The following is a 57,671-nucleotide window of genomic DNA, read 5'->3' on the forward strand; positions in this document are numbered from 1 at the left end:
AAGATTCCCGTCAAATACTTGATGGAGACATCACCAAACCTGATACCCTGGTCTATGTCGTAAAGGAACTGTTTGCTTACCAGCCCCAGAGCCAAAGGGATTGGGAAGCAGCTGTTGAGGAGTTCAAGCAAGACATACCCGCAAGTGCGGCCAAGCTGGTCGAACTCATCGAGACCGAACGCAAAGACAACAAAAGCTTTGTGAAAGCTTTCAACAGCTTTTCTGAAGTGTGCCGCTCGTCCATCAATCCCAACCTGTCAGATGCCGCCGTAGAAGAAATGCTTGTTCAACACCTGTTGACGGAAAGAATCTTCCGCAAGGTTTTTCACAACTCCGAATTCACGGACCGCAACATCATTGCTCGGGAAATTGAACGGGTCATCCATGCTCTCACATCAAGAAAATTTAGTCGAGAAGAGTTCCTGAGGCCGCTGGATCGTTTCTATGGGGCGCTTGAACGCAGGGCCGAGACCCTTGATGACTACAGCCAACAGCAGACCTTCTTGAACACAGTGTATGAGAAGTTCTTCCAGGGTTTTGCTGTCAAGCAGGCAGACACTCACGGTATCGTGTACACCCCGCAGCCCATTGTAGATTTCATGGTTCGCTCTGTGGAGGAAATCCTGAAAAGAGAGTTCGGGAAGAGTCTGAGCGACGAAGGGGTGCACATAATCGATCCCTTCGTGGGCACAGGGAATTTCGTTACACGGATCATGCGGGAGATGAAGAAGACTTCCCTGCCTCAGAAATACTCCCAGGAATTGCACTGCAACGAGGTGATGCTGCTCCCATATTACGTGGCATCCATGAACATTGAACACGAGTATTATGAACGGACGGGAGAATACAAGCCTTTCGAGGGTATCTGCCTTGTGGACACCTTTGAGCTAGCGGAAAGCAAGCAACTATCCTTCATGTTCACACAGGAGAATACCGAGCGGGTAGAAAAGCTCAGAAAAACCAAGCTATTTGTTATTATTGGGAACCCTCCGTACAATGCCCATCAATTAGACGAAAACGACAAGAATAAGAATCGTAAGTACAAGACCATGGACAAAAGGGTCGCAGAGACATATTCGAAAGATAGCTTGGCAACCAACAAGAACGCCTTGTCCGATCCATACGTGAAAGCTATACGTTGGGCGTCAGATAAAATCCTTGAGAGTAGAGAGGGAGTCGTAGCCTTTGTCTCGAACAGCAACTTCGTGTCGGATTTCGGCTTCGATGGAATGCGTAAGCACCTGCTCGAAGACTTCGATCTTATCTATGTTCTTGACCTTGGCGGGAACGTCCGAAAGAACCCTAAGATTTCTGGAACGACGCATAACGTTTTTGGAATACAGGTTGGTGTTAGTATTAACCTTTTTGTTCGTTTGCAGAATCACGGCAGCGGAAGATTCTTCTATTCTCGTGTAGATGATTTCTGGAAAAAGGAGCAGAAATTTTCCCTCCTGGAATCCTGTGGAGCATTTTCAGCTGTGAAGTGGGAAGAGATGTCTCCTGACGGCAGACACTCTTGGCTCACGAGCGGAATGCAGCCTGACTTCCCTGATTTGTTACCCATGGGAACAAAAGAGACGAAAGCAGGAATGGGAAATTCCCTCTTCAAGCTGTTCAGTTCTGGCATAAAGACAAATCGGGACTCGTGGGTCTACAATTTCGACGAAACACGGCTTTCTGCAAACATTCGCAGGATTATAGAGACTTACAATGACCACGTAATTCGATGGAGCAGCAGTTTTCCCAGGCCAGACGTGGACAGCTTCGTCGAGGAGGACGTGTCCAAAATCAGTTGGTCCGAGGGTCTCAAGACCTCCTTGCAGAGGGGAAAGGTTGTTCAGTTCCGTGATACGTCCATTCGTAAGGCTCATTATCGCCCGTTCACCTCGATGAGATTGTACCTCGATCCTATTCTCGCAGAACGATGCTATCGAATGCCTATAGTCTTTCCATCATCTCATACGGAAACTGAGAACCTTGCTATTTGCGTCGGCGCTTATGGACGTAAGGCATTTTCTGTGCTGATGGTCGATGGCTTCCCAGACGTGAATTTCTTTGGAGATCCTCATCAGGTCTTCCCGTTGTTCACTTACTCGGAAGATGGGTCGGATCGACGTGAGAACATCACAGATTGGGCAACAGAACAGTTCTCATCATCTGTAAAAGGCAAAGTTAATAAGAGGCAAATCTTCCATTACATTTACGCTGCTCTTCACTCTCCAGAATATCGGGAAAAATACCAAGCCAATCTCAAAAGAGAGCTTCCACGGATACCTGCGCCGAAAACCATTGACCAGTTCTGTGCGTTCGTGTCGGCAGGCGAACGACTGGCAGATTTGCACATCAATTACGAGTCCCAGCCCGAACACCCTCTTGAGAAAATAGAGAATCCCGACAAGACCCTTAACTGGCGGGTGGAAAAGATGAAACTGACGAAGGACAAAACAGCCATTGTCTATAACGACTTTCTTACCCTTGCAGGCATTCCTCCAGAAGCCTTTGAATACAGGCTTGGCAATCGTTCTGCATTGGAATGGATCATTGACAGGTACCAGGTACACACGGACAAGAGGAGCGGCATTGTCAACGATCCGAACCGAGCAGATGACCCGCAGTACATTGTGAAGCTGATTGGGAAGATTATTACAGTGAGCCTGGAAACGATGAAGACCGTGAAATCTCTGCCCCAACTGTGAGGCTGTGGACACAATGTGCGAATCAAGAATGAGACTGTTTGACGGGGTTGAATCTCTTGGCGACAGAACCATTTTGTACAATGAGTCGGGTTTCGATTATCTTCAAGGTTCTGGTCGTCCAGAAATGATTCGAGTCAAAGATCTTCTTGAGTCTTGGTTCTCGGATTACCCTGACGAAAACAAGGAAGCACTGCGCAAACGCTTGCGTGGAGAAAAGCAGAACGGTCAGAAGCACAAACTTAGTCTGCGGCGTTCGAGCTTTCAGCAGGCCTTTTTCGAGCTGTACGTCTACACTTTGCTCCGAAGACTTGGCTGCAACGTGGTGGTTGAGCCAAACATAGGCCATATTCAAGGCAAAGACACGTCTCCCGACTTCTTGGCGACGAACGACTCCACAGGTTATTCATTCTATGTCGAGGCCACTGTTCAGACGGATGGCCGAGCTCAACAGTATGATGAGTTCGAGAGAGAAATCAAAGCCACGCTGGATCAGCTCAGATGCCCCGATTTTATAGTATGCATAGATCAATTTCGGATTACATCAAAACAGTGGACGCCTTCAACGAAACGACTTGCTCGGTATGTTGAGAAACGGCTATTAGAACTTAGGGCGGAGCCTTCTGCACGAGCTTTTGGCCCATTGACCTTTCAAGGTCATGGTTGGCGGCTGACCTTCCATTTTGAATCGAGGTCCGAACAAGAACTTTGGGTAAAGCCCACTCGTTCATTGAAAGAAACTGGTTCTACGAGAGCCGTATATGATACGGAAAACATACGAAAGGCCATCAAAGATAAGGCTTCTCATTACGGATACTTGAACCACCCATTCATAATAGCCATAAATGTAAGAGAACACTTAGTCACGCCAGAAACGGTTTTCGAAGCCCTGTACGGCTCCGTGAAACATGTTTTCAATGTCGTGCCACACGAAGGTAGAGTCATTGGTGATCTGGAATTCAGCCATTTCCAGCCCAAATACAACGGTGCTTTTCGTGCTCGTGGCAGGCAGCATACAAGGGTCAGTGCGGTATGGGTTGCGAGCAGTCTATTCGGTCCATCCGCAATTGGTTCAGCAGATATGTACCAGTTCGAGAATCATTTTGCAGAGGACCGATTCCAGCCTAATTTCCCGTGTCTTCCCTCATGTCTATAGTTTCGCGATTCTTGCATGGTCGAGTCCGCGCGTGGAGCGCGGGCCGTTGAGTTTTTCGAACTTATTGATTCGGCTGGCTTTCGAATAAATTCTCAGCGAGAAATGACTCCTTCGAGCTGCTGCCAGCATGTCTGAAAAGGTGAACGACTTTTTCCGGCAGTACCAGGGAGCCGGGTCGGCAACGAGGTTCTTTGCAGTGACGAATTGCCCAACGAACCAAAGCACTACAAAGCAGTAGGCCCAGTAAGCAAACATAGGGGCACGGGTTACCGAGGTCTCTTTCCGACACTGAGGTTCAGCCGCACCCAGGAGGTTCTTGGTCTCTCGATTGGTCATCTCAATGCTAAAGCGTGCAGCGTAGCGCTCGATAATCTGCTGTGGTGCAGCCTGAGGGTCCGTATCGAAAAACACCATATTGGCATGGTGGCCGGCCGGGTCATGGCACAACACGATCGAAAGAGGCTGTTGCCCTGCGCTATGATACCATAGCGCCGTGAACTGATGTATCAGGAGCTTAGTTTGTTTTCCATAGCAGAAGACCCTAATCTCATTCCACCCCAGATTGGGGTCCTGGAACATCGTTTCCAGGGAGGGCAGTCGAGCGCCTCTCTTGCGAGGTCTGCCCATCACTGTAAATGGAGCAGGTTCCAGCACAGCGAACAAAGCTGCATCCTTTCTCAGCCTCCCTGTAATGTGCACATTCTTGGGTCGTGCTTTGAGGATGGTATCGCAGCAGTATCCCAGGTCGAACACAATTCTCAGTCTTTCTCCCTCTTGGAGCCATGAATGAGTCAGATTTATAAGATCCAATCCAAGTTCGGGTTTTGTCTTGTAGGGCAGGCTCTTGGGATTAAACTTGGCCTTTGGCGGCCACCAAAGGCGGGCAGCGTATGGCAGACAAAACATGCGATCGCTGATGCCGGGAAGGCGAATCGCCAGTCCTATGATGACAAAGCACACTCCATACCCCTTTTGCTTAGTATGCTTTGGGAGTGAACCATCATGCTGCCAGCCCGCGCCACAGATCTTCTTGCCAGTGTGCTTGTTCAAGGTGTCGTCAATCACCACAAGGATCTCGATCCCTTCTGCAATCAGCGTTTCTACCAACATTCTGAAGACGAAATAGGAGACAAAGTCAGTCTCCCATCGTCCCTTGCCGAGGAATCGGTAGATGCTGGCGAAGTGCTTGGATTCATGGAGTCTCATGGTCAGAATCACCTGGCTGATAGTGTGCTTGCCCATAGTGAGCACCCAACCGACCACCAGCGCAACGAAGATACGGAAACTCGGTGCGCTGAAACACGCTCTGAAATGAATCTCGTCAATCCCGAACGGATCTGGTATAGATCTCTTCAACTGGCGTTCCTCCTTCCCAGAATCTTTCACAAAACCGGGTATGTGCGGAACGCCTTATTTTTTCAAGGATTATCTCACCATCTAACCGTCCAGAATACAAAAAGGGCGAAACTATAGCTCATGTTATATCGATGATAAAGGAGAACTGGCAGTACGCCCTGGGTTGACTCCGCAACAGATACTCGGGATTGAATCTTATTGGCCCGAAGATAAGCCACGTCCCAAGATCGATTTTTCAAAATGGTTCTGCAAGTAGAATGCCCGTAGAAACTGGTGTCCGTCGTCGCCAGTTGGTTTCAATTGGGGAGACCGAATTCCGAGTGGGGCATATATGGCCCAGTGGATGACCACAAATCCTGTGCCCTCTTCAGAGGTTCTCACCCTAATTACCCGATCTTGAAACTACTCCTTGCAAGGGAGTCGCCAAACACTTACCTGTCTTTGCGTCTATATCGACTCGGCGTGGAATAAAGACCTGATAAGCAGAACGGTTGTGAGTTAGCGTTATGCAGGCCTCAATCACATTAAAGATCTTTATTACGCAAACCAAATCATTTCCTGAATAGCAGATACGGGCCATGTGAGAGGATCCCAGAGCGCTAAGCGGCCCGTCAAAGACGGGTATGTGCCTCAAAGAGATTATGCTGTTGACAGCATCTTCGCATGCCGACGAAGGCTCGATGACGAAACGTCGGAGTGTTTCACCACACGGGTCCTCCATGTAGTCTCGTCCAAGCCATTCACACGCTAACTCATAAGCAATCTTGGCCACAGCACGCTTGCAATGCACGGCATCGATGTCTTCCGAAAGTGCAACCAGATTCGGTTCGGCCTTCACCATTCTGCCCCGAAACCCGATTTTTCGATCGCTCGTTAACAGGCATTCAACCCCATCTGGGTGTTCCCTGAGGTATTCGCATAAATGCGAGATGTCTTCAGGGGGCGGGGCGGGGAGACCTTCCTTCTCGTAAAACGATCGGATTCGGGACTCGATACTGCCCACATCTTCAGGATCGTAGATAAATGTCCGCCATTCGGCACCGTCATTTGTTGTTGGAGGGGCACATTCTTTGGGAACAACTCGTGGATGCAAGCCGCCTTCTCTTTTGTCATATGTCAGTTTAACCTTAATGTCTTCTTTGTTGTCGGTTGAGCTTTCCACCAGCTCTCCAATGAAGGGTCTTATGTTGCCTTTTTGTCCCACCAAGCCTAAGTGGGATCTGATCAATCGTATCAGAGGATGATCAGTTATTGCGGGATCGATCCTCTGTCCTAGTTCTGAGTTGCAATCCCTGCAGACACTTTTTTCAATCTTAAAGGAGCCGCCGATGGCCATAGGAAACACGTGCTCAGTAGAGAACTGGTCTTCTGGTTTTTCGATATTGCAGAAAATGCACTTCATCCATGCCTCCTGAAGAAAGATAGGTCATGAGGCCAGTTTCTTTGAAGGGGTGCCGTAGGAAGACTATCCGAATGTGATCTGGAACAAGGAGAAGGTCAAGAAAATTGTGCAGAAGAGAACAGACAGATCTCGTCGAGGAAGGGCAGTCTACGACCAAAATCTTTTGGCACTTTTTTGGCCCCTTTTGGCCCCTCGATGGTCAGTGACGGACCTTGATGGATTTTGATAGATGTTGATTTTACAAGGGAATCTCGGCAAGACGGCTCTGGGATTAGCTGGTTGTAAGCCTTCACACGGCAGGGGTCGGAGGTTCAAATCCTCTCCCGCCTACCAGTTAACTAGTTGTAATCATTGAGATGAGGTCGTGTCACCCCACGGCCTTTTTTCTTTCCTCCGAGTTTTCCCGTGACTTTCCCGTGACTTTTTTCGGGAGACTATCGGGATGGGCCTTTTCGGCAATGTCCAGTTCGGTCCATCCGTGGTCGAAAGTCATGGAGTCCACAGCATCCAAGAGCACTTGGTCAGACACCCTGATGTACCGATCTTGAACGGAGCGTTCCCCAGAGTGGCCGACGATAAGATTTCTCACCGCCGGGTCCATCCCCGAGCGTTGGGCGTTGGTCTTCCATGTATGCCTGAGATCACGTCTCTGAAGGCCCTTGAGACCAGTAGCCTTAATCGCATTGTCCCAAGCCTTTCGCACCATGAAACGATCAATGGGATCACTTTGCGGACCACGGTGCTTCTTGTATCGTCCACCATAGGCAAAGATCAGTCCTATTGCTCGGACCACTTTTCCGTCATCGCCACGTCTGAGAGTTTCGAGAAGCTCAAGCGGTTCCTTCCGCAACGGTACTCTCTTAGGCCGTAACCTGACTTTTCTTTCGCTCTTGCCCTCTTTGGTCACGTCTGGGGGCAGTACCAACATTCGACGTTCAGGTTTGTACATTTCCCATCTCAGGTTTACGACCTCTCCGAATCTCATGCCCGTGTAGTACATCATCTCAAGAACGTCCCGAATCCACCCAGAGTGCTCCAGCAGGCGACTAAAGTCCTTCCAAGACAAATAGGTATCTCGCTGGTTTTCGGGCAGTCGCTTGATCATCGTACAAGGGTTGAAGTCCAGATTCTCCAGTTCCACTTGCAACCGCATTACCCCAGACAAGACGGAAAGTTCCCTGTTGACGGTTCCATTCTCAACTTTTTCCTGCCTAGCTCTTCGATATTCCCTCACCTGGGGGACTCGTATGTCTTTCAACCGAGGATTGTCCGTGAAGTGCTCGACCAAACGATCAATCGCTGATAGGTTCCGCTCCGAGCGATGCCGTGTGTCGGCTTCCAGATAAGCCGTAATTGCTTGCATAAGCGTGAGATCTTCTCCAGGCAGAGGCCGAGCCAATTCTGATGGCAAAGCCCAGCCCTTGTTCTCATGGGTGCGGATGACCCAAGCTTTTGCGGCTTCATCTAAGCTATCAAAACGATAGACTCTGAAAGCGCTTTTCACGTCTTTTTCAATCCTCTTGGCTTCGGCCAGGTTTTTCGCCTCGGATACCGTCTCCAAGCGCTCCTTTTTCCACTGAAAGTAAATCACGAAGCGTCCATTCTCGTTTTTTATTGCCACTGTTTGACCTCCTTGCGAAGGTCTTTCCACAATTCCCCTAAACTCTTTTTATCGCCTCCCTTCTTTTTCGGGATCGGGCTGGCTGTCCTTCTGCCAGCCTCTTGATGATTCACGGGGATGGGCTCGATCTTTTTCGACTTGCCCTCCACGAAATCATCCACGGCGTCGGCGGTGAATAATACCACCTTTCTCGACAATTTCACGCTTTCAATCTTATTCTCTCTCGCCCATTTCAACAACGTCCTCTTCTCAATTCTGAGCCTCTCGGCTGCCTCGGCAGCGGTTAGTAGTTCCTTTCCTGACAACTATCAGGACCTCCATGTGTACCCGCAGGAGTTTCTCCTGCTTTGGTGCGGATCATAAGACCCACCTTGTGCTCCGCTTCCTGTCGGAGGCAGTAGGAAGCGAAGCGGCGGCCTCAAATAATCAATGGCCGCTCAGAAGTCCACCGTTGCATCAGTTCACGCTGAACTTTGTTTTCCCGCCTACGATATTCTTCAGAAACTTATCGAGGCTGAGGCCCGCTTTCCTCAACTGATTGTAAAAGAATGAGGAAACAACGTAGCCTTTTGCAGGGACGTACATCAAAAAGCCTCTGAGATCGGGATTTTGGACATAGGCCGAATGTAGGAGATTCTCCAGCTCACTCTTGTTCATATTCAATTCGGAGCCAAGTTTTCCCGTGGGACAAAACGAGGCGCAAAGCTGGCTATCATCCAATACCCGAACATCTTCTCTAGGGGCGATATCTAATCCGATGCGATCGCATGCATATTGTATTGAATTACCAAATATTTCCATCCAATCTTCGCCCAATTCTTTCTTCGGGAAATGCTCCATAAATGATGCGATGAAATAGTCAACCGTTATTCCCGTGTTAGGATGAAATTCCACGAATTCCGTTGGAATAGCTCCCATAACTATCAGCAAGTTCACATCCGTTATCCGGTAATCGGTGCGTCCAAATAATTTGTCTTTCTTCTTCATTACTGTCGTTTTCCTTCTGAGTGCCGTCCGATGTCTTGAGAAAGAGCCCAAGCAGCACTCGTTTTTGATTAATGCCGTTGCACGTCAAAATTGTGAAATTATTTTGAGCTTGAGTTGATGTGAAGTGAAGCGGCCTTCAAGGACATGTCACCTGAAGGCCCGATCAGGAACGATTTAAAACGAAGAATCTGAATGCGCTAATGAAAGGAATTCTGCGGATTATGAAGTCTATCGGTATACTTTTGGTCGTATTTAGTTGTCGTATAACGTGCCAGCGTCGTTATGTGTGTTATGTATCCTGAGTTGCGAAAAGGTTCCTCATTTTTTTGTGCATAATGTCAGTTTTTGTATTCGCTAAAATATATGTTATACATAATAAATGAACATTTATTAAACATACTCACCTTTCCGTGAGCATCGGGCGGCTTCATTACCGTCACTTGAATTCTCAGTTTTTCATGAGCAAGAGGTCGGTCGTCGGTCGGACCTTGTTGAAAACCCGCATCTGGACTCATCAACCCCCTGACCAACTCCCTGCGACCAACCTTTATTTGAAGAAGGCGGTGGTCACGAGATTACTTCTGCAATATCCCAAAATCGCTCAAATCGCCTCCCAGGTGCCTTCCCGTCCATTTTCTTTTGCGGACACTCCTGAAGTGGGAAGAATCCGAACGGCAATGTTCATAAGTCCTTGACAATGTGAATACATTCGGCAACTTCTACTTATTATTTAATAATCTCACGAAACGGGTATGCTCGACTATTGCCGCTTCAAGAAAATCGCTCAGAATTGTTCTCAGGGCGTCTTAAGAACCAGCCTCAAGCATATCGGAATCCCGTTTCACTGGTCGGCCCGAAGTGGTAAGATTGTCCATGATCGATCCTATGGAGTCACCGCATGGAAGATTTTAAAGATTCGGCTCTCGATCCCGATGAATTCATACGAGCTTGGCACGAGTACGGCCTACGCTTTTCCGTTTTCGTTCCCGACCAGCAGCCCAAGCCTGACACGTGGGAACCCGACGTGCAGAAGTTCGATGAGAAGGGCCTCACGAATCCCCATTACTTGAAGCATTGGAAGTTCTTCGCCAGCACCAAGGACTTTCTCCGAGAGCGATACGCCGAACATAAGATTCTTCAAGGCCCCACGCTGTTCTTCGATTGTCTGGTGCCCGAATTCCAAGATCCGATGCGGTACGGGCGTGTAGAAGCCGAATCGGGGCCAGACTTTTATGAGGTCAAGGACACTTCAAAATGGTACGAGCGGGCCATCCGCATGGGAATCTTTGATTGGCAGATCGGATTTTCCTGTAGATCCGTGCTTTGTCAGCGGACTTGGTGTGACATGCACCGGGGGAACCCACATCGTATAAACCACGTAGACATCTACGGTCTTATGACCGTCTTTGAAAAGATTCCCGCCGTCACGGGTAAGTCTCAAGTTGCGAAATGGTTCGAGGTGAAGCTCGGTGATTTGAAGAGCACGGGAAAAAGGGTTAGCTCACGATGGCGGAGAAAGGTGGCCAAAGACGGATTTTACGCTTTAATAAAGAATTACGAGAACATGCGGACTCATCAGGTAAAAGAGATGATCAGCCGCCTTCATTCTCTCATCACGGGAAGCCCAGTGGTAGAATGGCACCGCAGGCTGTTTGACGGCGATCACGCTTTCATTGCCGACAAGGCCGCATCCCATCTACACAAGATCAAAGGCCCAGCCGCAAAGGCATATGTATGGCTGTTGATCCGCCAAGAAGAATTGGCTCAGGACACTCGTGGACCGAAGCTGAACGTAAGCGATGCAGAGCTTGGGCAGGCCATTGGGGTCACGAAGACGACTGCGCAGAATTACCGTCAAATTCTCATGAAACTGAAGCTCATAGAGACTTCACGAAAAACAGTGGCTAAAATCAAACAGATAACTATCACGAAAGTGAAATACTAAGCGGATACTGCAACTTGTCACCCTTGACCATTTTATGATAGTATTTCGGTGGGTTGGGGATTTACATACCTATTAATAACTATAGCTATATTCTCTACTCCCTCTCTGCTCCCCTGCGCTACTCCTCACTACCCTCACGAACTTTATATTATTATTCAAGAGAATTCCTGTATAATTATTCCCCTGTTTAAGCACAGGGTTATGAATCCCCGATTATGAGAACGGTTTTATGACTAGGTTTACGGCTCCCGAACATCTTATCTCGAATTTAGAGTCCAGCAGTACCGTGGCTCTGACGGCTCCCGTATTCATGAAGGACCGAGTACTGATCGGCTTTGCTCTATCGGATACTGAAGCCCATTGTTTGGAGCTGGGGATTAATGAATTCAAGTCCTTGTGTACATCAATGTACCGTGTCGATGGGCACAGTCGTTTCGATATCGAAACAACTGCCTTTCACGGGCTCAAGAGGATTTGGGAGTTCCTTGACGAAATGGGCTTAAACTCGGTCGAAGAAGCTCCCAACGCTTTGAACCTCAAAGGAATACAAGACACTCGCTTGATGGCGTACCTGCTTGATCCCGACTCATCGCAGGAAGTTAAGTTCGGGGACAATCAGGTACAGGAAAAGTTGACCTTTGCCCATGTAGCGCATCGGTATCTTGGCCGTGATTATCCTTACAGGATTACGGACATTTATGATAAGGCTTCATGGGATCTCGCCGCCGAGATGCTTGCCTATGATGCGGGCCTGATCTTCGAATTGGCCGAGAAACTGCCTACCCTTATGTCTCATGATCTCCAAAAGCTCTATAATCAGATAGAGTTGCCGCTCATGCCGCTATTGGACAACATGCGACGGGTCGGGATCGGATTCGACGGCGAAAAATGCGGGGAACTGATAATAGAGACGGAACGTGGAATGGCTGCTCTGGCCGCCGACATCACTGGCGGTGAATCTGTAGATCTGTCTTCGAATGAGTCTGTTTACGACTTCTTAACCGCCAAAGGCGTGCCGGTCCGATTGGCTCCCGCTCAAGTCAAGCGTGGGTTGAAGAAGCCTCTGGGGCAGATCGCCCATAGTGACCCGCTCATAAGGAAGATGCTGAGCTGGTGGAACAGGGGTGAGGATTTGGGGTTCCTCCGTCGATGGGCGGGCCATAGCCGCATACATCCCACATGGGGCCAAACACGTTCGGCTACTTCCCGCATTTATGCTCGCAGCCCAGCCGTACAAAACGTGAGCCGCAGATTGAGGGGACTCTTTGTCCCAAAATCAGGCCACGCTCTGATCAAAGCCGACTATTCGCAGGCTCAAATGAGGATCATCGCTCACCTTTCCGAAGATCCTGAGCTGATGCGTATATTTCGAGATCCGAACGGAGATGTACATATGGAAACATCCGAGCGCCTGGGCCTCAATGATCGTTCCGTAGCAAAGGAGATCAACTTTGCAATCTGTTTCGGGATGGGAGCGCCGGGGCTTTGCACGAAGATAAACGAGCTGAGACAGGATCAGGGTAGTACGGATTTCATTAATGGGGACACGGCCCGATCTTATATTAAGGGCTTCTACAGAAGGTTTCCCAAAGTGAAAGAATTCTTTGATCGGGAGTGGAAGAAGATGAAGAAACTCCCCTCAGACCAAAGGATCGTGCGGAGCCTTGCGGGCAGAGAACGTCATTTCCCAAGGTGGCCCACATTTGAGGTGGAACGGCAGTTTAGGGTTACATGGCCCCAGCAGATCGAAGCAGACTTGATTAAGACGGCAATGTTGCGACTGGACCGAATATTCCGACGACGCAGTATGGACGCCCGCATTGTCATGATGATCCACGACGCCTTGTGGGTTGAGTGCCCCGAAAAAGAAGCGGAGCAGGTCAAGCATTTGACGCAAAGGATGATGATCACCTCGGGGAAACTAAGGGTTCCGTTGGACGTGGATATACAAATATGCAAGATTGTCTAATAATATTGCCTGTGTATTCGATTCGAGTACGCCGAAACCGTATTGAATTTGTGAAAAGCAACCATCCTCAATCTGAGGCCAGGTGACCAGTCAACCGTATTCAATTTGAATACAGATGAAGACCAGAGCAGCCTCGGTGCGTCGATAGGTCGGAACAAAAAGTTCCCCCCTTGTTTTGGCCATCGCCGCTAATACCTGATATCCACTGCATTCCAACTTTGCCTGAAGCCGAAGGGGTCCTCAATTTGAGGACGGTTGAGCAACATAAGGCACGATCTCCAGATTACCGAGTGTGGAGGGGGCGTCAATTTGACGACCCCTTGAATTGAGGACAAAATGCCGTTCGGCCCAAGGTAGTTGGATATCCCCCCACCTCTTTCTGAAGGAGAAATAGTCGGGGCCGACCATCCCCCACGAGCCGACCGACCAAGCCAAGTCGGGTTTTATTGATAATATTGATCAGATGACCAACCGACCGACCTTTCCCGTAGATAAAGCAAGCATAAAAGAATGCGAGCGAATACTTACTCCATTTATTCTTCGGCTTTGACGTGTCGCTCGGTCAGTTCTTTTGCAACCTGTTGGCATTCCAAGAAGAAGTGTGCGACCGACCCGCCTATTTGTTTGGTCCCATGCGGAAAATCCCTTGGTCGGGACCGTGACCTCTCGGACAATACCCAATGCCGAGGAGACCAAGTGGAATGACCGAAACTATTAGGAAGTACATCAATGATTTCGAACTAATGACCAACCGACCGACCTCTTTGGTAATAGAAGATAAAGCTGAGCCGAAATGTCGCTCCATGGACTCAATCATACTTTCTATGCAAAGGTCAGGTTGGTCGTAAAGTTCACAACTTGCCGAAAATAAGATGGAAAAGGCATGACCGACCTCAGTCAGATGGACGGTCATCACGGGATTTTTATCCTATCCTTTGCCTAATGAAGACTGAAGGATCAGCCAGCCGTCCTTGGGTTGAGTTCAGGAGATCGCTTTCCCTGAAAGGAAGCCGATGTGCCGATTGGTGGCTGCGGGTTTCTCTCGATTTCATATCGACTCTTTCCGAATGTTCCCACCGCACGTATCCGATAATTTCAAAATGATCGTTCAGAAGGTTAAGGATAGGATTTGGAATAAGTGGCTGATTTTGTGAATACTTGACGGGCTGGAACGCAATTGCGGCAAAAGCGTTTCGGTGCATGATTACGGCAGAAAGGCCAAAAATTGCAAGTACCGAACGGTGAAAAACAAATGATGAATTTACATGGCACCGTCCTTGCATGGGAATTTCATGTCTTCCGATGCTACCGTCAAACCGAACTGCACGGAGAAATAGAGACCTTGGAGTCTCTATATGATTTCATATGATACGCACCCAGCGTTATCAGACGCCGTTTTCCGACTCCGTGTCGTTCGGCTGAACCAAACCTTCCCTGTTGAACTGCTCCTGCAGGGCGACTTCTGCGGCCTCCATACGTTCCGCCGCAGTTCGCAAAAGCGATTCAGTCCGTTGTCCCGCTTCGTCTATCCTTCTGAGAAGGCCGTTCATCCGCATAGCTCTGGCCTTGAACATATTGGCGGTTTGTTCCAGAAATGAGCCCACCACACCTGAGTCGGGCGGTAATACGGTTACGGCGGCCGTCGGTTGATAAGCCACTATGTCGGTCACATTACGAGGTTCCTTTATCTTCGCCATTTTACCCTCCTACCAATCCCGGCAATTCTTGGCCCAGGCGCATTGAATACAGCCCCAATCCTGCCTTGGAAAGAAAACTTCCTGTTGGATACCGTTCCAAACGCTGTAGAGCAGCCTCATGAATCGATGACGGTCATCCGCTGTGCGCCTGGTCTCATATCTCACCATCCCCGCCTCTTTGGTTTTAAGCAGCACGTCCAGCCGAAACGTCAGATCGTCAGGATTGAATCCCATGGATTCTGTAGCCAAAGCGTAGGCGGTCAGTTGCAGATTTGTATCAACATTGCTCTGAGAGAGCTTCTTTGAAGCCGTCTTCAAGTCAACCAGGGTGACGCAGCCATCATGCGATTCCTCAATCAGGTCGATGTACCCTTGAAAAGGAGGAAGGCCGCCCAGTGGTATCTCAAAGAACTCCTCCACTCCGATGACCTGAGAACCCGAATCAACGGAGTCATGAAAAACGGAGAGCATATTTCGGGCTTTCTCCATTAACGTGTTTTCGTTGTCGCCATTAAGGAATTTTACCCGTTCCGCCCGTCGCCACTCATCCCGATAGACATCAAGCAATTGATCTACCCTTAAGGGCTCCGCCTCAAGACGACCCTGATGGAATGCGGCTGCGGCTTCATGGATTGCCGAGCCAAAGACCAAGGCCGCCGTCGTGAAAGCGGGAGGGATGTCATCGACATATTTGAACCGATATTGGAGCGGGCAGCCCAGATAACAGTAAATTTGAGAATACGATAAGTGGTCGTGAGTCGTTTGAACTACTGCCTTTGCCAGTTCCATCGCAGCACCTCCATGTGCTTGGCAGGACGCACGTATAGCGTCCCGCCCGTGATGTGATTTCGTTTCTCGTTAAGTACTTTGGTGGTTACCGTGTCCTGCGCCTCAATTCACGAGTGCGGTTCTTCCAATAGTTCCTTTGATGAATCAGGCGTCTCAGCTCTCGGATAAGCTTCTTCTTGCGTGGCTTGGGCTTAGTGAACAATGTGAATCTGAACATAGTGGCTCCTTTCATGGGCGGAGGTGTGTACGCAGCTATAGCGTCCCCTCCCACTTTTGTTGGCATTTGTATTTTGGATTTAGGCGGCTACTTCTTGCTGCAAATAGCCAATCAACTGACTTGCGGCTTCACGGGGCAGGTCTTCAAAGCGGGATACGTTGAACGGATTAATGAGGGATTGAATGTCTTCGTCCGTATAATTCGCTTTGCGGCTTAGGGCGAACAAGGCTCTCACCTGCGCTGTCGTCGCTTTTCCATTGCCGCAACTTTGCATTTTGGGTCGGTGGGCCGCTGCTGACGCTTGTGGATTTGTTTCGGGTTTGTCACCATTGTTCTCTGAGATCAGTCCCCTGGGCTGTTTGTCAACGCCCTGTTCGTCGTTTCCCTCTGCGGCGGCTGTGACGTGTGAAACCTCTTCAGCACCCGTATATTCAACCCCAATCCCACCGAACCGCAGGGCTCTTGCTATGGCCCGAGTTTCAGCCAGTTCAACCAAAGAGTCGGCAAGCCTTGCGTCTCTCTGGCCTGACGCCGTTCCCGTGCCGTTGAACTTTCCCTTTTGGCTCTCCACGATTGCCTTCACGACAACAAAGTCAACGTCGAGCTTGACGATCTCGGTTTGAATGCTCAGGCGGTCGTTACCTTCGTGAAGAATCCGCAGTCTACCGCCTACGACGGGAAATACACGGGTTTGCCATTCATTGCCGACCTTCATTCGTCGGGTAACAAGCTCTTCGTCTCTGAATCCATTCGTGCTCATGTGATTGTTCCTTTCGTATGTGCTCGGGGATGGTTATAGCATCCAGACGAAAACCGTGAGGACCAAGGCCCACTCAGCGACAGTCTTAACGATCCGCCAAACGGCGGCGGGGCCAATCAGGTAGATTATGGCCGTTGTGCCCGCAGTAACGACGATCAGTTTATCAAGTTCATTCATGACGGTGCCTTACCTTTCTTCTTGAGATGTTTCAAGATTTCCATGATGGCCTCTGTGGCCGCAACGAGAACGACGACCAGCACATCACTCCACGTCTTTTTCATTGTGGTCTCCTTTCCAGTGTTCTGTTCGGTACGTACGCATGTTTATTCATTTCCATTCTAATAAGACCCACTATACCCTTAAATATAAATTAGAATTCTTGAAGGGGTAATTTGAAGAAAAGAGGGCGGGCATGCAAATGAAAGCGCACGGACACTGTAGGAAAGTTCAGTGATTAGCTTGCAGGAACGTCAACTTGTGGGCGAAAACATGAAAAAGAGACCAAGTATTGAGGAAAGATGATCTGACGGTGCAAAAAGGCCGCTTCTTAAGCATGATTCTCTGAAAAAGACTCATATCTCAGTTGATCCGAATGCCCCCGAGAAGTGGATTTGGCTGATGATGACGGGAGGAACGATAAATAATTGTCGTTCTCTGCCTTGTATTTCCCAGAACGTACCGCCGTGGGATTTCGGTTGATTGTAGGCTCCATTCCTGAAGAAAGCCTCAAAAATCAGTCGTGGTCGTTGAATCAAGAAATAGGAAGTTCTCCCGCTTGTCGCCTGCAACATCAATCACTTTCTCTACTGGTTCGGTTGACCCAAATATGCGAAGTGCCCCATGGATACTGAAAACGAAGACCGCCCCTATACTAAAATCCAAAAAGTGATAGGAGTCCCATGGAAGAGGTCCTGGGGGAGGCGAAATTCCAGAATTGCTGGAGATCTAAGGATATGATGCATGGTTACTGAAAGTTCTTGTCTTACGATTCTGATTCCGCATGCACTGATCTGCTCAAGTTTCTGTTCGCCTCATCAATGCACGGCCTCCTTTTGGGCCAAAACAAAGGACGAGACCGCCCTTATGATCTCATACCCCAAGCTTGTGAAAAAATATCATATTTCTCATATTGGCATCTTTCAGAACCTTATCCCAACTGATCACTTCGACGTACAGATTAATGTTGTTATACCACTGAAACCATCCAAGATGGTCAGGCATAGGCTTGAAGTCCTTCTCCCGTTGTAGCCATTTCACTACTTTCTGCGTTAAATCACAAACGACATATCCGTAAAACGGTGTGTTATCGGAAATGAGAATAGCACGGCCTTCAGGCGTCTTGAAATCCCCGTCCTTTATTTGGATCACATACCTTACGATCTGCTCAACGGGGTCTTCCTTTGACGAAGGATTCACAAAATCATCACGCTGTGGCTTCTTGAATTCAAAGATGGTGACTGGATTCCCAGGTTCATTGTCGCCTCTGAATAAGACACGCTGATCGTAAGCCAGTAAGTCGGGTCTGGCCGAATTAGGTCCGTTCAAAGGCAAATCAGAAGAAATATATCTGGTAAAATTCAGGCGCTCATCCACCAGCCAGAGATTGTGTTCTTTGAACGGGGTTGTCTCGCTATCTTGTTTTCTTGGAAAAATAATATCGTGGACTAGTCCCTCGGACGAATAGCTTCCGTCCTGATTCAATTCCAAGCTTCTCTTGAACAACTCCAAAACATGTTTTCTGGATGCAATGTAATGGATAAGATCGTTCTTGCTGGTCCCAGAGATTCTTTCTACAATTTTCGTCACATCAGCCTTGTGGTCTTCGATGCTACTTTTCGACAACAGTTCATCGACTTCTCGTTTAATTGAAACTTCACTATTGAATTTGGCCGTCTGTAATGTGATTTCAATTTCTTCGCTTGAGGCCTTGAAAGGCAGGTCTGATAAATCTAGTTCTTTGAACGTTTCTCGATGCCAAGGAGCTTGTTCCTCAACATAGGACTCGACCCTCGCTCTCTTCTTTTCTTGCCTACCCTTAATGTCGTCGCCCATGGCTTTCTTGGCAATGTCTGATGCAGCTTTCTCTATTTCGTTTTGAGAAATTGCATACAGGAGATCTTGATCTCTATGGAAATCAAAACCGCCTCGTTCCAAGGAGACGTGGATGTCCAGGTATTGACCAAAAACGTAGGCTTTGATGATGTAATTTCTATTAGTAACACTATCGTCATTGTGTATTTCATCATAGAATTCATCGATGAATTCTGGAACATAATTATGTATCGGCGTATCTGTGACCTCTCGTTTATGGGCAACTAAGCTAATCTTGCTTTTGCGATTCCCTGGATTATAAAACTTGAATACTCTGGAAGAAAAATCATGACCTGAAATGTGAAATACTGACTCTGGAACCTTTATTTCCTTTATGAGGCTCGACAACCCGTTGTTGACATAATTATTCAAGGTGATCGAGTTGGAGCCGTCTTCCTCGGCTATCTCAATCTTAGGGCAGACATAATCTTGGGTTATAAAATAAGGCAACAGTCGTTCAACCAAATGTGTAGCAATGGTGTCGAGTTTTCTGTCAGGGAAATTACCATGTTTGATCGTGCGTAATCGTATTTTGCTGCCAGACGCTTTCGCATCTGATAGACTCACTCGTTCATCAATGATGATATCATGCTCCTTCCCCATGCGAAAAGTTCGTCTTTTGAACTTCTTGCTGTCCTTATAGTCACTTTCCACACTCAGGTCTTCAAAATATTTCAGACAGACAAACCTTCCGAAACCTTTTCCGCCTTCTGTCATTTTTTGAACTGAATAGAGCGTGTCGAACGATTCTCTGTTCTCGTCCGTGAATCCTATACCGTTGTCGACAATTGCAAACCCTTCAACCAATGGCGTGCTTCCGTCAGTTTCAAGCTGTTTCGAGCGTTCAACCAAGACGGTGATCTTGCCGTCTTTTTCTTTTTTGGATTCAATGGCCTGGATAGCATTCACAATCATATCAACTACAGGGGTGTAAATGGTCGTTCCCGATTTTATGTTTTCAACGGCACGCCTTATATTGATCTTACTCATGGCTCTCCCCGTCTTGAAGGCCGCAGCAGGCTTTTCCCAGTCCAACCCTTGTCCGACTCGAAGACAGTTTCCACGGTCTTTCTCTCCACGGTCCGTCGAACATAATATCTGACCTGCCTTTCAAGGACCAGAAAAAATTATGACCAAGCGACCGACCAACACGGAAATAATTGTGCATCCAGGCAAGAACGTTGCGAACATCGTTACATGACCTTGAAAGAACCGATTTAGAGCCCGGCATAAAAACGAAAAGAGGGCAGCCAGTTTGGCTACCCTCCCTCTGACGGGTCGGTCGGTCAGTCAGTCATCTCTAAGAGTCACGAGATTCGCCGCTATTTAGCTGGAGAAAGGAAAAACTACTTACTTATATTGACGTGATACGCACGAGCTACGCTGATGATTTTCTCTCTGGTGAAAGAATACAGCCTCGCCTTACGATCCGCCGTTCGTTTCTTTTTTGTGCGATCCGCCAAGCCCAGATGAGCTAACAGCTCGCCTTGGGACTTTGGAGTTAAACTCTTCGGCAGCTCGATATCGTGATCGGAGACATATTCATTGAATTGAGTCAACAAAACGTCTCCACGATACTCGCCGTCGTCGCTTATCGCCTCCGAAAGAAACGACAAGTAAGCGTGTTCAGGTGACGATTCGCTGAAATCCGCCAATTGGCCTTTGTGAAAGTCAATGGCAAACTCCGTAACCGCAGCCACGACCGAAGGATCTTCAGTTGCGGTTGCGATAGCGAATATGGGGCGGAATAACTCGTATTCCCTCCCCGCAAACGGGACGATACCTGAAGGATCTCCCATCTGCATATACACGTCCCGAATCATCGGGGCGTAAGTCAATGCCGACAAGAAGCACGAATCACGAACCGCTTGCGCTTCCGTTTGGTCTATGGGAATCAGAATCCGTGTCGTGCGAGACATCAGAATCTTAACAGTTCGGGACGCCATCACGTCCTCAAAGCCTGCTTGTGATGCGAAAGCCCGAGGAGCGTACACTTCAAAGTGCTTGTGACGCCATCTGCCGCCCCTATTGACCGAACGCAATACTTTTCCGCCCTTCTTGTACGCCGATAAGAGTATCGCTCTCTCACCTGCGAGACTTCTCCGTTGGAATTTCTCGCTTTCGTCAACGCAGAGCGTTCCACTATTGGACTGGACCAAACGGACATGCGCCGCCGGGCTTATATCGGGAGTCAACTCGCCATTGAAACAGATCTGCGCCAGTGTCTCCAGAGCCGTCGTTTTTCCCACAGCCTTCGGCCCATTAAAATGGACATAGGGATATGAGTGAAAGCCCTCAAACATGTACGTCCCCACGACCCATGCGGTCAGGAAATCGTACTGGCGATGATCCCTCAAATCAATATGCGATTTGAGAGTCTCTCTGACGATGTGGAAGGTTTCCAGCAGGTCGCCCTTCCACGATCCGTCCAAAAAGCCTTTCACTGCTTCTCCGCTGTACCTCGGGTCAACTAAAACATCCTCAAAGGGAATCCTTGAATAGATTCCCCGTTCCGTCAGTTCCTTCGGGCTAAGCGGAAACAGTTCACGGTCGCTTGTTATGACCCATGGAGCCGGGACCATAAGACCACTTTCGGGATCAAAGCCCATCCGAGGGATGGTCATCACCAGTCTATTACCTACGAAATCAAGCGGTGGCCTAATTCTCCCTCGATGAGTGAAATCGGCCAGAAACGCATCTTCCGAGGCCTCAACCTGATGCAGGAGCACATTACCCTCTTCGCCGTCAGGAAGTCGGACTATACCGTAAGCATCCGTCTGGCTCTCCACATGCCCATACTCAAGAACCTCTATGTCGGCAGAAGTAGTGGACACTGGTCTTAATTCATACTTTGAAATCATGGTATTTGTTACCTTTCTCGGGTAACAACCTAAGACTTCTGAATTAAGTATCCATTCACAAAAGTAAACTCCGAAAATTAAACAAAACTCCTATGATCTATTGTAGAAACTCGCTTTCATAGGCTGTTCAACCCACTTTGTGTTACTTTTGATGATCCGCCCTACAGCGGATCGAGAGAAATACTCCTTTCCCAGACTCGTTCACGGATCTTCTGCGGCTCCGTCGAGCGACTGACTTATTCCGACCGACCACGCCCCATGCGAAGCACGGGACTCATCAGAACACTACAAAATACATGTCTAGGTACGGAAGTCAAGCAAAAAATTAAAAACAGCACACAATGCGGATTGGCGGGCGGTGCGCCTTGAGACCTAGAGACAGACGCAGCTCACCTAATCTCCTAATTAGTGGGCTAATTGGGGGGCACGCCCCCCGCATAGGTTAAAATTGGCTCAAGAGCCTGAAAATACTTGCGGGTTGCGCCAAAAAGAGCGATAGTTCTCGGTTGATGGAGCGACGGGAGTCGGGATCAGCCTGATTCACGGTGTCGCCCACGGGCCAAGATCTGGGTTCATCTCAGTATCGTCTACCTGAGAGGATGTGCATGCCACGACTGACTGATCAAGAAAAGCAGGAAATCATTCGGTTCATAGACGCCGATAAGCCTTTGCCAGACAAATACCGCTTCCTCCTGTTCGATGAGAAGCGGGAGGTGGAATTGGTATGGAACGGAAAGACGGGCGAGGTCTGCAACATCGTCCTGCCTTTCCAAGTCATCGAGCAGGTAGACGAGCCCCGTGCGGAAAAGCCAGACGACACAAAGATACAGTTCGATCTCTTTGACCTGGACAACCGTGGCCGACAGCTCAAGGGATGGACCAACAAGCTGATCTGGGGGGACAACAAGCTCATTCTTTCGTCGCTGAAGAACGGGCCGCTCCGTGAGGAAGTGGAAAATCAGGGCGGCATCAAACTCATTTATATCGATCCCCCGTTTGACGTGGGTGCAGACTTCAGCATGGATATCGAGATTGGGGGCGATACCTTTACCAAGAAGCCGAGCATTCTGGAAGAGATTGCCTACCGAGACACATGGGGGAAAGGCGCTGATTCATTCATCGCCATGATTTATGAGCGACTGGCGTTGATGAGAGATTTGCTGGCTCAAGACGGAAGTATTTATGTACACTGCGATTTTCGTGTGAACAGCTTTCTGCGTGGAATCTTGGACGAAGTGTTCGGAAACGACAACTTCAGAAACGAAATAACCTGGAAGCGTCGGGTAGGAATGAGTAGTGCAGTGCATGAATCCAACCGATTCGGGGTTTGCACAGACGTAATCCTATTCTACGTCAAATCGAACAAAGCAACGTTTACACCCCAGTACAACGCAGATTCACCAGAGTATCAGGAATATATTAGAACCCGTTTCACATATGTGGATGAGACAGGGAGGCGCTATCAGCCGACTAGCCTCGTGAATCCAGGTTATCGGCCCAACCTCATATATGACTACAAGGGTTACAAGTCCCCACCAAACGGCTGGATGATCACGAAAGAAAAAATGGAAGAGTGGGATAGAGAGGGACGCCTCTACTTTCCTAAAGATCCTTCGGGACGGATTCGCCGAAAAAGTTTCGCCGATGAATTGAAGGGAATGCCTGTTCAAAACCTCTGGTCCGACATCTACGAAATTAACTCACAGGCGACGGAGCGGGTCGATTACCCCACGCAGAAGCCTGAAGCCTTGTTGGAACGCATATTCGATGCCTCATCAGCCGAAGGCGACCTCGTAGCCGACTTCTTTTGCGGTTCAGGTACCACCGCTGCCGTGGCCGAGAGACTCGGGCGCAAATGGATCGTTAGCGATTTGGGCAAATTCGCCATTCACACCACTCGTAAGCGCATGATCGGCGTGCAGCGGCAACTCAAGGCCACAGGAAAGAACTACCGTGCCTTTGAAATCCTCAACTTGGGCAAGTACGAGCGCCAGCACTATATCGGCATCAACCCTAACCTGCGTGAAGAAGAACAGCGAAAGCAACTGGAAGCAAAGGAAGCAGCTTTTGTCGATCTGATCCTACGTGCCTACCGGGCCGAAAAGACAGACGGCTTTGCTACCTTCCACGGCAAAAAGGGCGGGCGGCTCGTGGCCGTTGGGCCTGTGAACCTCCCTGTAACTCGCTTGTTCGTGGAAGAGGTCATTCTCGAATGTCGGAAGAAGCACATTACCCGAGTGGACATTTTGGGCTTTGAGTTCGAGATGGGGCTCTTTCCAAATGTGCTGGACGAAGCCCGAGCCAAAGGAATTGACATTGCTCCCAAGTATATCCCTGCGGAGGTCTTTGACAAACGGGCCGTAGAAAAGAATCAGGTGGTGTTTCACGACGTAGCGGCTATCGAGGTAAAACCACTTTTTCAGAAGAACAGTATTGCAGTGGAGTTGACCGATTTCTCGGTCTTCTATTCACAGGATTCCGTAGCAGCCGCCGAAGCGACTCTCAAAGACAAGTCCAGTAAAGTAGTTGTCGAACGGGGGCAGATCGTCAAAGTGAGCAAGGATAAGAACGGAATCATCACTCGTGAACGTCTCACTCAGCACTGGACTGACTGGATCGATTATTGGGCGGTGGATTTCAACTTTGAAAACAAGCGTGAAATAGTCCGTGTCAAGAACGAAGAGAGTGGCGAATGGGAAGAGCGCTGGACTGGGGATTTCATCTTTGAAAACGAGTGGCAGTCGTTCCGCACGAAGAAGGACCGCAAGTTGGAACTCAAAAGCGTACTTCACGAATGTACTCCAGGACGACGGAAACTGGCTGTAAAGGTCGTGGATATCTTTGGTAACGATACAATGACGATTATCGAGGTCAACGTGGGAGGTAAGAAATAATGGCGCTGCACAAAGACTTCCCCGAATCCCCCCACGCTATACTCGATCCAGCGATACGCTGGTTCCCTGCGGATGAAGCCTTACGAGAGTCGAGTGCGGAAAAACTGATGCCCCCTTTGGTTCCACAGCTTCGCCGCAAAGTGAAAGAATGGAGAGACAGCGGTTATGTGGGGGCAACTGATGCCAGCAAAGCCCTGCTCAATTGGTGGTTCAACACTCCGCATCTCCTCCCCAAGGCCGATGGGACAATGGCCGAATTTCAGTATTATTTTGCACAACGGGAAGCACTGGAAACCATCATCTATTTGTACGATGTAGTGGCCGTGCGGGACAAGTTCGACCTCATGCGGTTCGACGGTTCTGGAGCTGTCTCGGCGGGTATGTTTGATGAGACTTGGCGGCGTTTTGTCGTAAAGATGGCCACAGGGGCGGGCAAGACAAAGGTCATGAGCTTGGTGCTGGCCTGGAGCTTCTACCACAAACTGTATGAGCCTGAGTCAGAGTTGGCACGCAATTTTCTGGTTATCGCACCGAACATAATCGTGTTGGATCGCATCTACAAAGATTTTCAAGGACTACGAATTTTCTTTGAAGATCCCGTCATCCCAGACAATGGCGTGAACGGACGCAACTGGAGAGATGATTTTCAGCTTACGGTGCATCGCCAAGACGAGGTACGTATCACCCGACCCACGGGTAACATCTTCCTGACCAACGTTCATCGTGTCTATGCTGGTAACGATATTCCACCATCGCCTGACGATGACGACACAATGGATTATTTCCTGGGTAAGCGCCCAAGTGGCGCAACTACAGACTCCAAAGTGGATTTGGGCATGATCGTCCGTGACATTGACGAACTCACGGTCCTTAATGACGAGGCGCACCACATCCACGATCCACGCATGGCTTGGTTTAAGTCCATCGAAGATATTCACAACCGATTGAAGCAAAAAGGCGCTGCTCTTTCTCTGCAAGTGGACGTGACGGCGACACCCAAGCACAACAACGGGGCCATATTCGTGCAGACCGTTTCGGATTATCCGCTTGTCGAAGCCATTTCTCAAAACGTGGTCAAGCACCCTGTCCTGCCTGACGCCGCCAGTCGTGCAAAACTCGTTGAACGCAAGAGCGCCAAATTTACGGAGAAATACGCTGATTACCTCAACCTCGGCGTGATAGAGTGGCGCAAAGCTTATTCAGAGCATGAAAAGATGGATAAGAAGGCCATCCTGTTTGTAATGACCGACGACACCCGAAATTGCGACGATGTGAAGACGTATCTGGAGGGCAACTATCCTGATTTGAAAGACGCTGTATTGGTCATCCACACCAAGGCCAACGGTGAAATTTCCGAATCCACTTCAGGCAAGAGCAAAGAAGAATTGGACAAGCTGCGTGAGCAGGCCAACACTATTGACGGGTTCGACAGCCCCTACAAAGCCATCATCTCGGTCATGGTGCTCAAGGAGGGCTGGGACGTGAAGAACGTCACAACCATTGTCGGACTCCGTGCTTATTCCGCCAAGAGCAACATCCTGCCTGAACAGACCTTGGGACGAGGCCTTCGCAAGATGTACCCTGGCGGCATAGAGGAATATGTCAGCGTCGTCGGTACGAACGCCTTTATGGATTTCGTGGAATCAATTCAAGCTGAAGGTGTCGTGCTGGAGCGTAAACCGATGGGAGAGGGAACCGAGGCAAAGACCCCGCTCGTCGTAGAGATTGACAAAGAAAACTCGAAGAAAGACCTCGATGCTTTGGATATAGAGATACCAGTGCTGACTCCACGTATCTACCGAGAGTACAAGAATCTGAGCGACCTGGATGTGAGCGCACTGGGTCATCAGCGTGTGCTCTATCTACAGTTCAGTGAGGAAGAACAACGGGAAATCGTATTTAAGGACATCACAACGGGCGAAGTCACGCATACGACATTCCTGGATACGGCAGGTATTGCCGATTACCGAAGTGTCCTTGGCTACTTCACGCAAACCATAATGAAGGACCTGCGGCTGGTGAGCGGATACGACGTGCTCTACGCTAAGGTGAAAGCCTTTGTCCAAGATGAGTTGTTTGGCCGTCCCGTTGACCTGGAGAGTCCCAATACCCTACGCAACTTGTCTGAGCTTACGGCCACCAAAACGCTGCTGGATACGTTCAAGAGAGCTATTAATGCTTTGACCGTGCAGGACAAAGGCGACGCCGAAATTCGGGACAGAATTAAGTTGAGGGATACACGTCCCTTCGTGGCAAAGGATCAGGGCTATCTTATGCCCAAGAAGAGCGTCTTTAATCGCATAATCGGGGACAGCCACTTTGAACTTGTATTTGCAAGTTTCTTGGAAAATTGCGACGACGTGCTTTCCTATGCCAAGAATTATCTGGCGGTCCATTTCAAGCTGGACTACGTGAACAGGGACGGGGACATCTCCAACTATTACCCTGATTTCTTTGTTAAGCTCTCGGCCAAGCGCATTGCCGTTGTGGAAACAAAGGGCCAGGCGGACTTGGATGTACCGCTCAAGATGCAACGCTTGCGGCAGTGGTGCGAGGACATCAACCGAGTCCAGACCGACATACAATACGACTTTGTTTATGTTGACCAGGAAAGCTTTGAGAAGTACAGACCTGCCTCATTTCGACAGTTAATCGATTGTTTCAAGGAATATAGAGAAGCAACTCAATAAAGGGTCTGGCTGCATGTATTGGATAGAGGCCAGACTACCGCAGTGTACTACCCGTAGTCGGGAAAGGAACTTCCAAAGATTTCGCCCCATTTAGCGATTGAGGCGTGTTGATTACCTTGGTCTTCTAACTGCCTTGCCTCCAATGCTCTCTGGTGATCATAATTTGCCCTGCTCCAAATCTTCTGTCGATCCTGATGGGAAAGCGTGTTGATGTCACCTTGCACCCCCGTTGGATCATTGACAGAAGAAAAGAGGGAGTTCGCTATGTGGGCCAATACTTTGGGGATTTCCAGATCAACGTAAGAGCTGGCCTCGGAACACCAGACATTATCGTAGTGATCCACAATCATTGTCTCAAGAAGGTAAGATGCCATACTCGGCATCGTGGGACGCCTGTTCCAGTACTTCATAATACGAATCACATTCAAAATGTTGCCCTTGTGAGTTTGGTTCACCCTCGTCACTCTATCCCGATCATTTCTTGGGTCACTCTTCTTCCAAGCCCCGTTCCCATCAGGAATCAGATAGTAGGTTCGGCCCCAGGCATCAGGTTCCGTAAAGAAACAGGGGACAATATCGAAACTCCACATATATGACGTAAGATTCAGTACAGCAGCCTCCAAGTTTCTCTTTATGGCAGCATTCTTATATTGGGGAACTGAGGACAGGTGAGAGACAAACTTGTTTATAACCTTCCTTGAATTGAGTGTGAATGTCCCATCATTGCATAAAGGGCCTAAGTTGCTACCAGCACTACGTATGGTTATGTCGCAGTGACCCCAAGACTCTGCATAAACTGAGCCCTGGGCATGCAAACAAATCATCATATCTATATCGTCCAGAGGTCGTATCTTTGTCATTCTGGCAAAGGAACCAAAGAAAATGTCCTTCTCTGAGTATAACCGGGGAAAACTCCCTTCAGCTTCAGGAAAAGACCGTATCTGCTTTACTAGCCAATCTCTGCTCTTTCGTGCGCTTTTAGTCTCTTCAGGATCTAAGTTCACGACATTCTGCATGAATTGATTGAAGGCAGATGTTACCGAAGTAGCCATGAGGTTACTTCTCCGTTTCGTCTTTCTTTGTCACTTGCGCTTCACGGACCAATTCCTGCACCCCCCGCCTCATTTGTTCCTCCTGTTCATCCTTCAACCAATCGTGAATCCTGTCGAAAATCAAAGGGCAACTACGACGATGATCATAGATTTCATCCTGAAGAAATCTGGCCTCAGTTGTGATTTTTTCTGGAGAAGACGCTGGGTCTTTTGCCTTCGTCCAGAGTGAATCGGCGTGTTTTATAAGCTTATCTAATGTGTCACAGGTATCTACTTGCCGCCTATATTCCCGAATGGCCCAAAGAATCGCAGGGGAGATTGGAGCAAAGACAGAGAGGACAAGATCAGATACCGACAATTGTTTTCCGATACCAATTACGATTGTCAAGATGATTGCCAGCGTCAGTATTAATCTTATCCATTTGTTGTATCTACGTCTTAAATTAGCATCCCACATTACGTTTGATCGTTGGCAAGCCACAATTCCCTGATACAATGGCAAATCGCCAACTTCAGGAGCATACCATGTTTTGTCTATCTCGTTTTTGGCCGTCTTCTTGTATGCCTTTGCCGCAGCGACAATGCTCTCAGCACTTGGTTTACTCCCGATCTTGAAAGTCCGCCATTCCATGTCAAACAGTTCGCAATCAAAAATCTCCTGTATCTTAGCGGCCTCCAGTTTCAGGCGTTTTTGCTCGGAATCGAGAAAGAGGACATCTAGGATCGATAAAGCGACTCCGTATGCCACAGCCCATACCTTCAAGTGCTTCCAGTCCTGTGAGTCCCCCACAAGAACTGTGATTATCGAAAATAATATAGGGATCAAGACAGTGAAAAGAATTTGGCATCCTAGTCGGACCTTTGCTCGTCCGTAGAGATAGCTGGAGGCAGCAAGGTATTCAAGTAATCGGTCAGAGCTTTGCTTCTCGGGAATATCGTTTTGCAATCCAGACCTCCACCAAACAATGAATACACCGCCAAGCAACAACACTCGGCAGGTGCAGCATCTCGTAACTTTTAATATCAGATATACAGCCTAGCTGGTTTGTCAAGTGCTCGTTTCCCGTGTGGGGCTTGGCCATTCGTGCGAAGTTGTCCCAAGGGTAAGAAGCATCTCCTCATTCCCAGACAAGGTTATGGTGGGCAAACCCGATTGTTCTAACGGGTTCGTAATAGTTGTTAACCCCATCAACTCGTCGTGTTGCCGTGTTACTCATAACTCTGGCACGATTTTCTTTATTTCTAATTCCGCCGAAATAGCCAAGCCGATGTCCTCATACTCCTTCGCTTTTTGGGCATGCTTCTTGGCGCTATCAACCTTGTCTTTGATATACTGGGCTGTGTCCACGGAGTAGCTTGCGGTTGACCAGAAATGATAGAAATAATCCTTCAAGGATGAACACGAGTAGAAAAGTGTATCTATTATAGCTTTTTCGATTGAGAAGGAGTTGAATGGGTGAGCATTTTTTGCGTTCCAGTATTTTACGAGGCGGACTAGCGGTTTTATTTGGGAATTATTATTTATGTTCTTGTCTTGAAGATCTTTGTTAGTCCGAGATGGGTCCGTCGACATCCACTCGGTCCATGAAGACGCAGGCGACGGAATTTGATAGCCAAAGAGATTTGAAAGTGCAGGAACTAGTTCAAAACTGATGTGATTGAGAGATAACACAATAGTCGGGTGGGATTGGGCTCTTTCCGATGTTGAGTACTTTGCCTCCACGAATGTTTTCAAGTTAGTCAGGTAGGTTTGTGGCTTTTTAGCCGACCCTGGAGATGAAGCGAACACCACCATGTAGTCGATATCAGAATTGTTATCGGCTTTGCGAGGGAGAATCGTGCCTCTAGTACTCGAACCAAACTGAAAATGGCCAGTCACTTGAGAGCCGAAATGAGAATCGAGTCTGGTCTTCAATGTGGCGATGGACGTGGCGATGCTTGCTTTTTCCGCCGCCGAGAGCACAAGGTCGCTCGCCAGATCAGTGAGATACGAATTAACGGACATCCATGTACCTCCTGTTGATCCCGGTATCCATGATTCCCAGGATGGGAGGGAGTGTAGCATACCTATATGGCGGATCGCAACACGCTCCAACGTGTCCTACTCGATGAAACGTGCTCGGCCAGCGTTGGCGCATGGCAGGAAAGGGCGTGAGCTATGGTATGGCCGTAGCGCCCGCCTCTACAAAAGGTTCAGGTCAATGCTGTGTAATTTGAAATTTGTAGGCAATGAGATTACAGGGGGGTGATGAAAAAATCATCCCGTGACTTTCCCGTGACTTTTGATAAACTCATGTCCACCAACATGTACTGACGGTGTTCTTCGATGATTGATTTTATTGGGGAATTGCAGAAAGACGGCTTCGGTTCTAAGGGCTTCTCAGCCTTCACACGGCAGGGGTCGGAGGTTCAAATCCTCTCCCGCCTACCAGTAATGTTAAGAACTTAGGCCGAAGCATTTCGGTCTTTTTTCTTTCGAAGGCATCGTTTGCTACGTTTTTGCTACGGTCCATTCCAAATCACCGTGCAGTCAGGATCTTGGTTTCACCTTGATCGAAGGACATCTTGTCAATTGCGGCAAGGAATTCTTCATCCGATATCCATCCGTATCGATCATTGACCTTCTTTCCCCTCCACCAGTGCCCGAGTATAGTTTCAGCGATCTGAGGATCCACTCCGGATCTTCGAGCATTGGTGCGCCACGTATGGCGAAGGTCATGGAATCTCGGCCGCGGCTCAGACCAGCCCAATGCCTCCAAAGCTCGAGGCCATGGATTCTTGGCCCCTTCTATGGAGGGAGGCCGAATACCTTTGGAATCCCTCATGAGAAACACAAGATCACTGTTCAGAATCCGCACCTTCAATGCTGCCTCAAAAATAGGAACCAGATTCACATGTATTGGGACTCGCTTCCAGTTACCTTCCTTCGTATCCTTGGGTCCCAAATAAATCATCCGCTTCGCTACATTGACCTTCGACCAAGTAAGTCCGAGGATTTCGCCTCGTCTCATACCGGTATAATAGCCGGTCCATATGACAGGTTGATACCAATCAGGACATCGAGTTGCGATTCGCTTGACGTCGGCTAGAGCCAAATATACTTGTCGCATGCCCTCTTTGTTGCTCAGCCGTTTCACCAATCTGCATGGATTTGACATGACACATTCGGATTCGATCAGCACTCCGAATAGTTTAGAAAATGTGGAAAATTCGCGATTAACCGTATCAGCAGCTGCTCGGTCTTTAAGGCGCTTAATCTGATATTGTCGCAACTGTGGAATGGAAATATTCTTCATGATTGCTTCTTTCCCGAAATAGGCCACGATGTGGTTCAGAGCGAACATATATCTCTCCAATGCCTTGCATTCGGCAATTCCGGGATAGTTAACGAATATCTCAACGGATTTCCACAATGTCAGTTCCTGCCTGGGGGCCCTCGTCAATTGATCGATTACCAATGACTCGGGAAATTCCCAGTGCTGATTTCGAAACATTCTGATGCAGGTCTCTCGTGAAAGTGGATCCAGTGTCCGGTAATCGCCGGATCGGCATGCAACCCTCAAATTCTCCTCGATCTCTTTCACCATAGCTTTGCTTTTCCCTTCGGTTCTGATCCACACCTCCTTTCCGAAGGGAGCGAATTTTATATAGTAATGTTTGCCTCGTTTAATCACCGACATAACGATCTGATCTCCTTTCCAATCTTCTTGGGATCAGATTCATCAGCCCCCGGTGATTCGCTCGATTCACCCCGCTTTTCAGGGGTAAAGGGTAACATGCCTGCCGGTCTTCTGACAACGGCACCTCTCGGGGTATTCAGAAATTCGACTGTTTGACTCTGTATGAAATCCTCTACTTGTTTTTCCGTAAAGCGTCTCACCCGAGCATTCACTTGAACGCAACTCAGTTTTCGTTGACGGCACAAATCGTGCACCTTGCCAACTGAGATTTTCAGCCTGTCAGCCACTTCTTTAGGCGTTAAGAGATCGCTCATCGGCTGCTCTCCAAAAATTCGATGCTCGCAAAAGTCACCAAGGTCACCAAGAAGACTGCAATTGATTCATAGAAGCATGCCATTACAGGACGGGTTGCCCGCGATCCAGGTTTCATCCTACTGGCCCTCGTGGTCGCTCTTTGGTGACAATGGTGAGATTTCGTGGATACCATATGCCCGAGCAAGCCGGGCTATTTGATCCTCGTCACAGATGATCGCCGAGCAACCTCCGTGCAAAGTTCCACGCTCGAATCCGAGTTCTTTGCAGATCTTTCCCACACGATGGGGAGTCATCCAATAGTTTTCGGAAGCCCCTTCATTGATCTTTTCAGTAATCGCCTTTACGGGCAGGAGCCGATTCTTGATGATGGGATTCTGAGAAGTCTCCTGAGTTGCTTGAATGAGAAAAATTGCTCGTATGATCTTTCCCTGGACAGAATCTGATTTATCCGACTGCCGTTCGCGGGCGATCTTCTTCACAAATTCAATGAACAGGGATTCCCGGTTCGGCTTCACGCATCGGATGATCTGATGGAGAGGCCTCACTATGTCTCCCAGGCGTCCTGCAGTTATTTTGGCAATGCGCTCTGGTTTATCGTTCATGTGGCGGGCACGAAAAACAAGACAACGCTCCTTCAATTCCAATGCAGTTTCCGGCGTAACATCCTCATTGAAGATTCGATCAGACAGTTTCATGTTGATCTCGATACATCGGGATCCGAGGATTCGATCTACCGATTCGTTGCTTGCGATGATAGTAGGCCCGAATACCTCAAAGTATTGCGTGTCTCCAAAAGGTCCGTTCTCCGGATGGGTGACGCGAGGAACCCGAATCCCCTTCTCAAACCTTCCAAGAAGTATGTCTTCTTTGCCGGTCTTTCTCGCGACTCCCGAGATATCCCGCATATCGAAAAATATTGTTCCCCTGAGATGTTTTGCGTGTCTCAGGAGATATGCATCTTGGAGGCTGATGGTGTGGAGGGCTCGATAGCAGACGTAACACAGAGCCTTGCCGGTCCTGCTCTTTCCACGTTCAGCGTCTGCAACGAAACAAATTACAGGTGAGTAGTTGGCTAGTTCGAGCAAGTACGTGTGTAGTACGAAAGCTGCCAATAGATCGTAGTGAGCCTCTAATGGTAAGTCGCTGGTCGCATGAAAATATTCTTTCAGGTCATCGTATAGAGCAGCGTCTTCAATCGATGGGTTTTGTTGGCCTCCTCTCCATATTCTCAAGACTGATGTGGCTGATGGGATCGGTTGCGGTAAGTATTCCACTGGAGGTGGAACATACAGTAGACCGTCGAGATTGAGTTCAGCGCAGATCGCAAGCTCTTTCCCTCTGAGCAACAGAAAGACGGTCTTAGTCTCCCGGACTGCAACATCAACCAGATTCGGCGCCAAAGCGATGCACCGCGCCCCTTCCCCGTCCTGCTCCGACAATTCCGATTTGATCTTCGCTTTTTGACTTATTTGCTTCCGGTATGCAGATACTTCATCGCTGCTCAAATGGAACTTGGTTTTGATGAGACCACCGAGAATCGCTTCAATCTGCGGCGAAGGCATTCGTGACAGTGAGGTCAAAATAGGCTCCAAATCGCGGGCAAGATCGAGATGGTCGATGTCGCTGGGAAGTGATTCTATAAATGACTTGATCGAGTCGATGGAATGGCTTTCGCCGACATTCCCGGTCGGAGAATTATCCACAAGAGCGATGGGGCTGTTCAATTCAGGCGTATCTTTGGCTAATGCCAAGAGGGACTCTTTTGCCTTGTCCGGCCCTAGAAATTCAATCACATCTGAAATGTCTCCCTTTTCGGGCAGATCCGGCCAGATCTTCTTGAGATCAACCTTTTTTACGGAAGCAGCAAAACCGATTACACTATTTGCCACTTCAGTCGCATGTTGTTTTCCGGGCCGATCGTTATCCGATAGAACGATGACGTGTTTATTTTTCAGTGGTTCATGTATGCGGTGCTCGCTTACCAATTTGGACCACTTGCCTGCCCCCATAGGGTTGGTGGTAGCTGTCAGTCCGAGCTGCTGTGTAACGGAATCACAGTCTCGCTCTCCTTCGCACATGATAATCGTATTCGCGTCGATGATTTCAGGTAGGTTGTATAATACGAGCTGAGTGTCTTTCAAACCTGGCAGCCAGCCATCTTTTGAGTCAGTCCGGAATTGCCTGAATTTCTTTCCGCTATACCGGAAAGTAGCATGGAGCGGATTTCCTGCGGCATCTCGATATATGTACCGTGTCTCCTGTTTCTCCGGCGGCTTCTTCCGGTTTTTCCCCGGCAAGCGAATTCCAATCTCTGCCTTCCCTGCGAGCTGCCGAATTGCGGTACGAAAATCGACTGAATATCGTATCATCCAGATGTCGAAGATCGAGAACTGTCTCTTTTCTGCGTGACAGTATCCGTAATCGTCATTGAGCTGGAATGAGGGATTCGTGTCTTCATGAAAGGGACAAAGCGAATTTTTGCCCTCCCGGTAATGATTGGGGTAAAGCCTTCGGAAGAGTTCCCTGAAGGGAATTTCTCGCTTGACATCTTCGGGAGAATACTCTAAATCGGCCATGGTACACCTGTAGCAAGGTATTTCCGCATAAGCTCAACCCGCATGCCCCGCGGGTTTTGCTTTCAATGCGGGCCGTATTACCGGCCGTTCCGGGAATAAAAAACCGGATGAGACCAGACGTACGGTATCCGACGCAAGGGATGCTTGCGAGGGGTGAATGCACATATGGCCTCAATCCGGTGAGGAGTGCCGTCGGACGCTTCTCGGAGGCTCAAAGGCTGTAGGCGGTCCGAGTACCTGCCCTTATGATGACCTGTGAAGACGGGCAACCTTCCAGGGCTTTAGTTATTACTTTGAATCACATTTCGTCCTCGGTAATGCTCGGAAGCAGCATGGATCTACGAGAAGATTTCAAGTAGTCTCGTACAAAAGAACGGAATTTTTGCCGGATCACTTCCTTCCTCCGCTCCCAGGTTCTTTCTTTCTGCGGGATGTCCGGCAACCATATGTCGTCGATAGGATCGTAATCTCTGAGAATTTCTCCAACTTCCGCCAGATCGTCGCAGTCGAACGTATGGTGCAAGTCCATTCCATCACAAAGGGAGTCAATCTCGAGCCTGAGGGTATCCCCTTCCACTTTGGTAAGTTTGATGGTCCAGTTTCTGGGCCAGGCTCCACGTTTACAGTTCATATAGAGCGAATCATAATTGACAAGTTCCTCATATGCTCGCGACGTCGATTCGTGCTCCTGCACGTAACGCTTCCATTTCTCATCGGATGTGAGAATTACCTCGAGCTTTGCCAACCTATCTTTGTCCATTCCAATCTCCCGACTCTTCTTCCCCAACGAGGAGATATTCTGAAAACTCCATGCAGCGAGACTCAGCAACCTCATTCCTTATTCGGCTGTTCATCTTTGTCGGATGGGGCATGCGCTTCTTACCCACCATCATGATGCGCGTCAAGAAAAATTTGTAAAATATGATTTCGTGACGTGTTCAGTGGTTTTGCGAGTGTCAGTGCAAAACCGGACACGCTTCATTTTGGTCGTTCAGGAGCCGATTTCGCGAGAATTCGGCACTCGCGCATTCTGAAATCCCAAATACTCATGGGAAAAACTGGCTCTAGTAGCGGAATATGAACTACTTGGACATGGTCCCCCCTCGCTATCGCGACCATCATCTTTCGCGGAAAGAAGAAAAGGCATGCAAGGGTGATCTTGCAAACGATTCTTCAAGTATCGCCTGGCGGAAATACAGGTCTGAGGGGATTACTATTAAGAATTAAAGCCTCCATAAACAGGTTCAAGACCAAAGGAAGAAGGCTGCACGAAGGCTCGGATTTAGCGCGCCTCAATCAGGTGTCCCCTCTCAGAGCGACGAGTCGATAGATTACTTGAGGAAATAATTGCTCTGAAAAATTGAGTAGAAGGTCAGGTCCGAATTGGAAAGGTAAAGCCAATTGAGTATGGTGTACCCGGAATCTACACGGAATCTACAAAATCTCGGAATCTACCCGGAATCTGTGGTGTACCCGGAATCTGGAATCTATACGGAATCTATATCCGGAGTCTCGGAATCTGCGACGATCGGAGCTTCGAACAAATGTCGATGCATTCAAAGCTTTCCGATACTTATTGACGAGACTTGCCGAGCTTCAGGATTCTGTGGCAAATGAGATTTTGCGGCAAGTCGCCATGGCAGGAGGAAATTAATCTTCGCACGAATGAGCGCCAGTGAACCCCTTTTACGGAAGAAAAAAGTCACTGCAAAACCGGACACGCTTCAATTTTGCCCTGAAGCCAATTGTGTGGAGTGATTCCGTCCCGGCCTGATGCCCCCTCAGGAGCAGGATTTTGTCCCGCGCCCTCAGGACGGAATCCGACTTGCGACTCTGGACGTGTCTGGCAGTCGTAAGCCAGCGCGCTTGCGGATTATTACTCGTGTTCATCAGGATTATCAAAGTGATATGCGAGTGGCGAGAGCCCACGTCCGGGATGTCTTTGTTGCCGGACGGAATCGCCATTAACCTTGTTGCTCTTAAAAGGCTTAAATCCAAGGAGTTTGGATTGCCCATATCCTCCTTGATCATACAGCCCTGGGGGCCTGTGGGGGACGTTCGTTCGACCTCCTCAATCCTGCAGCTAAAAGCTTCACCATTTTTCTTGAGTCCCAGCTTTTGTAACCTATTGTCGTCAATAGAAAATTGGAAAATTACTTATGCTCTGTTTGCACAACGGGCTATCATTTCAACCAGATACGGATTGGCGGCTCTCAAACTTACTGAACAAACTTTTTTCAAGCAAATGTAAAGCTTCAGTTTCGAGCGGTAGTTTGAGAAGAATTTTATTTTTGGGGTTAAATGGTTCTCGCGTTCGGGTTTGAGATGGGGTATAGGCTTGGTGGGTGAAACGCTTGTTCAGGTGATGATGGGATGGGCATAAACGGTTGTCCGGTTTGTTTGGAAAAACAGCGTTGCATTGACGAGTTAAAAGAAAAGATCCAGAGCCTGGAGGCTAAACTGCGCTATCAAGAGCGCAAGGCTCAAGAAGGATACTTCGGCTCTTCCACTCCCTCATCCAAAATACCAATCAAGAGGAACAGTGAACAGAAGGAGAAAAAGCCCAAAGGTGCGCGGCAGGGACACAAAGGTTCCGGTCGCAAGAGCCACGAGTGCGAGTTTGATTATGCGGTAGAAGTGGAGGCTCCAGATATCTGTCCCGAATGCGGGGGTATTCTTGAAAAGAAAGGGGTGGAAGAGAGGAGTGTCCTGGATACGCCTTCTCAAAAACCCGAACGAATAGTATTTCGCTTACCCAAAAGGTATTGTTATCGTTGTGAACGCACGTTTACTCCCCAGACTCCCGGGGTGCTTCCCAAGAGTCTTTACGGAAATCAACTCATTGCCAATGCCATGACGATGTATTACTTCTATGGTCTTCCCATGGGACGAATCTGTGAACAGACTGGAGTAAGCGAAGGAAGCCTGATGGAGGTATATCATCGAATGGGGCGACTTTTTGAAAGAGTTCCCCAGAAGCTCATTGAAGAATATCGACAAGCTCCTGTGAAACACGCAGATGAGACGAGCTGGCGCACTGACGGCAAGAACGGATACGTTTGGCTCTTCGCCACTCCCGATTTGAGCATTTTCCAATTTGGCAAGAGTCGCTCGTCCCAAGTAGCTCATGCAGTCCTCGGCAAAGATCGGCTACCGGGCGTTTTGGTTGTGGATCGTTACCGCGGCTACAAGAAAGCTCCATGTGAGATTCAATATTGTTACGCTCACCTTCTGCGAGATGTCCAGGATTTGGAAAAAGAGTTTCCCGAAGAAGCAGAGGTCTCAACTTTTGTGGCTGTTGTGGCTCCTTTACTTGCACTCGCTCAGGGACTTCGCAGCCAACCGATTACGGATAAGCAATTCTATCGTCGAGCGGCTAAGCTTCGGACTGAAATTAAGGCCGCAATGGAACGACCGGCCCGCCATATGGGCATTCGCCGGATCCAAGGTATCTTCCGTGAAAATGAAGAGAGGCTCTATCACTGGGCTCGAGACCGAACGATTCCGGCAGAAAACAATTTAGCCGAAAGAGATCTGAGACCCACTGTTGTGGCAAGGAAGGTCAGCTATGGATCTATTTCTGATAACGGAGCCAAGACGCGCAGTATTCTCACAACCGTCCTCACCACCCTCAAGAAACGAGGTAACGACCCTGCAGAACAGATGAAGAAAACTCTCGATCAATTAGCAACGAATCTTAAGCTGGACCCCTATGAACTCCTCTTTCAAAGAAACGGCCCTCAAGAATAGCTATATCCATCACAATTGCTCCCGCGAATAACTGAAGCTTTACAAGCAAATCGTTTTTTCACTTGACGTGTTCGGGGCGCTTTGTTTACGCTTGGATCATTGTATTTAAGTCTCATGATAAGAGAGACGTTGTTCGCGTAGGGTTATGTGAGGGGCTCCTCTGTTTTTCATCTTGGGGGAAGCTATTGTCTATAATTGGTTGACAATTTTCAAAGTCGTAATGGGAGTCAAGAAGGGGATTACTTTATTCGAGAATTAAAGCCTCTATGAACAGATGCAAGATAAAGAAAAGAGTGCTGTACGATGGGCTCGAATGAGACACCTCAGATCAGGTGTCTTCATCTCAGAGCCACGAGTTGACAGATTACTCGAGAAAGTGATTGCTCACGAAATTCGGAAACAGAAAGCCAGGTCCGAATTGGAAAGGCAACGTTAATCAAGCATGGTGTACCCGGAATCCGGAAATAAATTCGTGGAGCAGTGCGGTTGCTCAAGTATGGCTCGAAGGCTGTCTTAGGTCTGAGAAGGGTGTTCTGAGATAAGTATGGTGTACCGAATTCAGCGGAATTCCCAAGGAAACAAAGCGATACCTTTTCGCACACCTGTTAATTTGATAAAGCAGAAAGGCGCGATCCCCAAGGCAATACAGGGGTAATAGCCAGGATTGCCCTTTCAATAAGACGTGTCGTACTGTATTAGGTCTGCTCCTATTGTTCAGACATCGGTGCTGAGTCGATTCGAGCATGTTAGCAGGATGAACCGGAGATCTTCATGAAAATTCCACGCATTCGCTCGATCCTAAAGTGGGTGGCCGCTCTTGCGATAGTCCTAGTCTTGGGACTGGCCCTGCTGGTTTGGATCATGATACCCACGCCTCCCGTTGACCGACAACTGGTATGGGCAGCAAGAGACGGAGATCTCCCACTCATCAAGAAACTTCTGGACAAAGGTGCTAACGTTGATTCTGCGTATCGAGCCATCCCGTTAGCCTCAGGCAATGGACACTTGGAAATTGTCAAGCTTCTCCTCGATCATGTGTCTGAGATCGATCATCATTGGGTAAACAGATACGGCGGACATGCCCTTACCGCGGCAGCTTGCAGAGGCCACACCGCTATAGTGGAATTGCTCATCGAAAAGGGCGCGCAAGTCGATGCAACATATCGAAGCGGCCTAACGGCATTGATGGAAGTTTCTGCGAGAGGTCACCTGGAAATGGTTAGGTTGCTGCTCTCCAAAGGTGCTGATGTGAATGCGCAGACGGCCTATGATGCGACACCTCTGAAGAAGGCTGCGGAGTCTGGACACGCCGAAGTGGTGAGACTCCTTTTAGACAAAGGAGTCGATGTGAATGCGAAGCTCAAGGACGGGTCCACTGCGTTGATGTGGGCTGCCATTTCCGGCCACATCGATGTGGTGAATCTGCTCCTGGAAAAAGGAGCTGATGTGCATTCAAAGGCTGACGATGAGTCCACTGCGCTCATGTGGGCCGCAGTTACGAATCACTCCGATCTGGTGACACTCCTCAAGGGCTATGGAGCCGAACTTGCGCTGCCGACCGCCGCCATGCTGGGCGACCAGACGGAAGTGCAAAGGCTTGTCCAATCGGGAGTTGATGTGAATAAACAGGATAGTGATGGCTGGACACCTCTCATGTATGCTGCTCAAAAGGGGCACCTCGAAGTCGTAAAGCTGCTTTTGGAAAAAGGCGCTGATCCCAATATCAGACGCAAGGATGGTTCTACAGCGTTCATGGACGCTATCGGCAGTGCGCAGGTGGATACCATTCGACTCCTCCTGGACAAAGGTGCTGATGCAAGCGTAGATCGCAAAATGCCAAGAGGGGAGAAGATGACGCCACTCGCGCATGCCGCCATGTATGACCAACCAGAGATATTGAAACTGATCAAAACACACACGACTGAGGAATAGATCATGAAGAGGCGATTTATCGATTTCTCCAAGAAGAAGGCAAGAATGTGCCCAAGACGATTGCTTCTGTATTTGATCACTGGGGCTTTCCTCTGTTTTCCGAATCCAGGAATGACGAACCAGACTCCCCTTCACGTCGTGGGAGGAGGTGCTGCGCCAAAGTCCCAACACGAGACCGTTCGCATGGACTCGGAACAAGTAATGATCCGACTAGGACAGCGCTCTTACACGGTCGATGCCATATTTCATTTGTTCAACACAGGCGAAACAGTTACGGAATGGGTTGGTTTCCCGAAAAGAAGAGTTAAATTGACTGGGGGCTGGTTGCCACAACCAGACTTCGTGCGGTTTGACACATGGGTGGATGGCCGACACGTGAATGCCACAGAGTTTCGTGACTCTCAAGCACATGTGAGTCTATGGGAAGATCTGGTTTCACTGCGTTACCTCCTAGGCAAGTTGATTTACAGTTACGCGCGGCTGGGGCCCATGAGGAATGATTGGCTGGGGCAGCGTGTTACCTTCCCGCGGCATGCAAGAACAACCATTCGCACAATTTACGAAGCTGAATACTCCTATCCTGTCTGGCCCAGAGGAGCGTTTTACATCTTTGGAACCGGGCGATACTGGAAAGACGGTATCGGAAGAGCCACTTTTGTAATAGACTGCACGGACGTGGGCGGAACAAGCAAGGCCCACGTATACTTTCCGGTCGCGACTGGGCCGAAGATAATCTCAGAGAATGTGATAACTTTCGATGCAAGAAGGCTCAAACCTCCTCCTGATGTACAGCTCTATATTAATGTGCATGTCCCCTAGTCTGCAAATGCGCTGGATGACGCTCCTTGCCAGGTGTAAACAGTGTTTGCGGTTGATGAGATCCGAGAATGTTGAGGTGTGTGAAGCTTAACGCACCGTATAAGGAAAGGAATCCGGATATGGCCTCGTACAATAGGTGCTGGATATCGGAAAAGTGGGTCTGCAACGAAAACCCCATAGGAGAAATTTTTGAGGACGCATACTACAAGTTTTCTGATGGGTGGGAATACTGGAAGGATGGAACTGGAGGAAACGCCGACGGTGATGAACTTAAAGACACGGACTGCTGGTACCTGGTTACTGACACACTTAATGGGCTCGGTTACCATTCAGCGCCTCGCAACCGGTTGAGTCGTTGGAAAGAGTATTTTTGTGAGGTGCCCTTGAAGGACGCTGCTCAAGGTGACATCATGGCCTGGGACCTTTTTGGCGTCGTAGCAATTCATGTCGAAATCCTTGAGTCCAAAAACCCTATAACCGTTTATGATGAAAACTGCTGGCAAGTGAACGGGTGGGGGGCACAAGATTATCCTAAGTCTGTCGATCCGAACGGCGCGGGGCCTGATCCGGATGGCATCGGAGAGTCCAAGAACGTAGTTGGTGCTGACGGCAAAACTGGAATTCCGGGTACACCATACATAATTACTGAAGTTGGCATTCTGGACAGGTAAAGCGTGAAATATGGGACAAATCGTACGAGTGGTGGTTCCGGGCTATCCATCACGTCACTCAGAAAGTTGCTTGAGCACGATCTGTTCGGAATCGTCTCAGAGTCGTTCAGGTTCCTTAGTTTTGTTCGGCGAGTTTCCGAAGTCGCAACAACCAACCGACTTGAATTTTCAATGCCTTATGCTTTGCGGTACCGATTGGTCGGGGGGCGCTTCGTTCCACCTCCCCCATCTTCGTGCGAAAGCTTTACGATCATTTTGGATGTCCAGATCGTCTGTAACGTATTGTTGCTAATAAGAAATTGGAAAAATTTACTTATGCATTAATCGCACAGCAGGACGTCATTTCAAGCAGATACGGATTGGCTGCTCTCAGACTTACTCAACCGACTTTTTTTGAACAAATGTAAAGCTTCAGTTATTCGCGGGAGCAATTGTGATGGATATAGCTATTCTTGAGGGCCGTTTCTTTGAAAGAGGAGTTCATAGGGGTCCAGCTTAAGATTCGTTGCTAATTGATCGAGAGTTTTCTTCATCTGTTCTGCAGGGTCGTTACCTCGTTTCTTGAGGGTGGTGAGGACGGTTGTGAGAATACTGCGCGTCTTGGCTCCGTTATCAGAAATAGATCCATAGCTGACCTTCCTTGCCACAACAGAGGGTCTCAGATCTCTTTCGGCTAAATTGTTTTCTGCCGGAATCGTTCGGTCTCGAGCCCAGTGATAAAGCCTCTCTTCATTTTCACGGAAGATATCTTGAATCCGGCGAATACCCATATGGCGGGCCGGTCGCTCCATAGCGGCCTTAATTTCAGTCCGAAGCTTAGCCGCTCGACGATAGAATTGCTTATCCGTAATCGGTTGGCTGCGAAGTCCCTGAGCGAGTGCAAGTAAAGGAGCCACAACAGCCACAAAAGTTGAGACCTCTGCTTCTTCGGGAAACTCTTTTTCCAAATCCTGGACATCTCGCAGAAGGTGAGCGTAACAATATTGAATCTCACATGGAGCTTTCTTGTAGCCGCGGTAACGATCCACAACCAAAACGCCCGGTAGCCGATCTTTGCCGAGGACTGCATGAACTACTTGGGACGAGCGACTCTTGCCAAATTGGAAAATGCTCAAATCGGGAGTGGCGAAGAGCCAAACGTATCCGTTCTTGCCGTCAGTGCGCCAGCTCGTCTCATCTGCGTGCTTCACAGGAGCTTGTCGATATTCTTCAATGAGCTTTTGAGGAATTCTTTCAAAAAGTCGCCCCATTCGATGGTATACCTCCATCAGGCTTCCTTCGCTTACTCCGGTCTGTTCACAGATCCGTCCCATGGGAAGACCATAGAGGTAATACATCGTCATGGCATTGGCAATGAGTTGATTTCCGTAAAGACTCTTGGGAAGCACTCCGGGAGTCTGGGGGGTAAACGTGCGTTCACAACGATAACAATACCTTTTGGGTAAGCGAAATACTATTCGTTCGGGTTTTTGAGAAGGCGTATACAGGACACTCCTCTCTTCCACCCCTTTCTTTTCAAGAATACCCCCGCATTCGGGACAGATATCTGGAGCCTCCACTTCTACCGCATAATCAAACTCGCACTCGTGGCTCTTGCGACCGGAACCTTTGTGTCCCTGCCGCGCACCTTTGGGCTTTTTCTCCTTCTGTTCACTGTTCCTCTTGATTGGTATTTTGGATGAGGGAGTGGAAGAGCCGAAGTATCCTTCTTGAGCCTTGCGCTCTTGATAGCGCAGTTTAGCCTCCAGGCTCTGGATCTTTTCTTTTAACTCGTCAATGCAACGCTGTTTTTCCAAACAAACCGGACAACCGTTTATGCTCATCCCATCATCACCTGAACAAGCGTTTCACCCACCAAGCCTATACCCCATCTCAAACCCGAACGCGAGAACCATTTAACCCCAAAAATAAAATTCTTCTCAAACTACCGCTCGAAACTGAAGCTTTACGAACAAATCCTTTTCTCACTTGACAAGTTCGGGGCGCTTTGTTTACGCTTCGACCATTGTATTTAAGTCTCATGGTAAGAGACGTTGTTCGCGTAAGGTTATTTGAGGGGCTCCTCTCTATTTCTTCTTTGGGGGAAGCTATTGTTTTCAATTGGTCGGCTGACAATTTCCAAACCGTCGTAAAGGGAGTCAAGAAGGGGATTACATTAATGCGAGATTAAATCCTGAAACAGATCCAAAATAGAGAAAAGAGCGTTGCACGAGGAGATGGGGCTGCTTTGTGCCTTTGATCCATCAGAGCGGCATCCTCTGAGAGCGACGACTTCATTAGTCACGAATGTTCAGAGAAGAAAGACTGGGCACCAAGAGGAAAGATGAAGTCTTATTAAGTATGGTGCACCAGGAATCACAGGAATCAGTCGGAATCACTTATACCCGGAATCGCTTGCGGGTTGAAGCGGAGATTTCTCATGATGACAAAACGCAATCCGCTCATGATCAAGCTATGCTTCATAGTATTTCTTAGTCTATCACTTCTCTCGTGGACAGTGACGGCACAGCCAACGCCTCCTCTTGACCAACAGCTCGTGGAAGCAGCGACGGTTGGAGATATTGCGAAAGTCAAAACTCTTATTGACAAAGGCGCTCCTGTTGACTCCAAGCGCTCTGACGGACGGACTGCCCTGATGCAGGCTGCCTCGGCCGGCCACGTTGAAATAGTGAAACTATTCGCTGCAAAGGGCGCTAATGTCAATGCAAGAGATAGTTCGGGCAATACGGCCTTGAGCTTAGCCGCCAGTTCAGGCCACGTTGAAATCGCACGACAACTCAAGAGGCATGGAGCCCAAGCGAGGCTAATTGATGCAGTCAGATTAGAAGATGTGAAGGATGTTCAACATCTTATAAAAAGGGGCGTTGATATCAATGCCAAAGGCGCTCACGATAGAACGGCTCTCATGGAAGCCGCTCTGTCTGGCAACTTTCAAATTGTGAATCTTCTGATTCAAAGCGGTGCTCAAATCAACGTCAAGGATCTTTCGGGCAACACCGCGGTGAACCTGGCTATTCTTCGCGGCCACAAGGCAGTAGCAGAGTTGCTCAGAGAGAGGGGCGCCACATTGACCCTAGCCGATGCGGCTGAACTGGGGGATCTTCATGCGCTACAGGGCCTTATTAAGGAGGGCCTCGCTGTTGACACTCGCAGAGGTGTCTTGAGAGACATAACCCCACTCATGATTGGCGCAAAACACGGCAATTTGGAAATCGTGAAGGTACTCACGGAACAAGGCGCGGACGTGAATGCCAGGTCTTCCAGCGGATTCACAGTGCTCATGTTTGCAGTCCGAGGTGGAAACGTCAGCATCGTGAAGCTGCTCCTGGAACAAGGGGCGGATGACAGCGCTCAGACGGACATGGGAGAGACAGCACTGGACTTGGCTGCCGAGACCGGCAATCTGAATATGTTGAGGCTGCTGCTCAAAAAAGACAGTCACTATTCGCGTGCGTTAAGCGCTGCTGCTCAAAAGGGCCACTTAGATGCCGTAAAGCTGCTCATCGATCAAGGCGCCGATGTTAACGCTGGTGACGAACTCGGCCAAACTCCCCTGATGACAGCCGCTGGCTCAGGTCAGCTTGAAGCGGTAAAGCTTCTCATTGAAGAAGGTGCACTGGTCAATAACCGGAATGAAGATGGGAAAACACCCCTAATGTACGCCGCGGAACATGGCAATTTGAAGATTGTGAGATTCCTCATGGAGAAAGGAGCCGACTGCAGTGCTAAAACAGAAGATGCGCAGACGGTTCTGATGTTTGCTGCCAAAAGTGGCGATAGTGAAGTGATGAAGCTGGTTACAGGGAAGGACCTCAATGTGGATGCTAAAACCAGCTCTGGCCGCACAATCATGATGTATGCTGCTGAAGGTGGGAATCTAGAAATTGTCAAGTTGTTAGTGGACAAGGGGATAGACATCAACGACAAGGACCAAGAAGGCTGGACTGCTCTCATGTCTGCGGCTCAAGGCGGCAATCTGGAAATCGTCGAATTACTCCTTGACAAAGGAGCCGATATTAATGCAAGCGCAGAGGGTTGGACAGCTTTGCGTGTCGCTCGGGCTGCTGATCGGGCCAACGTGGTCCAACTCTTGAAACAGCGCGGAGCAAATTGAACCGACTTCAATAAGAATTTGGGACAGAGGTCCTCATAATTTCAAGGAGACGTCAAGATGGGTGTCCGAGTTACTCCCTTACCGACAAATTTGAGGGGCTTCGTGCATACGATGCTCCCAGAAATGGACATAGATAAGCTTCAAGTTACAGGACGTTACGATCCAACGAGAAAAAGAGAGGGCCGAGTCCATTTGGGTATCGACGTCCAGGGCAAGGGCTACACTGGCAACGGCACTCCGGTTTGTTCGCCATTCAATGGAACATTTTACATATTGGAAGGATGGGAAAAAACCAATGGAGTCGCGATTGTAGATGACAAAACTGGTCTCATGGTCGTCCTATGCCATATGAAATTGAACCCAAAAATAAAAGATGGAGATCCTGTTAGTATCGATACCCAAGTTGGGACCATGAGTGATGTTGGTTCCGAGGGGGCAGTTCACCTTCATTTCGAAATGCGAAATCGAAGCACGAATCCCTGTAATCCTCAATATAGCAGATGGATCGAAGTGTGGGCAGATGCGTATAACAAAGACCCTTACCTTTTTCCAATTGGTACTCCGGGGTGCAAAATTGGACCAGCCTTGGATTTGTTCGACAAGAAGCCAGTCCCAACACCTAGCAGAGACCCTTTGGTACTCGATCTTGATGGCGAAGGGATCAAGACCACCAATGTTAAAGACGGCAGATACTTTGACTACAACGGTGACGGTTTTGCCGAGGAAACCGGTTGGGTTGATCCGCATGATGGCATTCTGGTCATGGACAGAAATGGCAACGGTACTATTGATGATGGTCGAGAATTGTTCGGGGACCAGACGATTTTGCAGAGTGGCAGACGCGCAGCAAACGGTTTCGAGGCACTGGCCGAATTAGACACCAATGGGGATGGGAAGATTGACGCAAATGATGAGGCATTCTCACTACTGAGGGTCCTGACAGATGTGGACGGTGATGACTATGCATCAGAAAACGAGTTCCTTAGTCTTGCCGAACTTGGCATTAAGTCTATCGATCTTGACTCAAACCTAACGAGTATCACTGACATGCAGGGCAACACACAGAACCGAGTGGGCAGTTTTGAGAAGGTTGATGGCACCACCGGCCAAATTGCTGAATATGGTTTTCAGCGAGATCCTGCTTTTAGCCTCGTCAACGAAGACATCGATGTTCCTCCAGATTTGGAGACTCTTCCCTTCCTTTCAGGGTATGGGAATGTATACAATCTTGATGAAGCAATGACCAAAGATAGCTCCGGTCAGTTGAAATCCCTTGTAGAGGAATTCATGAGCTCTGGGGATATCAAACAGCGTAACATTCTGATGAAAGAGATCCTGTTTAAATGGGCTGGAACCGAGCGAATGCCCCAAGAAATGAGTGTGCCCGCTGAAATGAGAGCGAGCAGCGGGGAGGCGGGAGCAAGTTCGAGAAGCACCGGAAATAGTGACATTGCGGTCGACATGGATTACATCGATCCTCGCAAGTTAGCTGTGCTTGAACATTTTTTTGGTCAACCTTGGTCAGGCGCAAACGGATCCAGACCCACATATGAAGAGTCATTAAATTTGAATGAGTCCTACCGCTTGCTGTATGAATTGATGTACGGCTGGCTGATGGCACAGACGCACCTCGAAGACCTGTACGACAAAATTGCTTATACGTGGGATGATGAGGCTCAGAAAACCAGAGTGGATCTCACCAGCGTAATCACAGACATTTGGCAAAGCCTGACCGACAATGCCGATCAAGGAAGGCAACTCCTTGCGGAATTCGCCCGCTCGCTTCGCGGTTTCCCATATTCATTGTCCCAAGACGACGATTTGCGGCAAGATGATTACCTTTCTTTTCGCGAGACATTTATCCAGCAGGACCCCAGCCTGGGATGGGTATTCGATACCGGCGGCTTACCTGAGTCCCATATCGTGGGCATGCACATTACCGGGACGGATGCCTCTGATGCTGTGAGAGGTAGTCTTACGGAAGGTGACGCAGTAATAAATGGCTATAATGGCAATGATGTCGTGTATGGAACGTCTCGTGATGAAGTCTTGTACAATGAAACCGGGAATGCGATCCTTGTTGGGGGCGGCGGAAACGACTGGATCTGGGCCGGGGCTGATAGTGACATTTTGGATGGTGGTGAAGGCAACGATATGCTCTACGGCGAAGGAGGCGGAGACACTTACATCTTTAGAAGGGGCTCCGGGCATGACACCATAATTGAATCTGACCCTACCCCAGATATTATCGACAGTATTTTTCTCGGTAGCAATCTCACTCCAGATGACATTTTCATACGTCGGGCAGGAAACGATCTCGTGTTGCGGATCAGAGACACCTCAGATACTCTCGTGGTGAAGAACCATTTCAGGAATGATAGCACCCTCAATGGGATAGAACGTATCGTTTTCATGGACGGCACCATCTGGACGCAAGATGACATTCTTCAAGCATCTTATGCAGCCACAGATGGAGATGACGCTCTTTACGGCGGATTGGGAGCCGACGAAATAAGAGGAGGCGACGGTAACGACTCCATTTATGGGCGACCAGGTGACGATACTCTGCACGGTGATGCAGGAAATGACAGGCTCTTCGGCGGCCCGGGTAATGACACTTTCGACGGTGGTAGCGGTAATGATATTCTCTGCTATGGAGACGAGATCAACTGGTATCCTTATTCAGTAACGAATGGTGATGACGTTTATCTTTTCAGCATTGGCGGAGGGCAAGACGTCATTACCGATTATGATCCAACACCCGGCAACGTAGATACAATCCGCTTTGGTGAAGGCATCACTCTTGATGATATTCTCTTTCATCGAAATTACAACAATCTCGAACTCTCAATTCGGGGCACCACTGACAAACTCACTATCACAAATTTCTTGGATGAATCCGGAGCACATCTGATAGAACGCATCGAATTTGCCGATTCCACAGTATTGCTGCCGGACGACATAAAGAACATTCTCGTTAAAGGAACCGATGATGGAGAGGTGATAAACGGTTTCTCCATCGCAGACGTGATGGAAGGTTTCGGTGGTTATGACAGCCTCTATGGCCGTGGAGGAGATGACACACTGGATGGCGGGTCAGGTACAGATTGGCTTTACGGTGAAGAAGGAAATGACACTCTTTTAGGGGGATCCGATAATGATACGCTCGTAGGCGGTGTCGGTGACGATACCCTGGAAGGAGGAGCGGGGAACGATACCCTTTTAGGCGGAAACTCCGGTGACTGGTGGCAACTGAGTGATGCGAATGGAAATGACACCTATCTTTTCGGCATCGGATCCGGCCAAGACACCGTGTTCGATCATGACCGATCAGCGGGTAATCTTGATACCATACTCGTGAAAGAAGGCGTGACGCCGGAATATGCTATGGTTCGGCGCGAACACGATGATCTCGTGCTGACCATTGCAGGCACCACTGATAAACTCACGGTAAAGAATTGGTTTTGGAATGATTCCTCCGAATTTCGAGTTGAACAAATTCAGTTTGCCGATGGCACGATTTGGAATGCGGATATCATCAAACACATGCTATCCCAAGGATCGCCTGTTGATGATTTGCTTATTGGCTACTCCACTTCCGACATGATTCGCGGATTTGACGGCAATGATGAGATTTTCGGTCGGGATAGTGACGACTCCTTGGACGGTGGATCGGGAAATGACAAGATTTTCGGTGAATATGGGGATGATTACCTCATAGGCGGGGCTGGAAACGACACCATTTCAGGTGGTTCCGGAGAGGACCTCATTGATGGTGGAACGGGGAACGATGCTCTCCGCGGAGACGGTGAAGACGATATATATCTTTTCCGCCGTGGTTCAGGACAGGATACTGTTCTTGACTATGACAGGACCCCCGCTAACATCGATACTGTTTTCCTGGATGACGAACTTACGACTTCAGACATATCCCTGTCCCGAAAAGATGATGACCTGGAAATATGTATAAATGGCACCACAGATACCCTTACTATAGAAAGGTGGTTTGGGGAGCTTGGGGAATACCAGGTTGAGAACATAGAATTCATGGACGGTACCATCTGGGATGCAGACACCATCAAGCAGATGATGCTTCAAGGCACCCCTGAAGCTGATGTGCTCTATGGATACTACTATTCTTCCGACCTCATAGATGGGTTTGAAGGAGCTGATGAACTTTACGGAAGCGGCGGAAACGACACTCTGAACGGCGGCGAAGGAGATGACAAGATTTTCGGCGGGTCGGGAGACGATGTTTTGCAAGGGGGATCAGGAAACGACTATATTGAAGACTTGTCCGGGTCGGATACGTACCTATTCGGCCGAGGTTCCGGGCAGGATAAAATCGTTGATAATGACACTGTCCAGGGAAATATCGACACCGTTTTACTCGACCCAAACGTGCAGGATTCCGATATTACGCTGAAAAGGGGTGGCAACGATCTTTATGTCTTGATCGATGGAACGTCAGACACTTTGCAGTTGACGAATTGGTTTTCCGATGACGCTCACAAAATAGAGCGACTGCAATTCAGTGACGGAACAGTTTGGGACAGCTCCTATATGGAATCAATCGCTTACACTCCTTCCGATACGGATGATTATATCGTTGGCACTCCGGAAAATGATGCTATTGATGCCGGCGGCGGAGATGACCTGGTTTATGGTCAGAATGGTGATGACACTTTATATGGTGGCTCTGGTTCGGATACTTTGTATGGTCAAGACGATAACGATGTCCTTTACGGTGGTTCAGGAAACGACTATTTGTATGGCAATTGGGGTAGTAACAGTCTGTACGGCGAAGCAGGCGACGACTATCTCTATACTGAAGGCAATGGAGATAACCTGCTTGATGGGGGAGCGGGTGAGGACCATCTTTTCGGTTCCGATCAAGATTGGGGCAACGCCACATTGAGCGGTGGTGTGGGAAATGACATTATTCAGAGTGGCATCGGTCAAAATACAATTGAGGGTGGAGCAGGTCAAGATCAGATCCTTGCCGATCAAGGGGTTAACACCATCATCGTTAATCGAGGTGATGGTTTCGATAAGATAACTTCACATCTTATTGAATACGGAGAAGAGACTGACACCATAGTTTTTGGTCCGGGCATCCGCCCTGAAGACCTTCAGGTTCAGGTGATAACGAATTCTACCCAGGTTCCTGCCGCAGTGGAAATCAAAGATTTTAAATACTCCTCAATTTCCGATTCGGTTACCATAAACGGCACGTTATTTTTCAAAGCCTCGGACGGAGTCCACGGGATTGAGCTTTGGCGGAGCGATGGATCTGAGGCTGGCACAGAAATGGTACGCGACATAGGGACAAGTTCATCGGATGGATATATTGGCGCTATGACTGAGGCAAACGATACTTTATTTTTTGTAGCTTATGATGGGATCAATGGGTATGAGCTCTGGAAAACTGATGGCACTGATGTGGGCACAGTTGTCGTCAAAGATATACTACCAGGTTCCGGAAGCGGAGTAGTTGGAGATAGTCTTACAAGTGTAAATGGCACGATCTTTTTTCTAGGGTCTGACGGAATTCATGGAACTGAGCTGTGGAAATCCGATGGCACAGAGGCCGGAACTGTTATGGTGAAGGATATCGTTCCAGGCTCCGGCGGCATTTCGTTTTATGAGGTGGCCAATGTAAATGGGACCTTCTATTTCACTACATCTGACGGCATTCATGGTGACGAGCTTTGGAAGAGTGATGGAACAGAAGCTGGCACCACTATGGTCAAAGACATTAATCCAGGTTCCATGGACAGTTGGGTTCATGACTTTGTTGATGTAAACGGCACGTTATTCTTCCGGGTAGACGATGGTATCCATGGTGACGAGCTCTGGAAGAGCGACGGAACACAAGCCGGCACCGTCATGGTCAAGGACATTAATCCGGGATCTGCAGAGAGTAGAAGCGGTTATGATTCGAACAATATTGTTGTAAACGGTAATTTGTTTTTTGTAGCGAACGACGGAGTTCATGGAAACGAGCTTTGGCGATCTGATGGCACCGAAGACGGTACTGTTATGCTTAAAGACATTAACCCGGATTCCAGCAGTTGGAGTGATGAACCGTATGGGCTGACTGATGTAAACGGTACCTTGTTTTTCGTTGCAAATGATGGAATTCACGGAAACAGTCTGTGGAAAAGCGATGGAACCGAAGTTGGCACACTCATGGTTAAAGACGTTTCCCCCTATTCCGGACTGATCAATGTGAATGGTACTTTGTATTTCACAGCACGTGATTCCGAAGACTATATTTCGTTGTGGCAGAGCGACGGTACAGAAGCCGGGACGGTGGCCATCACGAGACTTCTTCCTCCATGGACTGAGGGCAACGCGAGATCTTTGGTGCAAGCAAATGGAACTCTATTCTTAGCGATATCCAATGGCTATGGTCGTGTCGACCTTTGTAAACTAGGGGCAGAAACGAGCTCATCGACTGAGCTCATGATTGGTATTGGCAATGGCGAAGGAGTGCTCATTAACATAGATGAGGACAGCGGCAGCAGCGGCGGAGATCCGTCTGCAGCTACCTTCGGCACGACGTCTGAGAATGGAACAGTTAGCGATCTATCAAACCTTGCCATCCAACGCTTCGTCTTTGCAGATGGAACCGTGCTCACACTTGAAGAAATCTTGGCTCGCAACAATGTCATTACAGGTGACCAACAGGGCAATGGAAATAACGACATTCTTCAGGGCAGTGAGACTAATGACAATATACTTGGGGCTGATGGTAGCGATACCATATATGCCGGTAGTGGAAATGACACTATTGATGGAGGCAATGACGCCGATTTCATTTATGCCGGTGATGGAGATGACATCATCGATGGTGGTTCGGGCACGGATTTCATATATGCGGGAGCAGGTGACGACGTCATCCGAGGTCTGCGGGGTGGTGACACTGCACTCGGTGGCGCCGGAAATGATACCTACTACTTCAATTTAGGCGATGGGCAAGTAACTATTGAGGACGTAGCTGGTCCTGGAGAGGGAAACACCATAGTCTTCGGCGAAGGGATTAACTCTGGCAGCATTTCACTTATTTCCGAGTCTGAAAATCTGATCCTCAAAATTGGTGAGAACGGTGATGAGATTCATCTGACGCCGTTTGATGCGCAGGATGCTTTTGGCTCCTATGCAGTGGAAACATTTCGCTTTGCAGATGGAACAGTGCTCACATACTCCGAGCTGCTCCAGAGGGGCTTTGACTTCTCGGGAACGGAAGGAGAAGATCTCTTAACAGGCACCTCAGTGTCGGATCGTATGACAGGATTCGGTGGGGATGATATCTTCAGGGCCGGGAGAGGAGACGACCTTCTGGAAGGCGGTAGCGGGAATGACACGTACGTGTTCAATCTCGGTGACGGTGTTGACACTATCAGGGATATGGCAGCGCCCGGTGCCGGCAATGTTGTGGAATTCGGGCTCGGCATTGTTTCCTATAATCTGACTCTTTCCGTGGATCAAAATACCTTGTCGATCAGAGTCGGTGACAGCGGCGATGCGCTGAGACTGGAAGGATTCGATCCGAACGATCCGTACGGCACTATCAGCGTAGAGACCTTCCGCTTCGCTGATGGAACGGTCCTGAGCTCTGCAGACCTGCTCGACCTGGGATTCACCTTTGAAGGCACTTCTGCGGATGATATTCTTTCCGGAACAGGTGTACGTGACATTCTGAGAGGAAATCAAGGGAACGATCGAATCTCGGGCGGAACAGGTGACGATACGTATATCTTCAATGTCGGTGATGGCATCGACACTATAACCGATGAATCGACACTCATGTCTCCGAATATGCTTGTTTTCGGAGCAGGTATTACACTCGACGATATCAAATTAAACCACGATGCAACAAACAATCTGCTTATCCTCAACATTGGCACCAATGGAGATACAATAGAATTCACAAACTTCGATTCAACAAATCCATATGGCAGCCATGCAATTGAGTATTTCCGCTTCGCAGACGGTCAAATAGTCACGTATAGCGAACTCATAAACAAGGGATTCGACATAGTCGGCACATCCGGAAATGATAACCTGATCGGAACCGGCGCAACAGATCGGATCATTGGTGGAGACGGAAACGATACGCTTGCAGGCGGTCAGGGAAATGACACCCTTATCGGCGGAGCAGGCGACGACACGTATACGTTCAATAAGGGCGACGGCATACTCCTGATCGATGATATTGCTACCGCAAGCGGAGGCAACACGCTTATTTTCGGAGAAGGCATTGCCGTTGCAGATCTGGAACGCAGCATTACGTTCAGTGACAATATGCTGATCGTTCGGATCGGGACTGACGGTGATGAAGTCCACCTGACCGGCTTCGATCCTGATGCAGCGGACTATGGAATCCATGCTGTCCAGAAATTCGAGTTTGCGGACGGCACCATTCTCAATTACGAAGCGCTTGTGAGAAACACGTTCATCGTTCAAGGGGGTTACGGAGACGACGACCTGACCGGCACCAACATGACCGACCGTCTCTACGGGTATGAGGGATCGGACCGCTTGAACGGAGGTTTGGGAGACGACACCCTTACCGGCGGTGTCAACAATGATGAGTTGATTGGCGGAGCAGGTTCGGACATGTATGTCTTCCATGTCGGCGATGGAGTGGACACTATTATAGACACCGGTTTTCCGGCGGACGGTAATACCATTTACTTCGCTGATGCTGAAATCACGATTGATGACATCACCACCCACATTGAAGTGACGACGCTCGTGATCGCATACGGTGATGGTGGCGATGCCATCAGGCTGCTCAATTTCGATTACAACGGCCAAAACGGCGGCTCGCACGTTGTTGAGACCATCGAATTTGCGGACGGCACCCAGGTTGCTCTTTCGAGTCTGGTCGATCCGGGCACCGAGGGTGATGATACCATCATCGGAAGCTACTTCGAAGATGTCATCAATGCCAGAGGCGGAAACGATACGGTTGCAACGTTTGAGAGCAATGACGTCATCGATGGAGGATCCGGAGCCGATCTCATCGATGCAGGTTCCGGCGACGATTCCATCACGGGTGGCACCGGGAATGACACGTTATTCGGCGGAGCCGGGCAAGATACGTACTTTTTCAACCTTGGTGATGGAATCGACACGCTTACCGACACGGCAGTGTTGGGTGAAGGCAATGTGATTCGCTTTGGGGAAGATATCACGCTGGAAGATATTTCCATCCACATGGAAGGAACAACACTTGTAATCGCATACGGAAACGCTGGAGATCAAATTCGGCTCCTCGATTTCGACTACAATACGCAGCATGTGGTGGAGACCTTCCAGTTTGCAGATGGTTCGTCGATGCGCATGCCGGGTCTCCTGGATCCGGGAACCGAGAGCGATGACATCATCCTTGGCAGCTACTTCGAGGATTCTATCAATGCCAAGGGTGGAAACGACACGGTCACGACATTCGAGAGCAATGACATCGTAGATGGTGGAAGCGGCAATGACACTATCGATGCCGGGGCTGGCTATGACCTGATTGTCGGTGGCACAGGAAACGACACGTTAACAGGCGGTCCCGGAAATGATAGGTACATTTTCAATCTCGGCGACGGGATTGATACCATTACCGATACAGCCACCTCGTACGAAGGCAACGTAATTCAATTCGGGCCAGGAATAACCCTGGATGATCTGAAGCTCGGCTATGCTAACACCACTCTCATTATCAGCGTCGGGACTGGCGGAGATCAACTAAGACTAAGTGGCTTCGACCGCGAAGACGCTCTGGGATCGTATGCGGTTGAAACATTCCAGTTTAGCGATGGCACTTCGGTTACCTATGCAGACCTGATCGCTCAAGGTTTTGATCTGACTGGATCGGAAGGTGACGATACGATCCTCGGCACGAATGTTACCGACCGGATATACGGTTTGCGAGGAAACGACGTATTAGATGGAGGCTTCGGAATTGACACTCTCATAGGAGGAGCCGGCAATGACACGTACAAAGTGGATGATGTGAATGACATCGTGGTAGAAAATGCGGATGAGGGTCACGACATTATTGAAAGCTCTGTTACGTATTCCCTGTCGGAGACCGTTGAGGATCTTACCTTAACAGGTACGGATTCAATCAATGGCACCGGAAACACACTGAATAACGTTCTAACCGGCAATACCGGAGACAACCTGCTTGATGGAGGAGCTGGAGCTGACTCCCTTCTCGGCGGTGCAGGCAATGACGTATACCTTGTGGATAATGCGGGTGATGTGGTCGTTGAGAATACAGATGAAGGAGTGGATACGGTCCACAGCTCTGTAAGCTTTGCACTGGGAGCTCATCTGGAGAATCTTACGCTTACCGGCTTCAATAGCATTTACGGCACAGGTAACGAGCTGGATAACATTCTGACAGGCAACAGCGGTGACAACATCCTTGATGGCGGAATCGGAGCGGACTCCCTCTTCGGTGGGACAGGCAATGACACGTACACCGTGGATATGAATGACAGCGTTACCGAGAATATCGATGAAGGCATTGACACGATTCAAACTTCAACAGACTACACCTTGGGAGCGAACTTTGAGAATTTGATCCTGATCGGATTGGCAGCAATCAACGGAACAGGAAACGACTTGGACAACCTCCTGACCGGTAACAGCGTAGATAATGAGCTTACCGGCGGTCTGGGCGATGACACTTTGCAGGGTGGTGAAGGAAACGACACGTATGTCTTCAACCTTGGTGACGGCCTGGACATGATTACCGATACCTCCGGGACGGATGCGATTCGATTCGGTCAGGGAATTGCTCAGCAGAATATTTCAGTGAAATCGGATTCTTCCGGTGTGCATGTCAGGTTACTTGACGCTCAAGGCAATGAAACAGGCGAAGGCCTTGACATCAATACATTGCAGGACGGAACCCCTTCAGTTGAGAATATACAATTTGCTGACGGCACCACAGCGAAAGTGACAGATTTTCTGAACGTCCGTAATGTCGTGTATGGAACAAACCGACTTGACATCATCATCACCGGAAATACTGCAGATGAAATCTATGCCAAGGATGGCGTCGACTTTGTCTATGCCGGCGGGAATAACGACATCATATATGGGGGTGACGATCTGGACTTACTCTACGGGGAGGACGGAAACGACACCATTTACGGGGAAAAAGGTTCTGATGTATTGATGGGCGGGCAAGGAAACGACGTCTTGGACGGAGGATCCGGTGCCGATCTACTCATGGGAGGGAAAGGCGATGATACCTACAGAGTGGATAATTCCTGCGATATCGTGATAGAAGGCTATAATGAAGGAATTGACACTGTGGAGAGTTCAGTCAGGTATGATCTCGGTTACAGTGTCGAGAATCTCACTTTGACGGGAACTTCCTCGATCAATGGCTCTGGAAACACATCAAACAACATATTGATCGGAAATTCTGCAGCAAATAAGCTTTTCGGCGATCTTGGCAATGACACTCTGGATGGCAGAGCCGGTAATGATACCCTGGAAGGGGGAAGAGGCAACGACACGTATCTCTTCGGCAGAGGATACGGAACAGATCGCATCGAAGAGAATGACTCCACCCAGGGCAATCACGATGTCCTTGCATTCGGATCCGAAATATCA

Annotated in this window: 30 protein-coding genes (2 of these 30 running past the window's edge); 12 read left to right on the plus strand and 18 right to left on the minus strand. The window is 48.9% G+C overall.

Going from position 1 to position 57,671, the window contains the following annotated elements; all coding sequences use genetic code 11:
- Together DESTI_RS17155 and DESTI_RS17160 are read left to right on the plus strand one after the other, a co-directional pair.
- On the plus strand, window positions 1–2,696 hold the 3' portion of the coding sequence (locus DESTI_RS17155) for a type ISP restriction/modification enzyme (protein WP_014811237.1). The gene continues 364 nt to the left of window position 1, outside the view; the window shows 2,696 of its 3,060 coding nt (coding positions 365–3,060); its start codon lies beyond the left edge, outside the window; it ends in the stop codon at window positions 2,694–2,696.
- Between the two features lie 124 nt (window positions 2,697–2,820).
- Window positions 2,821–3,849: a hypothetical protein gene (locus DESTI_RS17160; protein WP_157212191.1), complete on the plus strand. Its 1,029-nt coding sequence runs from the start codon at window positions 2,821–2,823 to the stop codon at window positions 3,847–3,849.
- On the opposite strand, the gene DESTI_RS17165 is transcribed toward DESTI_RS17160, so the two are convergent.
- From DESTI_RS17165 to DESTI_RS17190, 5 genes are all read right to left on the minus strand, one after another.
- Window positions 3,844–5,205 carry an IS701 family transposase gene (locus DESTI_RS17165; protein WP_014808181.1) on the minus strand — a complete coding sequence of 454 codons (1,362 nt, stop codon included), beginning with the start codon at window positions 5,203–5,205 and terminating at the stop codon, window positions 3,844–3,846. The genes DESTI_RS17160 and DESTI_RS17165 overlap by 6 nt on opposite strands.
- A 382-nt stretch (window positions 5,206–5,587) precedes the next feature.
- Window positions 5,588–6,607: an HNH endonuclease gene (locus DESTI_RS17170; protein ID WP_014811239.1), complete on the minus strand. Its 1,020-nt coding sequence runs from the start codon at window positions 6,605–6,607 to the stop codon at window positions 5,588–5,590.
- Between the two features lie 367 nt (window positions 6,608–6,974).
- Window positions 6,975–8,228 carry a tyrosine-type recombinase/integrase gene (locus DESTI_RS17180; protein WP_014811240.1) on the minus strand — a complete coding sequence of 418 codons (1,254 nt, stop codon included), beginning with the start codon at window positions 8,226–8,228 and terminating at the stop codon, window positions 6,975–6,977.
- Window positions 8,219–8,533 (minus strand): helix-turn-helix domain-containing protein, encoded by a 315-nt coding sequence (locus DESTI_RS17185; RefSeq protein WP_014811241.1) that lies wholly within the window; start codon window positions 8,531–8,533, stop codon window positions 8,219–8,221. The genes DESTI_RS17180 and DESTI_RS17185 overlap by 10 nt, the downstream gene beginning before the upstream one ends.
- Before the next feature lie 151 nt (window positions 8,534–8,684).
- Window positions 8,685–9,215: a hypothetical protein gene (locus DESTI_RS17190; protein WP_014811243.1), complete on the minus strand. Its 531-nt coding sequence runs from the start codon at window positions 9,213–9,215 to the stop codon at window positions 8,685–8,687.
- Between the two features lie 898 nt (window positions 9,216–10,113).
- Here DESTI_RS17190 and DESTI_RS17200 point away from each other — a divergent pair.
- Together DESTI_RS17200 and DESTI_RS17205 are read left to right on the plus strand one after the other, a co-directional pair.
- Window positions 10,114–11,160 (plus strand): hypothetical protein, encoded by a 1,047-nt coding sequence (locus DESTI_RS17200; RefSeq protein ID WP_014811245.1) that lies wholly within the window; start codon window positions 10,114–10,116, stop codon window positions 11,158–11,160.
- Window positions 11,161–11,389: 229 nt separating this feature from the next.
- The gene (locus tag DESTI_RS17205) at window positions 11,390–13,129 is read left to right on the plus strand and encodes a DNA polymerase (RefSeq protein WP_041286281.1); all 1,740 of its coding nucleotides are present in this window, start codon (window positions 11,390–11,392) and stop codon (window positions 13,127–13,129) included.
- 1,385 nt (window positions 13,130–14,514) lie between these two features.
- On the opposite strand, the gene DESTI_RS17215 is transcribed toward DESTI_RS17205, so the two are convergent.
- From DESTI_RS17215 to DESTI_RS17240, 5 genes are all read right to left on the minus strand, one after another.
- Window positions 14,515–14,826: a hypothetical protein gene (locus tag DESTI_RS17215; RefSeq protein ID WP_014811247.1), complete on the minus strand. Its 312-nt coding sequence runs from the start codon at window positions 14,824–14,826 to the stop codon at window positions 14,515–14,517.
- Between the two features lie 9 nt (window positions 14,827–14,835).
- Window positions 14,836–15,615 (minus strand): RecB family exonuclease, encoded by a 780-nt coding sequence (locus tag DESTI_RS17220; RefSeq protein ID WP_014811248.1) that lies wholly within the window; start codon window positions 15,613–15,615, stop codon window positions 14,836–14,838.
- Window positions 15,616–15,911: 296 nt separating this feature from the next.
- Window positions 15,912–16,592 carry a hypothetical protein gene (locus DESTI_RS17225; RefSeq protein ID WP_014811249.1) on the minus strand — a complete coding sequence of 227 codons (681 nt, stop codon included), beginning with the start codon at window positions 16,590–16,592 and terminating at the stop codon, window positions 15,912–15,914.
- Window positions 16,593–17,681: 1,089 nt separating this feature from the next.
- Window positions 17,682–19,718, minus strand: coding sequence for an ATP-binding protein (locus tag DESTI_RS17235; protein WP_211213689.1), 2,037 nt, complete (start codon window positions 19,716–19,718; stop codon window positions 17,682–17,684).
- A 311-nt stretch (window positions 19,719–20,029) separates the two neighbouring features.
- Complete coding sequence (locus tag DESTI_RS17240) at window positions 20,030–21,544, minus strand: hypothetical protein (protein ID WP_014811253.1); 1,515 nt, start codon at window positions 21,542–21,544, stop codon at window positions 20,030–20,032.
- Window positions 21,545–22,149: 605 nt separating this feature from the next.
- Between DESTI_RS17240 and DESTI_RS17245 the strand changes: the two genes are divergently transcribed.
- A complete protein-coding gene (locus DESTI_RS17245) occupies window positions 22,150–24,438 on the plus strand; it encodes a site-specific DNA-methyltransferase (RefSeq protein ID WP_014811254.1) in 2,289 nt (762 codons plus the stop codon).
- Window positions 24,438–27,128, plus strand: coding sequence for a DEAD/DEAH box helicase family protein (locus DESTI_RS17250; protein WP_014811255.1), 2,691 nt, complete (start codon window positions 24,438–24,440; stop codon window positions 27,126–27,128). The genes DESTI_RS17245 and DESTI_RS17250 overlap by 1 nt, the downstream gene beginning before the upstream one ends.
- A 47-nt stretch (window positions 27,129–27,175) precedes the next feature.
- On the opposite strand, the gene DESTI_RS17255 is transcribed toward DESTI_RS17250, so the two are convergent.
- The 7 genes from DESTI_RS17255 to DESTI_RS17285 form a co-directional block, all read right to left on the minus strand.
- On the minus strand, window positions 27,176–28,180 hold the full coding sequence (locus tag DESTI_RS17255) for a nucleotidyltransferase family protein (protein WP_014811256.1): 1,005 nt from the start codon (window positions 28,178–28,180) through the stop codon (window positions 27,176–27,178).
- A gap of 4 nt (window positions 28,181–28,184) precedes the next feature.
- Window positions 28,185–29,171: an S-4TM family putative pore-forming effector gene (locus tag DESTI_RS17260; protein ID WP_157212192.1), complete on the minus strand. Its 987-nt coding sequence runs from the start codon at window positions 29,169–29,171 to the stop codon at window positions 28,185–28,187.
- Window positions 29,172–29,393: 222 nt separating this feature from the next.
- Window positions 29,394–30,185 (minus strand): SMODS domain-containing nucleotidyltransferase, encoded by a 792-nt coding sequence (locus DESTI_RS17265; protein ID WP_014811258.1) that lies wholly within the window; start codon window positions 30,183–30,185, stop codon window positions 29,394–29,396.
- A 514-nt stretch (window positions 30,186–30,699) separates the two neighbouring features.
- Window positions 30,700–31,860 carry a tyrosine-type recombinase/integrase gene (locus tag DESTI_RS17270; protein WP_014811259.1) on the minus strand — a complete coding sequence of 387 codons (1,161 nt, stop codon included), beginning with the start codon at window positions 31,858–31,860 and terminating at the stop codon, window positions 30,700–30,702.
- Entirely contained in the window at window positions 31,851–32,174 is a 324-nt protein-coding gene (locus tag DESTI_RS17275) for a helix-turn-helix domain-containing protein (RefSeq protein WP_014811260.1), read from the minus strand. The genes DESTI_RS17270 and DESTI_RS17275 overlap by 10 nt, the downstream gene beginning before the upstream one ends.
- 117 nt (window positions 32,175–32,291) lie before the next feature.
- The gene (locus DESTI_RS17280) at window positions 32,292–34,751 is read right to left on the minus strand and encodes a CHC2 zinc finger domain-containing protein (RefSeq protein WP_014811261.1); all 2,460 of its coding nucleotides are present in this window, start codon (window positions 34,749–34,751) and stop codon (window positions 32,292–32,294) included.
- A gap of 298 nt (window positions 34,752–35,049) precedes the next feature.
- Window positions 35,050–35,511, minus strand: a complete 462-nt coding sequence (locus tag DESTI_RS17285; protein ID WP_014811262.1) for a hypothetical protein — start codon at window positions 35,509–35,511, stop codon at window positions 35,050–35,052.
- Window positions 35,512–37,124: 1,613 nt separating this feature from the next.
- On the opposite strand from DESTI_RS17285, the gene tnpC (DESTI_RS17300) reads away from it, so the two are divergent.
- The 4 genes from tnpC (DESTI_RS17300) (at window position 37,125) to DESTI_RS17315 (ending at window position 41,923) form a co-directional block, all read left to right on the plus strand.
- Entirely contained in the window at window positions 37,125–38,501 is a 1,377-nt protein-coding gene (gene tnpC / locus DESTI_RS17300; RefSeq protein ID WP_014809758.1) for an IS66 family transposase, read from the plus strand.
- A 771-nt stretch (window positions 38,502–39,272) separates the two neighbouring features.
- The gene (locus DESTI_RS17305) at window positions 39,273–40,433 is read left to right on the plus strand and encodes an ankyrin repeat domain-containing protein (RefSeq protein WP_014811264.1); all 1,161 of its coding nucleotides are present in this window, start codon (window positions 39,273–39,275) and stop codon (window positions 40,431–40,433) included.
- Between the two features lie 3 nt (window positions 40,434–40,436).
- On the plus strand, window positions 40,437–41,252 hold the full coding sequence (locus DESTI_RS17310; protein ID WP_014811265.1) for a hypothetical protein: 816 nt from the start codon (window positions 40,437–40,439) through the stop codon (window positions 41,250–41,252).
- Window positions 41,253–41,371: 119 nt separating this feature from the next.
- Window positions 41,372–41,923 (plus strand): hypothetical protein, encoded by a 552-nt coding sequence (locus DESTI_RS17315; RefSeq protein WP_014811266.1) that lies wholly within the window; start codon window positions 41,372–41,374, stop codon window positions 41,921–41,923.
- A 446-nt stretch (window positions 41,924–42,369) separates the two neighbouring features.
- Here DESTI_RS17315 and tnpC (DESTI_RS17320) read toward each other — a convergent pair whose 3' ends face one another.
- Complete coding sequence (tnpC, locus tag DESTI_RS17320; protein WP_014811267.1) at window positions 42,370–43,746, minus strand: IS66 family transposase; 1,377 nt, start codon at window positions 43,744–43,746, stop codon at window positions 42,370–42,372.
- A gap of 596 nt (window positions 43,747–44,342) precedes the next feature.
- Between tnpC (DESTI_RS17320) and DESTI_RS17325 the strand changes: the two genes are divergently transcribed.
- Together DESTI_RS17325 and DESTI_RS31605 are read left to right on the plus strand one after the other, a co-directional pair.
- The gene (locus DESTI_RS17325) at window positions 44,343–46,037 is read left to right on the plus strand and encodes an ankyrin repeat domain-containing protein (RefSeq protein ID WP_014811268.1); all 1,695 of its coding nucleotides are present in this window, start codon (window positions 44,343–44,345) and stop codon (window positions 46,035–46,037) included.
- A gap of 57 nt (window positions 46,038–46,094) precedes the next feature.
- On the plus strand, window positions 46,095–57,671 hold the 5' portion of the coding sequence (locus DESTI_RS31605; RefSeq protein ID WP_014811269.1) for a calcium-binding protein. 273 nt of this gene lie beyond the right edge of the window; only the first 11,577 of its 11,850 coding nucleotides appear in the window; its start codon is at window positions 46,095–46,097; its stop codon lies beyond the right edge, outside the window.

Origin of the sequence: Desulfomonile tiedjei DSM 6799 (assembly GCF_000266945.1) — a bacterium.
GTDB lineage: Bacteria > Desulfobacterota > Desulfomonilia > Desulfomonilales > Desulfomonilaceae > Desulfomonile > Desulfomonile tiedjei.

Excerpts from the sequence above, each read along its gene's own strand:
- DESTI_RS17160 (WP_157212191.1), top strand. The coding sequence starts at position 2,821 with ATGATTCGAGTCAAAGATCTTCTTGAGTCTTGGTTCTCGGATTACCCT.
- DESTI_RS17170 (WP_014811239.1), bottom strand. The coding sequence starts at position 6,607 with ATGAAGTGCATTTTCTGCAATATCGAAAAACCAGAAGACCAGTTCTCT.
- DESTI_RS17190 (WP_014811243.1), bottom strand. The coding sequence starts at position 9,215 with ATGAAGAAGAAAGACAAATTATTTGGACGCACCGATTACCGGATAACG.
- DESTI_RS17200 (WP_014811245.1), top strand. The coding sequence starts at position 10,114 with ATGGAAGATTTTAAAGATTCGGCTCTCGATCCCGATGAATTCATACGA.
- DESTI_RS17205 (WP_041286281.1), top strand. The coding sequence starts at position 11,390 with ATGACTAGGTTTACGGCTCCCGAACATCTTATCTCGAATTTAGAGTCC.
- DESTI_RS17215 (WP_014811247.1), bottom strand. The coding sequence starts at position 14,826 with ATGGCGAAGATAAAGGAACCTCGTAATGTGACCGACATAGTGGCTTAT.
- DESTI_RS17220 (WP_014811248.1), bottom strand. The coding sequence starts at position 15,615 with ATGGAACTGGCAAAGGCAGTAGTTCAAACGACTCACGACCACTTATCG.
- DESTI_RS17225 (WP_014811249.1), bottom strand. The coding sequence starts at position 16,592 with ATGAGCACGAATGGATTCAGAGACGAAGAGCTTGTTACCCGACGAATG.
- DESTI_RS17240 (WP_014811253.1), bottom strand. The coding sequence starts at position 21,544 with ATGATTTCAAAGTATGAATTAAGACCAGTGTCCACTACTTCTGCCGAC.
- DESTI_RS17245 (WP_014811254.1), top strand. The coding sequence starts at position 22,150 with ATGCCACGACTGACTGATCAAGAAAAGCAGGAAATCATTCGGTTCATA.
- DESTI_RS17250 (WP_014811255.1), top strand. The coding sequence starts at position 24,438 with ATGGCGCTGCACAAAGACTTCCCCGAATCCCCCCACGCTATACTCGAT.
- DESTI_RS17255 (WP_014811256.1), bottom strand. The coding sequence starts at position 28,180 with ATGGCTACTTCGGTAACATCTGCCTTCAATCAATTCATGCAGAATGTC.
- DESTI_RS17265 (WP_014811258.1), bottom strand. The coding sequence starts at position 30,185 with ATGTCCGTTAATTCGTATCTCACTGATCTGGCGAGCGACCTTGTGCTC.
- DESTI_RS17270 (WP_014811259.1), bottom strand. The coding sequence starts at position 31,860 with ATGTCGGTGATTAAACGAGGCAAACATTACTATATAAAATTCGCTCCC.
- DESTI_RS17275 (WP_014811260.1), bottom strand. The coding sequence starts at position 32,174 with ATGAGCGATCTCTTAACGCCTAAAGAAGTGGCTGACAGGCTGAAAATC.
- DESTI_RS17280 (WP_014811261.1), bottom strand. The coding sequence starts at position 34,751 with ATGGCCGATTTAGAGTATTCTCCCGAAGATGTCAAGCGAGAAATTCCC.
- DESTI_RS17285 (WP_014811262.1), bottom strand. The coding sequence starts at position 35,511 with ATGGACAAAGATAGGTTGGCAAAGCTCGAGGTAATTCTCACATCCGAT.
- tnpC (WP_014809758.1), top strand. The coding sequence starts at position 37,125 with ATGGGCATAAACGGTTGTCCGGTTTGTTTGGAAAAACAGCGTTGCATT.
- DESTI_RS17305 (WP_014811264.1), top strand. The coding sequence starts at position 39,273 with ATGAAAATTCCACGCATTCGCTCGATCCTAAAGTGGGTGGCCGCTCTT.
- DESTI_RS17310 (WP_014811265.1), top strand. The coding sequence starts at position 40,437 with ATGAAGAGGCGATTTATCGATTTCTCCAAGAAGAAGGCAAGAATGTGC.
- DESTI_RS17315 (WP_014811266.1), top strand. The coding sequence starts at position 41,372 with ATGGCCTCGTACAATAGGTGCTGGATATCGGAAAAGTGGGTCTGCAAC.
- tnpC (WP_014811267.1), bottom strand. The coding sequence starts at position 43,746 with ATGAGCATAAACGGTTGTCCGGTTTGTTTGGAAAAACAGCGTTGCATT.
- DESTI_RS17325 (WP_014811268.1), top strand. The coding sequence starts at position 44,343 with ATGATGACAAAACGCAATCCGCTCATGATCAAGCTATGCTTCATAGTA.